The sequence below is a fragment of the Nocardia sp. NPDC004151 genome (assembly GCF_042874235.1).
Taxonomy (GTDB): Bacteria; Actinomycetota; Actinomycetes; order Mycobacteriales; family Mycobacteriaceae; genus Nocardia.
The window spans coordinates 510,173-567,843 of sequence record NZ_JBIAMR010000002.1; the positions used below are offsets into that span (position 1 = coordinate 510,173).

Consider the following 57,671-nt stretch of genomic DNA (forward strand, 5'->3'; position numbering starts at 1 on the left):
GGATACCGCCCCCGATCGCAAGGGCTATCGCCGAGTGCTCCTCAAGCTGGGTGGCGAGATGTTCGGCGGTGGCCGTGTCGGGCTGGACCCCGATGTGGTGCAGGCGGTCGCCGAGCAGATCGCGGAGGTCGTCGAGGACGGCGTCCAGGTGGCCGTGGTGATCGGCGGCGGCAACTTCTTCCGTGGCGCCGAGCTCGAGGAGCGCGGCATGGAGCGGGCCCGCTCGGACTACATGGGCATGCTCGGCACCGTCATGAATTCCCTTGCGCTGCAGGACTTCCTGCAGAAGCAGGGCATCGACACCCGGGTGCAGACCGCCATCACCATGGGTCAGGTCGCCGAACCGTACCTGCCGCTGCGCGCCAAGCGGCACCTGGAGAAGGGCCGCGTCGTGATCTTCGGTGCCGGTATGGGCATGCCCTACTTCTCCACCGACACCACCGCCGCGCAGCGCGCCCTGGAGATCGGCGCCGAAGTGGTGCTGATGGCCAAGGCCGTGGACGGCGTCTTCACCGCGGACCCGCGGGAGGACCCCGACGCCACCATGTTCACCCAGATCACCCACAAGGAAGCGTTGGAGCGGGGCCTCAAGGTCGCCGATGCCACCGCTTTCAGCCTGTGTATGGACAACCAGATGCCGATGCTGGTGTTCAATTTGTTGACCAAGGGAAATATCGCCCGCGCCGTCGCCGGTGAGAAGATCGGCACCCTGGTCCGGTCGTGACCGACGACAAGAACCATGACGCAGTGGAGGAAACGCCGTGATTGAAGAAGCGCTCTTCGACGCCGAGGAAAAGTTCGAGAAGGCCGTCTCGGTGGTGAAGGACGACCTGGCCTCGATCCGGACCGGTCGCGCGAATCCTGGTATGTTCGCGCGGATCGTCGTCGAGTACTACGGCTCGATGACGCCGATCACCCAGATCTCCTCGATCACCGTGCCCGAGCCGCGCATGGTGGTGATCAAGCCGTACGAGCAGGCGCAGATGCAGCCGATCGAGACCGCGATCCGCAATTCGGATCTCGGGGTGAACCCCACCAACAACGGTGACATCATCCGGGTCTCGATCCCGCAGCTCACCGAGGAGCGGCGCCGGGAAATGGTCAAGCTGGCCAAGTCCAAGGGCGAGGACGCGAAGATCTCGATCCGCAACGTCCGCCGGAAGGCCATGGAAGAGCTGGGTCGCATCCAGAAGGACGGCGAGGCGGGCGAGGACGAGGTCGGTCGCGCCGAGAAGGAACTCGACAAGACCACGCAGAAGTACGTCGCGCAGATCGACGAGCTGGTGAAGCACAAAGAAGGCGAACTGCTCGAGGTCTAGACGGCCGATCTTCGGCCGGGGGTAGGGAACGGACGACAAGTGAGCGACGGGACAATCGTGGCCGAAGAGACTGCTGCCACCGGCGAGCTGCCGGAGGAAGCCACCGCATCGCCGGCCGACCCGCCGGCCGCGGATTCGGCCGCGCCGGACAATGCGGGCGAGGCCGCCTCGGGCGGGAAGCCGAGCGCGCCCGCGTCGAAGGCGGGCCGCAACCTGCCCGCGGCGCTGGCGGTCGGATTCGGGCTGGGGTTGTCCCTGATCGCGATCCTGCTGTGGGCCCCCAAGGTGCTCGTCGGCGTGATAGCGGTCGCGGTCGCGGTGGCCACCTGGGAGGTGACCAAGCGGCTGCGTGAGGCCGACGTGCTGGTGCCCCGGATTCCGCTGTTGATCGGCGGGCAGGCGGTGGTGTGGCTGGCCTGGCCGGTCGGACCGCAAGGCGTGCTGGGCGCGTTCGGCGCGACGGCGCTCACCCTCATGGTGTGGCGGCTGTTCGACCACGGCCTGACGGCCACCCCGCGAAACTACTTGCGCGACACCGCGATCTCGGTGTTCACCCTCACCTGGATTCCGCTGCTGGCCTCGTTCGCGGTGCTGATGCTGTCCGAGGACAACGGCAACCTGCGGGTGCTGTCCTTCATGATCCTGGTGGTCTGCTCCGACGTGGGCGGTTACGTGGCGGGCGTGCTGTTCGGCAAGCACCCGATGGTGCCGCACATCAGCCCGAAGAAGTCCTGGGAGGGCTTCGGCGGTTCGCTGGTGTTCTGCGTGATCGGCGGTCTGCTGACGGTGACGCTGCTGCTACAGGCGAATTCGATGATCGGCGTGCTGCTGGGCGTCGGGCTGGTGCTGGTGGCGACCAGCGGCGACCTGATCGAATCGCAGGTGAAGCGGGAGCTGGGCATCAAGGACATGGGCACCCTGCTGCCCGGGCACGGCGGGATCATGGACCGGCTCGACTCGATGCTGCCGTCGGCTTTCGTGGCGTGGCTGGTGCTGACCGCCCTGCTCTGATCGATCGCGCGGCTACCGTCACCTGGTCCGGGCGGTGTGACGAGCGCATCGCACCCCGCGGCGCCGAACGCGTGTTTCGGATGGAACACTGGAAGGGTTATGACTACCCCGTTGCCCCTCGTTTTCGACGCCCCTCGTCGCGGCATGCCGCCGCGGCATCTCGCCGACCTCGATTCGCGGGAGCGCAAGGCGGTGGTCGAGGAGCTCGGCCTCCCCAAATTCCGCGCCGACCAGATCGCGCGCCAGTACTACGGCCGCCTGGTCGCCGACCCGGATCAGATGACCGATCTGCCCGAGGCGATGCGTTCCAAGGTCGCGGAGGCGCTGTTCCCGCAGCTGCTGACCGAGATCCGGCACATCGAATGCGATGACGGCACCACCCGCAAGTCGCTGTGGCGCGCCAATGACGGCACCCTGCTCGAGTCGGTGCTGATGCGCTACTCCGACCGCAACACCCTGTGCATCTCGTCGCAGGCTGGTTGCGGCATGGCGTGCCCGTTCTGCGCCACCGGTCAGGGCGGTCTGAACCGCAACCTGTCCACGGCCGAGATCGTCGACCAGGTCCGGGCCGCCGCGGCCGCCCTGCGTGACGGCGAGGTCGCGGGTGGACCAGGCCGCCTGTCCAACATCGTGTTCATGGGCATGGGCGAGCCGCTGGCCAACTACAAGCGCGTGGTGAACGCGGTCCGGCGCATCACGTCTCCGTCGCCGGAGGGCTTCGGCATCTCGCAGCGCTCGGTGACGGTTTCCACGGTCGGCCTGGCTCCCGCCATCCGCAAGCTGGCCGACGAGGACATGTCGGTGCGGCTGGCCGTCTCGCTGCACACCCCCGACGACGAGCTGCGAGACACCTTGGTGCCGGTCAACAATCGCTGGCCGGTCGCCGAAGTCCTCGATGCCGCACGCTATTACGCCGACAAGTCCGGCCGCCGCGTCTCCATCGAGTACGCCTTGATCCGCGACATCAACGATCAGGGCTGGCGCGCCGACATGCTCGGCAAGAAGCTGCACAAGGCGCTGGGCCCGCTGGTGCACGTCAACCTGATCCCGCTCAACCCGACACCCGGCAGCAAATGGGACGCGTCCCCGAAGCCGGTGCAGGACGAGTTCGTCCGCCGGGTCCAGGCGCAGGGCGTCACTTGCACGGTCCGCGACACTCGTGGCCAGGAGATCGCCGCCGCCTGCGGCCAGCTCGCCGCGGAAGGCTGACCCGGGCGCCGGTCTCGCTGGGGCCTTGGCCAAGTCGGCTATCCGGCATGACTTTTCGTGTACGGGCTGCTGCGGGTCACTCGCGACCGGCGATGGCGCCCCTACCATCTGGGCAACGCTGTTTACGTCCTGCCGATCTCGATGCTCTACGAGTTCGGGATGTGCGTCTATCATCTGGAGATCCCGAAAGTCGTGGCGGGCCGCAAGGATCCGCAGAAGCTCAGAGGGGCCCGCGACGAGATTCTCCGCAAGGCGAGTAAACAGCTCTTCAAGGACTATGTCGCCTTCCCCGCATTGTCGACGCGGAACTGGAAATCGACCGTCCGCGCCAACCTGACCGCCAATGTCGCGAAGAACATGTGGGAGCAGATCGTCACCTTCTGCGGCCATTTCCCCGACGGCGCCGAGAAATTCACTCGACGGGACCTGGCCACCGAGACCCGAGGGGAGTGGTATCTGCGGCCGTTCCTCGGCAGCGCGAACTTCCCGTCCGGTCCGGTCGGGAGAATCTTGACCGGGTCATTGGGATACCAGATCGAACACCATTTCCCGAGCTCGACGCCGACAGCGCACCCGAAATCACGTCGGAACCTGGTGGGCGAGCGGGCTTCCGCGGTCGTCGGAGCAAGAGTGTGGAACGCCACCGTCTCGATATTCCGGATTCCCTTCGCCGGGAAGGCTCTTGACCTAGCGTTTGCTTCATGTTGCAGCAACCGCTCGTAGGGCACGTGAACGAAGCCGATATCCCCTGGGTGTGGGCCGGTGATGTCGGCTTGCAGTTGCTGCGCGTCTCGCCGTCGGGGTTCGTGCTGCGCAATCGGTTCAAGGCCGGGTTCAGCCTGCCCACGCACAAGCACACCGGTGCGGTGAACGCGTACACCTTCTCCGGCGACTGGTTCTACGCCGAGCAGGGCATCCATTACACCGCCGGGACGTTCATCCACGAGCCCGCCGGGTCTGTGCACACCCTCACGGTCGCCGAGGACGCCGATGTCCTGTTCATCGTCGAGGGCGCGTTCATCGACCTCGACGCCGACGGTGCTGTGACCGGTGTCGTCGATTCGAAGACCATTCAGGACGCCTACTTCGCGCTCTGCGATGTCGCCGGTATCGCCCGCCCGACCGGAATTCTCGAATAGCGTTCCCACCAGCGGACTTGTTGCCCAAGGGTAGCTATGCGGCTGATTTCCTGTCGCCGGGCGTCCCGCGCTTCCTACACTGGGTTGAAGGTGGACGCTTGCCGGGCGTCCGATCGGCCGAGGAGCGCATGATGCCAATGTCGCAGCTCACGACCATCTCCTCCTTCGTCATCGTCATCGACGGCCTCCAGATCGCGTCCTTCGCGGAGCTGGGCGGCATCGTCTCGGAGATCGAACCGGTGTCCTACCTCGAAGGCGGTGGCGGCGGTCCGATCCAACTGCCCGGAAAGGTCAAGCCGCCCCAGGTCACCCTGTGCAGGGGCCGCACCGGCACCGCCGACCTGTGGGCCTGGCACCAGTCGGCGCGCAACGGCCAGATGGCCGTTGCCCGCCGCGACTGCACCTTGGCGATGTACGGCGATGAGGGCACCCCGGTCCCGGGCTACCTGCTCGAGCACGCGTGGCCGTCCAAGATCGAGGTCTCGGCCCTGCGGGACGGCCCCGGCGAAATGCTGTACAACAGCGTCACATTGGTTTGCGAGAACCTCCGGCACATGGCGGCCTGACCGGTCGCGGCGGAGGGCGGCGATCAACGGTCGCCGCCTGATCCGAGGATTTCGGCCGGCGCGCTCCGCATCGCCTCGGGGTGGGAGCCGCGAGATATCGGCTGAGAACCAGTAGCCTGACGGCAGGCCCGGCGATTGCCGAGCCGCTCGAGGCCTCTCTGCGGTCCTGTTCTCGAATCGCGATGCCGCCCGAAATTTCTCGGAGAGGCACATGTGGCAACGACCGCAGGCGAGACGAATGACCAGGATTTCGCAGACGGCGGGGTGGAGAGCGCCGACACCGACGCCGGGATCTGGGACGAGGACGAGTCCGCGGCCCTGCGCCGGGCGCGCAAGGAAGCCGGGCTCACCGCGAGTGGGGATTCGACGCGGGCGTATCTGAAGCAGATCGGCCGGGTTCCCCTGCTCTCGGCGGAGGAGGAGGTCGATCTGGCGGTCCGGATCGAGGTGGGGCTGTACGCGGCGGAGAAGCTGCGGATCGAATCCGAGGGGCCGTCCGGTCTCACCGCCGCGCGTCGCCGGGACCTGACCTGGATCGTGCGCGATGGCGTCCGCGCCAAGGATCATCTGCTCGAGGCGAATCTGCGCCTGGTGGTGTCGATTGCCAAGCGGTACACCGGGCGGGGCATGGCCTTTCTGGATCTGATCCAGGAGGGCAATCTGGGGCTCGTGCGTGCGGTCGAAAAGTTCGACTACAGCAAGGGATTCAAGTTCTCGACCTATGCCACGTGGTGGATTCGCCAGGCGATCAGCCGTGCCATGGCCGACCAGTCGCGCACCATCCGCATTCCCGTGCACATGGTGGAGATCATCAACAAGCTCGGGCGCAGGCAGCGTGAGTTGCTGCAGGAGCTGGGTCGCGAGGCCACGCCCGAGGAGCTCGGGCAGGAGTTGAACATCACCGCCGCGCGGGTGCTGGAGATTCAGCAGATGGCCCGGGAACCGATCTCGCTGGACCAGACGATCGGTGACGAGGGCAGCGGCCAGTTCGGCGACTTCATCGAGGACACCGAGGCCGTCGTCGCGGTGGAGGCGGTGGCGTTCACCCTGCTGCAGGAGCAGTTGCAGGCGGTGCTGGGCACGCTCAGCGAGCGCGAAGCCGGGATCGTGCGCCTGCGTTACGGACTGGGCGACGGGCAGCCCCGGACGCTCGACGATATCGGGAAGATCTACGGCGTCACGCGCGAGCGGATCCGGCAGATCGAGTCGAAGACGATGTCGAAGCTGCGGCATCCGTCGCGCTCACAGTTGCTGCAGGATTACCTCGAATAGTGCGGGCGGGTGGCCGGGCGGGTTGGCCGCCCGGCTTCGTATCCGGCGTCAGAGGGTCGCGATCATCCGCTGCGCGGTGGCGGCGTGACCGTACTGGTTCGGATGGAATTGCGCGCCTTCGCCATTGTCGACCGAGGTGCCGTTGACCCACCGGTCCGGGATGGCCTCGCAGACGTCGTGGCCGTCGTAGAGCTCGTAGGTGCTGAAGTAGGTGGTGCCGGGCTGGGAACGCAGCATGGTGTTGAGGCCGCCGATCACGCTGTCGCGGATCCAGTCGGCGTCCGCGGCCAGGACCGGCTGGCGGCCCGCGCACAGGGATGCGTTGTCCGGCAGGATCTTCGGGTAGCCGACCAGGACGATGCGGGCCTGCGGGGCCTGGGTGCGGATGGCGGCGAGCAGCTGGGCGAGCTTGGCGGCGGTCATCGAGAGACGGCCGGGCATCTCCGGGCCGTACTTGTTCTTGCAGCCCGCCACCAATTCGGCGACTGCTCCCGCGCTGCCGCTGGCGCTGCCCGTCGCGAGACTGCCTGTGCCGCTGCCTGTTCCGAGGGTGCCCGCGAGCACACAGTCCTTGACCAGCTGCCCGAAGCCGATATCGTTGCCGCCGACGCCCAGGGTGACCAGCGTGGTGTCGGCGGTGACCGCGGAGAGCTGAGTGCCGGCCACCGAGTCGATGGTCGCGCCCCCGCAGGTGACATCGGTGAGCGCATACCCGCGCTGGGCCGCGAACAGGTGCGCGTAGTTGCGGTCCGACCGGGAACAGCTCTTGTCGAGAATGGTCGAGATGCCCACCCCCGCCGCATACGAATCGCCGAGTGCCACGTACTTTCCGCTGTCGGCGGTGGCCGGGGTGATGCTGGTCAGGGAGGCTGCGGCGATCAGCGCAATTGCGGACAAGCAGTGTTTCAGTTTCAAGAGAGGGTCCTGGTGGCAGAGCGGGGAGGGGATCGCCGCCGACCCTAGAAGATGACCTACCACCCGGTAGGTCAGTTTGCGCGATCGTTATCCAGCAGAGTGGCGATGCGGTGGCGGTCGGCGGGGGTGGCGGGGAGTTGGACGACCATGAGGAGGTCGGGGTTGTCGACCGGGCGGAGTTGGTAGACGTCGAGGTCGAGGCGGCCTGCGGTGGGGTGATCGAGGGTGATGGTGGCGGGGCGGAAGTCCTGGACGGGGTATTCCTGCCACCAGGTGCGGAATTCGGGGCTGGCTGCGGTGAGGTCGGCGATGAGGGCGGTGAGGCGGGGATTGTCGGGGGTGCGGCCGGCTACGGCGCGGAATTGGCCGAGAATGGCTCGGGCGGCGCGTTCCCAGCGGGGCATCATGGCGCGGGTGCGGTCGTCGGTGAACATCCACCACAACAGATTTCGGCGGTCGGCGGGGAGCTCGGCGGGGTCGATGCGAACGCGGGCGAAGGCGGCGTTCCAGACGACGAAGTCGAAGCGGGCGTCGTGGACGACGGCCAGGTCGGGCATCAGGGCATCGACCAGGCGTTGTAGTCGGCCGTCGTCGATATCCTTGTGCTCCACGGGATCCGCGAGGCCCGCCAGGGTGCGCAGATGGCGGTGCTCGGCGGGGGACAGGAGCAGGGCGCGGGCCAGGGCGTCGACCACCTGAGGGCTGGCCGCGATCTTGCGGGCCTGTTCGAGCCAGGTGTACCAGGTCAGGCTGACGCCGGCGAGCTCGGCGACCTCCTCGCGCCGCAGCCCGGGGGTGCGGCGGCGACCCGGCTCCAGATCGTCGACCAGGCCGACGTCCTTGGGCGTGAGCCGGGCCCGGTGCGCTTTGAGGAACGAGGCCAGTTCGGAACGGTGATTGTCGGGCATCGCATCCCCTTGTGGCTAGCGGTATCGGTACCAGGACCAGGTGTCGGCGCGTCCTTACCGTCAGAGGCATCAGGTGATCGACACGGATCGCCGCGCACGGGGAGAACGACATGACGAACGACAAGGGACCGGTTCTGGTCATCGGCGCGACCGGACAGCAGGGCCGGGCGACCACCCGGCAGCTGCTCGAACGCGGCTGGGAAGTACACACTTTCGTGCGCAACCTGGAGTCGCCCGCCGCGACCGCGCTGCGCGCCGAGGGCGCGAACCTGATCCAGGGCGACCTCGACGACACCGATTCGATCCGGGCCGCCATGGAAGGCGCGTACGGCGTGTTCATGATGCTGACCATGATGGAAGGCGTCCACATCACCACGGAAGGCATTGCGGCCGAACAGCGCCGGGGCCGGACGGTCGCGGAGCTGGCGAAGGAGCTGGGCATCGAGCACTTCGTCTACAGCTCCCTGCGGGGCGCGGGCCAGAACACCGGCGTGGAGTACTACGCGGCGAAGACGGCCATCGAGGGGTACATTCGCGAACTCGAACTGCCCGCCACCATCCTGCGGCCCACCTTCTTCATGGACAACCTCAACGGCTTCAACCGGCCGGTGCTCGACGAGAACGGCGTGCTGCAGATCGATCTCGCGGTGCGCGGCGACATTCCGGTATCGCTGATCGCGACGCGCGACATCGGCGCCTTCGCCGCGATCGCCTTCGACCGGCCTCGGGAGTTCCTCGGCCGCACGGTGCCGCTGGCCGGGGACTACCTGACCCCGCCGCGGATCGCGGAGATCATCGGAGCGCACGCCGGACTGCCCGCGCGCAGCAATGTGGTGCCACTGGAACAGGTCCGGGCGTTCGACCCGCACGTCGGGCAGATGTTCACGCACTTCAACGAGAGCCCGGACGGGCCGCTGGACCTGGCGGCGCTGCGCGCCGAACACCCTGGCCTGCTGGATCTGCCGGCGTGGTTGCGCTCGATCGATTGGAAGCCGTGACGCCACGGGATCACTCGGCCGGAGCGGTCGGCGGGTGGGCGAATCCGGCCCGCGTGGGTGGCCGTTCGCGCGGTAGCGACCCGGGGCGGCGCGAAGCAACTGCTTCGTGCCGCCCGTTCGGCGTGTGCGTGCAGTCGCTCGTGGTGCTTGGTCGTGGCGCACGCCTGACCTCCCTGCCGGCGATTCGATGGCCCGACTCCAGCCGGATCTGCTTGGGCGGCACCGTGACTGGGCCGGTGCCCGGCGGCGCGCACTCGTCGTGTGCCGGGGCGATCGATCGCGGGGTGCGAAGTTTTCGAACGGCCGCGGTGTGCCGCGCCGCGGGGCCAGCCTTGACGTATGAGCACACAACGAAGCCGAATGGACTCGGCGGCACAACCGTTGAAGCGGGCGGCAGCGGCGGCCCGGCTGGAAATCGCGGTGGCGGATCTTCCGGAGCTCGGCGCCGGCTGGACGGTCGGGGAGGTGTGGCGGCTGCGACGGGAACGGCCCGATTGGCTGATCGAGGCGCGGCGGCGGTTTCCCGGGCGCGGACCTCGGGGGCGGGTCCGGGCGCGCGCCGGTTCGAATGGCCCCGCCGGCGGGCGGTGATCGGCTTATGCTCGGGTTTACTGGCACGTTCTGGGTATCGAGGTCGCCGTGGCGCATGTCGATCCGTTCTCAACGCGCCGCGATACCACCCTCGGGTACGCGGCGGAGCTGGAGGCTGCCGGATTCGGGGAGGCGGTCGAGGTCGGGCGCGGCGGATTCGGCGTGGTCTACCGATGTTTCCAGCCGTCACTGGGGCGGACGGTGGCGATCAAGGTGCTGACCGCGGACCTGGAATCCGATGGTTTGGAGCGGTTCGTCCGCGAGCAGCTCGCCATGGGCACGTTGTCGGGGCATCCGAACATCGTGCCCGTGTTCGAGGTGGGGTCCACCGAGACCGGGCGGCCCTACATCGTGATGCCGTATCACTCGCACGGGTCCCTGGACGCGCGCATTCAGCAGCGCGGCCCGGTGGACTGGCCCGAGGTGCTGCACTTCGGAGTGCGGCTGTCCGGGGCGCTGGAGACCGCGCACCGGCGCGGGCTGCTGCATCGCGACGTGAAGCCGGGAAACATCCTGCTCACCGAGTACGGGGAACCGCAGCTGGCCGATTTCGGCATCGCGCGGGTGCCCGGCGGGTTCGAGACCGCGGCGGGCATGGTCACCGGATCGCCCGCCTACACCGCGCCCGAGGTGCTGCAGGGCCAGGCCCCGGACGCGACCGCCGACATCTACGGACTGGCGGCCACCCTGTTCTGCGCGGCCACCGGGCACGCGGTGTTCGAACGGCGCAGCGGGGAGCAGCTGGTCGCACAATTCGTGCGGATTACCAAGCGTCCGCTGCCGGACCTCACCGTTGCGGGCCTGCCCGCCGACCTGACCGGCATCATCGAGACCGCGATGGCGCGAGAACGCTCGCAACGCCCGGCCTCGGCCGTCGAATTCGGCACGGCGCTGCGGGAGCTTCAGCAATCGCACGGGCTGCCGGTCGACGACCTGCCGATCCCGGTGCCCGCCGAGGAGTCCGAGCCGGGGAACGCGCCGCCCACGCCGAGCCCGGCCGCGCCGACCCTGGGCGGCCGCCGCCGCGCCCGCGATACGGCGGCCACGCCGCCGGTCCCCGCCACCCGCCTACGCCCACCCACCATCACCCGCGCCCTGGTGGAACGGCCCCGCCTTCTCGACGCGCTGGGTGCGGGCAGTGACCGTCGGCTCGCGGTGATCCACGGCCCCACCGGCTTCGGCAAGACCACCCTGGCCGCGCAGTGGAGTGCGGTGCTCGCGGCGTCGGGCGCCTCGGTGGCCTGGTTGACCGTCGACAGTGACGACGACAATGTGGTGTGGTTCCTCTCGCACCTGATCGAGGCCGTGCGCGCGGTCCGGCCCGCCCTCGCGCGCGAACTCGGCAAGCTGCTCGAGGAACACGGTGACGAGGCCACGCGGTTCGTGCTCACCTCGCTCATCAACGACATCGACCAACGCGGTGAGCCGGTGACCGTCGTCATCGACGACTGGCAGCGGGTAACCGACCCGAAAACCCAGGCCGCGCTGCGGTTCTTGATCGAGGGCGCCAGCCCGGCGCTGCGCATCGTGGTGACCAGCCGCTTCCAGACCGGCCTGCCCATGAGCTCCATGCGGGTGCGCGACGACCTGGTGGAAATCGACACCGCCGCACTGCGATTCACCCTCGACGAGGCATATCAGCTGCTGGTCGGGCTGGGCGGGCTGGACCTGGATCGCGGCGATGTCGAGGACCTCACCGAATCCACCGGCGGCTGGGCGGCGGCCCTGCAGCTGGCCGCGCTGTCGCTGCGCGGCAGTGACGATCCCGGACAGCTCATCGGCCGTCTCACCGGCCGCCACCACGCCATCGGGGAATTCCTCGCGGAGAACGTGCTGGAAACCCTCGAACCCGGGGTGCTCGACTTCATGGTCGCCACCTCGATCACCGAAAGAACCTGCGGCGAACTGGCTTCCGCGCTCACCGGCGTCACGGACGCACAGGCCCTGCTGGAACACATCGAGCAGCAGGATCTGTTCCTGCGCCGCGTCGACGGCGGCCAATGGTTCCAATACCACCAGCTGTTCCAGGACTTCCTGCGCCAGCGCCTCGAATACGACCGGCCCGAGCGGATCGACGAGCTGCACCGCGCCGCCTCGCGCTGGTTCGCCGACCACCGGCACGTGAGCGAGGCGGTCGACCACGCCCTGCTGGCCGGTGACGAGCAGAGCGCCGTCGACATCGTGGAGCGCGACGGCATGTCCTTGCTGGAGTACGGCCAGATGGCCAGCCTCATCGTCCTGGTCAACAAGCTGCCCCCGGCGGTCATCGAAACCCATCCGCGGCTGCAACTGGATCTGGCCTGGGCCAATATCCTGCTGCACCGGGCCTCGCAGGCCGAGCGCGCGCTGTTCCTGGCCGAATGCACCCTGGACAGTGGCGAGTTCGATGCGCGGACCTCGGCCCGGCTGCACGCGGAGGCGGGCGTGGTGCACGCCGTTGTGACCGTGCGCGCCGACGTGCTCAACGGCGTGGAGGATTGGCTCGCACCGTGTTTCGGCATGGCCGACGAGCTCTCGCCGTACGTGGTGGCCGTCGGGGCCAATTGCGCCAGCTTCGCCGCGGGCTACCGCTACGACTTCGACGAGGCGGTCCGCCTGCAGGAATGGTCCGCGCCCTACATGCGCCGGAACAAGGGCTGCTACAACAATATTCACGGATTGTGCTTCCTGGGCCTGGCCGCCGGCCTGCAATTGGACCTCCCGCGCGCCGAGCGGTACTTCCGCAAGGCACTGAAGATCGCGAAGCAGTTCGCGGGCAGCCACTCCTACGGTGCGCGGCTGGCCGGGTCGCTGCTGGGGGCACTGCTCTACGAACGCGGTGAGGTCGCCGAAGCCGAACGGCTGCTCGACGAGGGCTACAAGCTCGGCGCCGACGCGGGAGTGGTCGATTTCAAACTCGCCCGCTACGTGGTGGGTGCGCGGGTGAAGGCGCTGCGTGGTGACCGCGGCGCCGCCATCCGCCGCCTGAACGAGGGTGCGCGCGTGGCCGAGTCGATGTCGCTGCCCCGCCTGCGCGCCGAGATCGAGCACGAGCGCGTCCGTCAGGGTCTGCCGCCGCACCCGGATTTCGGCCCGTTCCCGGGGGCGGATCATGCCGCCCGCCGCCAGCCCACCGACCCCATCGACGAATTCACCGTTCTCTATGAGGAATTCACCGCGATCCGGCTGCTGCTGGCCGAATCCACCACCGAATCCCGGGAACTGGCCCGCGCCTGGGCGCAGGAATGGGTCGACGAGCTCGAAGTCGCCCGCCGCCCCCGCGATCTACTCGAGGCCCGCCGCCTGCTCGTCGCCTGCCTGGCCGCGACCGGCCGCACCACCGCGGCCGAATCGCTGCTGGCCACCATCACCGCCCAATGCGCCGAACTCGGCGCGCTCCGCTTCCTCCTCGACGGCGGCCCCCACGTCGTGGCCACCCTCGACGAGCTATCCGCCGACCAGGCCGACGGAAACTGGGACCAGGCCTGGCCCGAAGTCCCGCCCGCCTTCCTCCGCGCCCTCGCCGAAGCCGACGCTGCCCAGCCCTTTTGATGCGCGTTGATGCGGGAACGATCATCGGGTGAGGCGAGCGGCGGAGTTGCCTCGCGTGGGCTGTAGAGGATCTCGTCGCCGTCGCGCAGATCCGCCAGCCCCCGCGACAGGCCCCGTTCCGATCTGGCGTGATGGCTCGAGGGGCCGTCGGGTGCGGTGACTTGCGGGCCCACGAAAGCGATCAGCCGCGGGCCCACCAGTGCGATGAGTCGCGGGCATCGGAGAGTGGTGAGGAGGTCGAGCGTGATGCGCCGCAGCGCCCGGGTGTGACCGGCCCCGCGGTCACTAATGGGACAAACCGGTCATCTGGTGTGACTAGAGTGAACGCGCTGGAAATGGTGCTAGGCAGGGAATGACGGGTGTGACTGAACCTCTACGTGAGGCGCATGAGCGGGCCAGTTGGGCGGAGTTGTTCTTCGACCTGGTGTTGGTGTTCGCGGTGACGCAGGCCGCGCATGTGGCGGTGGCCGGGGAGAGCTGGGGAGCCGTCGGGCAGACGGTGTTGCTGCTGGCGATCATGTGGTGGTCGTGGGTGGGGACGACGCTGTCGGTGCACGGGGTCGAGGACTCGAATCGGCAGCGGATCTTCCTGTTCGCGTGTGGGCTGTGCATGTTCGTGATCGCCATCGCCGCGCCGCACGCGTTCATCGGTCGCGCGCTGCCGCTGATCCTGGCGGTGGCGCATCTGGTGCTTCGGCTGCTGCTGTGGGCCGAGATGCGGCGCAAGCGGGCGTTCTCGCAGGCGGGCGTGTTCGGCAGCTGGGTCAATCCGTTCACGATCACTCTGGTCGCGGCGGCGCTGCTGGTGATCGCGGCGCTGGTTCCGGAGGGCGGGGCGCGCAACGTGCTCTGGATCGTCGCGGTGCTGCTGGCCTTCGGCGGCCCGGCGCTGCTGGCGCGGCGGATGGAGTCGGTGCAGTTCGGCGCGACGCATCTGCCGGAGCGGTTCGCCACCTTCGTCATCATCGCGCTCGGTGAGACGGTCGCATCGGTGGGTTCGGAAGCGGCGGAAGCGCATCTGGGCGTGATGTCGTGGATCGCGGTGGTGCTGATCTTCGTGCTCGGCTGCGGCCTGTGGTGGCTGTACTTCGCGTACGGGTTCTCCGCGGTCGAACATTCGTTGCGCACCAACCAGGTTCGCGGCACCGTGGTGCGGGATGTGCTCAGCTACGGCCACATTCTGCTGGTGATCGGCCTGGTCGGGGTGGCGGTGGGCGCGCGCAGCATGGTCGAGCATCCGACCGAAACCGCGCACGGCGTCAACGCGTTCCTGCTGCCGATCGGCGCGACCCTGTACGTGTCGACCTTCCTGTTCACCCGCTGGCGCATGTTCGGCGCGGCCACCCTGGGCCGGTTCATCGCCGCGCTGGTGCTGGCGGCGCTGGCCCTCGCCTCGACGCTGCTGCCGGAGATCGTGACGCTGGCCGCGGTGACCGCGGTCCTGGTCGGCCTGAATGCCTGGGAGTACTGGGTGGTTTCGACCGGACGGCCCCTGCTGTTGATGACCCGCACGCGGGCGAACTGACCCTCAGCCCTCGACCTCGGCCAACCGGCGGCGCAGATAGTCGCGCTCGGCGTCATTGGCGGTGAGGTCGAGGGCTGCCCGGTATTCGATTGCCGCGCGATCGTCGCGGCCCAGCCGCCGCAGCAGATCGGCCCGCGTCGCGGTGACCTGCCGGGCCACCTCCGACCCGGCCGGGGCCGCCACCGTGTCGAGCAGCTCCAAGCCCGCCTCGGGCCCGGAGCGCATGGCCACCGCGATGGCCCGATTCACGGCCACCGTGGGGGAGGGGATCCGGGCCCACACCATGTCGTACAGTTCGGCGATCCGCGCCCAATCCGTCTGCTCCGGACCCGCGGCGGTGACATGGCAGGCGACGATCATGGCCTGTAACCGATACGGCCCCAGCCGATCCCGGGGCGCGGTGCGCCGCAACTCGGCCAGCCCCGCCGCGATCAACTCCCGATCCCACCGCCTCCGATCCTGCTCCTCGAGCGGCACCAGCACCCCGTTCAGAGTCCGGGTCGCGGCCCGCGACTGCTGGAGCAGGACAAGCGCGTTCAGCCCGCCCGCCTCGGGATCATCGGGCATCAACTCGACCACCAGCGCGGCCAACCGGCGCGCCTCCGCCGCCAGATCGGGCCGTTGCAGATCCGGCCCCGCCCCGGCCAGATACCCCTCGTTGAACAGCAGATAGATCACCCCGAGCACGGCATTGGTGCGCTCGGGCAGCAGATGCGCGGGCGGCACCCGATACGGGATGCCCGCGTCGCGGATCTTCTGCTTGGCCCGCACCAGCCGCTTGGCCATGGTCGGCTCGGGAACGCCGAACGCGCGGGCGATCTCGCCGGTGGTCAGCCCGGTCAGCGTGCGCAATGCCAGTGCCACCTGCGCCTCGAACGCCAGCGCCGGATGGCAGCAGGTGAAGATCAGCCGCAGCCGATCGTCGGGAATGCCGGTGCCGGACACGGCCTCTCCCGCATCGGGGATCGCGGCGCGGGCCAGTTCCCGCAGTTTCCCGGCCCCGACGCGTTCGCGGCGCAGCCGGTCGACGGCGCGGCGGCGGGCCGCGGTCAGCAGCCACGCCCCGGGCCGCTCGGGCACGCCGTCGCGCGGCCAGGTGCGCCAGGCCAGCGCGAACGCCTCCTGCGCGCACTCCTCGGCCAGGTCCCAGTCGCCGAGCCCGCCGATCAGGGTGGCGATCAGGCGCGCCCATTCGGTGCGGAAGGCGGCCGTGATCGCGGCGTCGACCTCGGTCACAGCGTCAGCACCGGCCGGATCTCGATCTGCCCGAACCGGCTGGCGGGATGCCGGGCCGCGACCTCGATGGCCGCGTCCAGATCCGCCACCTCGATGAGCGCGAACCCGCCGATCTGATCCTTCGCCTCCATGAACGGCCCGTCGGTGAGCAGCACCTCGTCCCCGCGCACCCGGACCGTGGTGGCGGTGTGGCTGGGATGCAGGCCCTCGTGGGCGGTGAGCACGCCGCGGGCGAGCAGGTCGTCGAGCCAGTCCCGGAACTCGCTCATCCCGTCGTCGGTGCGGTGCTCGTCGACCCGGTTCTCGTCGGCGCTGATCAGCAAGAGGTATCGCATGGTCGTCTCCTTTCACCCGCACGACGAACGGGACGGACGCGGATGGACATCACTATGCCGAGCGCCGCTGTCCATTGCCGGGATTCCCGTTCGTCGATCCGGTATCGAGTCCACCCACAGACCGGAGACGACCATGCCCACCGTGACGTCCACCGACGGCACCACCATCGCCTATCACCGCGCCGGCGCGGGTCCGGCCATCGTGTTCCTGCCCGGCGCCTTCAATGACAGCGGCACCTGCGCGGCCTTGGCCGAACAGCTCGCCGACCGCTACACCGTGGTCCGCCCGGACCGGCGCGGCCGTGGCGACAGCACCGACGCCCTCGCCCCCGCCGACGCCGGCCGCTACGACGTGCGCCGCGAGATCGAGGACCTGGACGCGGTCATCGCCGATATCGGCGGCAGCGCAGCGGTTTTCGGCTTCTCCTCCGGCGGCATCCTGGCCCTGCGCGCCGCCGCGGCGGGCTCGCGCATCACCCGACTGGCCCTCTACGAACCGCCGTTCGCGCTGGGCGGCCTCGCCGATCACACGCCGCAGCGGTTGCCCGAACGACTGGCCGACCTGATCGCCCGCGGCGAGCGCGGAGCCGCCGTGGAATTGATGCAGCTCGAGGGCATCGGCCTGCCTCCGGCCGTGGTCGAGCAGGTCAAGCGGTCACCGATCCGGCCGCACCTCGAGGCGATCGCCCAGACGGTGGTCTACGACGCCGCCATCTGCCGCCCGCCGAACGTGCCCACCGATGAGATGGCCCGCCTCGATATCGAAACCGTGGTGATCAGCAGCCCCGAATCCTGGCCGGGTGTCCGTTCCGCCGCCGAGGCCCTGCCCGCCCGCCTCGCCCGCGCCCACTACGCGGAGGTGCCCGGCGGCGCGGACCACGGCATCCCGGCCGAGGCCACCGCGAAGGTGCTCGACGCGTTCCTCGGTGCGGACGTGACCCGCTGAGCCGGACCGGAATCGACGCCGAGCCACCCGAAAACCGTTGCGCCCGCCCGGATCGTGCGACCGGCCCCGCGGGTGACCGGCGCCGTCGGTACCGTGACGGACATGAATTCGCTGATGCACCGGATCCTGGATATCGCGCCGGTCTGGGTGTACCTCGTCGTCGCGCTGCTGGTGTTCGCCGAGGACGCGATCTTTGTCGGCTTCGTCATTCCCGGCGAGACGGCCGCGGTGCTCGGCGGCGTCGCCGCCAGCCAGGGCCACGTGCAGTTGTGGCCGATGATCGTGCTCGTGATCGCGGCCGCGATCATCGGCGACAGCGTCGGTTACGAGGTCGGCAAGCGGGTGGGCCCGAAACTGTTGCAGGCCAGGATGCTGGATCGCCATCGCGGCCGCCTCGACAGCGCCCAGGACTACCTGGCCCGCCGCGGCGGCTGGGCGGTGTTCCTGGGCCGGTTCACCGCCTTCTTCCGGGCCATGATGCCGGCGCTGGCGGGCACCTCCCGCATGCCGTACCGCCGCTTCCTGATCTTCAACGCGGTCGGCGGAATCGTGTGGGGCGCAATCTTCGTGGTGCTCGGCTTCGTCGCGGGACAGTCCTACGAGGCGGTGGCCAAGACGGTCGGCCGGGATCTGGCCCTGGGCGCGGCCGCGATCGTGGTGGTCGCCTTGATCGTGTGGAAGCTGCGGGAACGCCGCCGCGAGCGCTCGTTCGAGGCTGACTACGAGGTGTCCCATGCAGGCCCGATGACCCCTGAGACCGACTGATTCCCAGCGATCTCCCAGGGAACGCCGCGAACGCAGCGCGCATACTGGGGCCGTGGTTCGGATCGACGCACCGCTGCAACTCGGCGGACTGGTGAGCGCCTGGCGGTGGGACGCCTCGACGGCGCTGGTCGTCGCGCTGCTGGGCCTCGCCTACGCGTCCTGCTTCGTGCTGGGCCGCCGTCGCGGGGAACAGCTTCCCGTGATCCGGGCCGCGTACTTCGGCGTCGCCGGGCTGGGCGTGTGGCTGTACACCGGCCTCGGTATGCCCGGGGTGTATTCGGACACCTTGTTCTGGGTGCGCGCGCTGCAGGTGCTGTTGCTGCTGTACGTGGTGCCGTTCGCGCTCGCGGCCGGAGCGCCGTTCACCGTGTTGCGCGCGGCGCTCGGCGACGCGGGGCGGAAACGCCTGGACGCCATGCTCTCCGGCGACGTGGCCCGGGTGCTCACCCATCCGGCCACCGCGTCGATGCTGATCCTGCTGCTGCCGTGGGCGCTGTTCCTCTCGCCCTGGTACGAGGCGGTGCTGCGGCACGGCGCGGTCGACGCCGTCACGCGAATCCTGGTGGTGGCCATCGGGTTTCTGTACTTCTACTCCCGCTTGCAGATCGATCCGGTGCCACGGCATTTCACGCAGGGGCTGTCGCTGCTCATCACGGTCGGCGAATCGCTCGCCGACGGCATCCTGGGCATCGTGCTGTGGCTCGGCCCGCTCGTCGCCGCCGGGTACTACGGTTCGCTCGGCCGCACCTGGGGACCGGATGTCCGCCTGGATCAGACGATCGGCGCGGGCATCCTGTGGCTGCTCGGGGATCTGCTCGGCCTGATCTACTCCCTGGTCGTGATGCGGCGTTTCGCCGACGACGAGAAGCGGGAGGCGGGTGCGCTGGACGCCGAACTCGATGCCGTCGAGGCCGAGGAGCCGGTCTCCACGGGACTGTGGTGGGAGCACGATCCGCAGTTGCGGGAACGCTTCCGCCGCTGATCGGCGGGCTCCAATAGTGGCCTGTGTCACCGGTTCTGGCACTGAGTGATGTTCGCTATCAAAGGAACATTTGTGGCTATTTCTCAGTAGCTTCTTATTGGACGCTCGATCAGGGTAGCTCGAACTGCGTCCCTTCCGATCTTCCGGGCCAACCCGGTGGAAGCCCGCCCGTATGAAAGCCAGAAGTCATGCAGTTCAGCAAACTCGCCGCCACCTCGGCGCTGGTCATCTCGGCCCTCGGCATCACCGCCGGTGTCGTCCACGCCGACCCCGCCCCGGCCCCCGTTCCGGTCCTGCCCTCGCTGATCGACGGCGTGAACCAGGGCATCGACCAGGTGGCCCCCGCCATCCACTGGAATGCCCGCATCGAGGGCAACGCCATCGTCGTCGATACCGACAAGGGTTCGATGACCACCGACAACGGCCGGCTTCAGGTGCGCGACGACAATGGCATCGTCGTCGCCGCGGTCCCGCTGTCGTTCACCGTCGAGGATCTCGACTACCCGATCCAGGCCAGTGTCGAGGGTTTGCGCGCCACCCTGACCCCGAATACCGATCGGGCCGCCGCGCGCCCGACCAGCCTGCCGCTGCACGAGGTCACCAGCGACCACCAGGCCAGCTTCGATGACGCCATCTCGGCTGCGGCCACCCAGTTCGGCCTGGCCACCGCCATCGGCACCCTGGTCGGCACCGTCATCGGCGGCACCCTCGGCTTCCTGGTCGGCGGCCTCGCGGGCGGCGGCGTGCTGTCCATCCCCGGCGCCCTCGCGGGCGCCGCGACCGGTATCACCCTGGGCGGGGCGGCCGGCCTGGTGCTGGTCGGCGTGCCCGCGGCGATCATCGTCGGCATCATCTTCCTCAACCGCATCAACAACCCGGCCGAGCAGTAGCCGGTAGTTCGCGCACCGCGGCCCGCGGCCATGCCCCACGGTGGGGTGTGACGCGGGTCGCTTCACGTTCTGAGAAGTTGCTCAGATCACCGAACACATGATCGGCAAACACCGTCTTTACGCAAAACATACGTTCAGGACCGTTTTCGCCACGATTTAGCAACAAATAGGCAACATTTGCTGACTTATCTTGTCTCGGGTGCTCGATGAGGACCTCGCTCCCGTGAGGGAAGCGCCCAGTCAAGAAAGCGACGAAAAGTAATGCGTTTCAAGAAGTTTGCTGCCACCTCGGCTCTCGCCATCGCGGCCGTCGGCATCTCCGCCGGTACCGCCAATGCCGCCCCGGCCGCCGCCCCCGAGGGCATCCACTGGGATACCAAGATCGAGGGTGCTTCCGTCGTTCTGAAGACTGACGCGGGCTCGCTGACCACCGAGAACGGTCAGTTCCAGGTGCGCGCCGCCGACGGCGCGGTCGTCACCCAGTTCCCGCTGAGCTACGTGACCGGCGATGTGGCCCACCCGGTCGCCGCCCAGATCGACGGCAATACCGCGACCCTCACCCCGAACCTGGACCCGGCTGCCGCCTTCCCCGCCCCGGCGCTGCCCGCTCCCGCCCTGCACAGCGTCGCCAGCCAGGCTGATCAGGACGCCGCCATGTCGGCCGCGGTCAACCAGTTCGGTCTGTCCACCTCCATGGGCACTCTGCTCGGCACCGTCATCGGTGGTGTCGCGGGTTGCGCCATCGGCGCCGCGGGCGGTGCGATCGCCGGTGTCGTGATCATGTCCGTGCCGACCGGTATCGCGGGCTGTGTCGCGGGTGCGGCCATCGGCATCCCGCTGGGCGCCGCGTCGGGTCTGGTGCTGACCGGTGTGCCCGCGGCCATCGCGGTCGGCATCGGCCTCTACAACCGCATGACCGCTCCGGACTCCGCCCCGGCGAACTGAGGCGGTAGCTCCGCCGGTCGCGACCACAGGCCGGCGGGCGAAAACAATTCGGTCCGGATCGCGTGCAGGGCGATCCGGACCGAATGTCGTTGTGGGGCTACGCGACTAGCGCGGGCGACGCGACAGGATGGAGTCGCGGATCAGGATGACCGCCAGGCCCGCCGCGAACAGCACGAGCGAGATGTAGCCGATATTGCCGGTACCCGACGAGCTGCCCTGCTGGTTCTCGAACAGCATGGTCAGCAGGATCACGACGACGACCCAGCCGGCGATGCGGAAGGTCCGGCGGGACTCGCCGCTCCAGCCCCACGCTGCGGACGGAACCTCGGCGGTGTCGACCTTGGTGACGACCTCAGAGGGGTGCGCGGGTTCCAGTTCCGTGGCGGCCACTGTGGCTCCTTTACGGCTCGAATCGATTGCTGGCCAATATCGTGACATACGACCCAGCGTCGTAGCGACCAGGGGGCGGGGGACAATAAGTGCGTGTCCGACGTTGTGAGAGTTCTGCTGCTGGGCAGCACCGGTTCGATTGGTACGCAGGCACTGGAGGTGATCGCCGCCAATCCCGACCGCTTCGAAGTGGTGGGGCTCGCGGCCCGCGGGGGTAACACCGAACTGCTGGCGAGCCAGATCGCGGCCACCGGCACCACCAATGTGGCGGTCGCCGACGCGGCCGCGGCCGCGGAACTCGGTGTGGCGCTGGCCGGTCCGGACGCCGCGACCGAGCTGGTGCGCCGCACCGACGCGGACGTGGTGCTCAACGCGCTGGTCGGCTCGCTCGGGCTGGAACCCACCCTGGCCACCCTGGAGTCGGGGCGGCGGCTCGCCCTGGCCAACAAGGAGTCCCTGGTGGCGGGCGGCTCGCTGGTGACGAGGGCGGCCACGCCGGGGCAGATCGTGCCGGTGGACTCCGAACATTCGGCGCTGGCCCAGTGCCTGCGCGGCGGGCGCGCCGACGAGGTGTCCAAGCTGGTGCTCACCGCCTCGGGCGGGCCGTTCCGGGGCTGGACCACCGAGATGCTGGAGTCGGTGAATCCGTCCGAGGCCAAGACCCATCCGACCTGGTCCATGGGTCCGATGAATACGCTCAATTCGGCGTCGCTGGTGAACAAGGGCCTCGAGCTGATCGAGACGCACCTGCTGTTCGGCATCGGCTACGACGACATCGACGTCACCGTGCACCCGCAGTCGATCGTGCACTCGATGGTCACCTTCAAGGACGGCTCGACCCTGGCCCAGGCCAGCCCGCCCGATATGAAGCTGCCCATCGCGCTGGCCCTGGGCTGGCCGGACCGGGTGCCGGGCGCGGCCGCCGCCTGCGACTTCTCCACCGCCTCGACCTGGACCTTCGAGCCCGTCGACAACGAGGTGTTCCCGGCCGTCGAGCTGGCCCGCAGCGCCGGTAAGGCCGGTGGCTGCGTGACCGCGGTCTACAACGCCGCCAACGAGATCGCGGTGCAGGCATTCCTGGACGGTCTCATCCGATTCCCCGACATCGTGCGAACCGTTGCGCGCGTCGTGGAGTCCGCCGACCGCTGGGCCGCCGAACCCGGTAGCTTGGACGAGGTGCTCGCGGCCGATACGTGGGCGCGTGACACCGCTCGCACGATCGTGCGCGGCTGACTCCAGGAGAGGGCTCGTAACCGGATGGTCTACGCGATCGGCTTCGCACTGTTCGCCCTCGGGATCACGGCCTCGGTCGCCCTGCACGAATGCGGTCACATGTGGACCGCGCAGGCCACCGGGATGAAGGTGCGCCGTTACTTCATCGGTTTCGGGCCCAAGATCTTCTCGTGGCGGCGCGGCGAGACCGAATACGGTCTCAAGGCGTTGCCGCTGGGCGGCTTCTGCGATATCGCGGGCATGACCGCCCTCGACGAGCTCGAGCCCGAGGACCTGGACCGGGCCATGTACCGGCAGGCCACCTGGAAGCGCCTGCTGGTCATGTCCGGCGGCATCCTGATGAACTTCCTGATCGGCTACATCCTCATCGTGATCCTGGCCGTCGGGTGGGGCCTGCCCCGCTTCGATCAGCCGGCGGAAACCCAGCTCGGCAAGCTCGGCTGCGTCTCCGACATGACCGCCGATCAGAAGCTGATCGACTGCACCGGCACCGGCCCCGCCCAGTCGGCAGGACTCCGGCAGGGCGACAAGGTCACCAAGGTCAACGACGTCCCGATCACGACGTGGAAGGAATTCCGCGCCGAGACCGAGAAGCAGACCGGCCCCTTCACCTACACCTTCGAACGCGACGGCAAGACCATGACCGCCCCGGTCACCCCCAAGATGGCGGTCGTCTACCCGGAGAAGAACGGCGCCCCCAAGACGGTCGCCAAGGTCGGCGTCGGCCAGGACTTCTACGGCCCGGTCCAGTACAACGTCCTCTCCGCCATCCCGGCCGCCGGCGCCTTCACCGGCCAGATCGCGGTCCGCACCGTCGAGTCCCTGGCCCAGATGCCCGCCAAGGTCGTCGACCTCTGGCACGCCGTCACCGGCGGCACCCGCGACCCCGAAACCCCCGTCTCGGTCTACGGCGCCTCCAAGATCGGCGGCGAAACCGCCGAACACGGCCTCTGGTCCATGTTCATCCTGACCCTGGCCAGCCTGAACTTCTTCCTCGGCGCCTTCAACCTGCTGCCGTTGCTGCCCCTGGACGGCGGCCACATGGCCGTGGTCATCTACGAGAAGTTCCGCAACCTCTTCCGCAACCGCAAGGGCCTCCCCGACGGCGCCCCCGTCGACTACCTGAAGCTGCTGCCCGCCACCTACGTCGTGGTCGTCCTCGGCGGCGCGTACATGATCCTCACCCTCGTCGCCGACATCGTGAACCCGGTGAAGCTCTTCCCGTAGCTCCCCCGAAAAGGCCGGACGAATTCGGCTGTTACCTATCCGCGTGGCGGCCCCGACCCTCACCATTGGATGAGAGTGGAGCGCGCTCGAGGATAGTCAGTGCACCGTGCTGTGGTCAGGTTCCATCGCCGACACAGATAAGGACAGCCGATGATTCCGATCGACGGCGGCGTAATGCGTGCTATCGCACCACATTTCACGGGCCAGGCGGGGGTCCGGCAAGCCCAGATCATCGCTGAGGTCGCTCCGGTCCTGCAATCGACGTTGGCGAGCTTCGACATCACGACCTCGCTGCGGATCGCGCATTTCCTCGCGCAGACCTGCCATGAGTCGGCCGGCTACCGCACCACCGAGGAGTTCGCCAGCGGCGACCAATACGAGGGGCGCGTCGACCTGGGCAACATTCACCCCGGCGACGGCCGCCGCTACAAGGGCCGGGGCCTGCTGCAGCTCACCGGCCGAGCCAACTACCGCACCTACGGGGAAGCGCTCGGCGTCGACCTGGAAGGCGATCCGCTGCGGGCCGCCGAGCCGGCACTCTCACTGCGGATCGCGTGTGAGTACTGGAAACGGCACAAGATCAATCCCGATTGCGACCGCGACGACATCATCACCGTGACCAGGAAGATCAACGGCGGCCTCAACGGGCTGGCCGATCGTCGAACACTCCTCGCGAGGGCGAAGAGCGAACTGGCCCGTATCGAGGCGCATCGAATTGACGGCCGACATCCTGATCCCCGTCCGGTATTGCACCGGGGTTCGGTGGGCGAGGCGGTCGGCACACTGCAGACCATGCTCCGGACGCTCGGCTTCGATGTGGCGATCGACCAGGATTTCGGACCCGCCACCGAGCTCGCCGTGAAGGAGTTCCAGCGCGCCCACGGTCTGACGGTCGACGGGATTGTCGGCCCGAAGACGTGGGATGCGCTCGACCCCCGGCGGGACCCCGCCGAGGACCCGAATTTCCCGCGAATTCGCGCCTACCGGTCATCGGACGATCCCGAATGGCCGGCCAACTGGTCGATCGAACCCACCGAAAGGGACTTTGCCGCGATCGCCGCGCAGGAGGCCCGATAATGCCCATAGACCTCACCGACTATGCCCACACCGCTGCCGATCGCGGCTGGGGCAGCGGCTGGCCCAACTGTGTCGCCGGCTCGGACCTGGCCACCGTGGTGTCCGCACGGTCCGGTACCAGCCTCGCGGTCCGCAAAGCACTGGCGGTGCTGGTGGATACGCTGGTCGACTGGACCGAGCGCCCCGAGGGCGGCAACTACCGGCTGAAGCCCGAGCAGTGCGGCGGATTCAACTGCCGTCCCATCGACAACACCAGTGTCGCCTCCAACCACTCCTGGGCCATCGCGGTGGACCTGAACTGGAAGGACAACCCGTTCAGCTTCGACCCCCAGCACACCGTGACAGACCTGGTGGCCACGGTGTGGAAGTGGTACGGATTCGCGTGGGGTGGCAACTACCACGGCAAGAAGGACTGGATGCACTTCGAGTTCATGGGAACCCCGGCCGACGCGGCCGAACGCACCCAGGCCGCCCTGGTGGACCTGGCCGTCGGTGCGGTCCCGGAGCTACCGCTGAACCTGGACAGCGCCGGTCCGGCGGTGGCCATGCTCCAGGCGCGCCTCAACCGCGACTTCCCCGATTTCTCCCACCTGGTCGTCGACGGTGACTACGGCCCCAAGACCGCAGCGGCCGTCCGCGAGTTCCAGCGCCGGTCCGGCCTGGCCGAAACCGGTGACGCCGACCGAATCACCCTCGAGAAGTTGGGCCTGGTGTCCCCGTAGGAGCCCCCAGGTCCGGTGTCGGGGCCGCAACCTGGCTCAGGGCGCGCGAACGTTATCGCGCCCGAGGCCCTGACGCCAGCGCTTCCAGACGCCGATCGGGCACCTCGGCCCTCATAGGTGCGGTGGCCGTGGTGTCTTCCTCGCCTCGATATCGCGGGTGAAGGCTGCTTCGGCCTGTGCGAGCAGTTCCGGAGGCACGTCGGGTGTGGCGTCGGCGATGGCCCCCAGCGCGGCCTTTGTACGCGACCCCAGCCCGAGGCATGAGCGCTCGATGCCGACCTGTGCGTCAGCGAGGGCATGCTCGAATCGGAGTCGCAGTTGTGCGTCGTTCGGTTTGTCGGAACTCGATCTCATGGCTGCACCTGGGAAATTTCACGGAGGAGTTGGCGGCAGAGGCGGTCGGCTCGGCGGGTGGTTTCGGGCTGGCGGAATTCCGGGGTCAGGGCGAGGACCTGGGCGCAGGCGGTGTCCAGGTCGATGAGATGGCCTATCGAGACGAAGACGGGTTTGACGCCGGTGCGGGTGCGCAGGGCGCGGCCGACCGGGTCGCCGTCGATGGTGATGATGCCGGAGGAGCCGCGTTCGGGGGCCGGTTCGTCGTAATCGCCCCAGGCATTCTTGGCTACGCCGAGGGTGGGGATTCCGGTCAGGAGGCCGAGGTGGCAGGCGAAGCCGAAACGGCGGGGGTGGGCCAGGCCCTGGGAGTCGCAGATGATCAGATCCGGTGTGATGGTGAGGGTTTCGAGGGCGGCGACGGTGGTGGGGAGTTCCCGGAAGGCGAGCAGGCCGGGGACGTACGGAAATGCGGTGGTGCCGCGGGCGGTGGCGGTTTCGACGGTGTCGAGGGTGGTTGCGTCGAGAACGACGATGGCGGCGGCCACATTTCCGTGGTCGTCGTAGGCCGAATCGAGGCCGGCAATCGTTCGGAACTGCGGTGGCCGGGGATTCGCGGGAATCACCGCGCTGCGTAGCCGATCTTGAAGTGCCACTGCCTGTTCCGGTGTGGACGGCCAGTCGCCGGGATTCGCTACCTTCACTTCTCGGAGCGTAAACCTTCGCGTCGATTGCTACGAATATGAACTGTAGTTCCCGGCCGCTTCCGAGTCCCGCTTCCGGCGCGGGTACCGTTGTCGCCGCCGTCACAGGGCGACCGGTATTCGAGCCTCGGTAAGCTCGGAGCCGGTAAGGGTGAGGAATCAGTGGAAAGTAGGCAGCCGATCGTGAGCAGTGCCATCGCATTGGGGATGCCGGCCGCACCGGCGGCCGTCCTCGCACCACGGCGCAAGACGCGCCAGCTGATGGTGGGCAATGTCGGAGTGGGGAGCGAGTTCCCCGTCTCGGTTCAGTCGATGACCACCACCAAGACCCACGACATCAACGCCACCCTGCAGCAGATCGCGGAGCTGACCGCGTCCGGCTGCGACATCGTGCGCGTCGCCTGCCCGCGTCAGGAGGACGCGGACGCGCTGGCGACCATCGCCAAGAAGTCGCAGATCCCCGTGATCGCCGACATCCACTTCCAGCCGCGCTACATCTTCGCCGCCATCGACGCCGGGTGCGCCGCGGTGCGCGTCAACCCCGGCAACATCAAGGAGTTCGACGGCCGCGTCAAGGAGGTCGCCAAGGCGGCCGGGGCCGCGGGCATCCCGCTGCGCATCGGCGTCAATGCCGGTTCGCTGGACAAGCGGCTGCTCGAGAAGTACGGCAAGGCCACTCCCGAGGCGCTGGTCGAGTCCGCGCTGTGGGAGGCGAGCCTGTTCGAGGAGCACGGCTTCGGCGACATCAAGATCTCGGTCAAGCACAACGACCCGGTGATCATGGTCGAGGCCTACCGCCAGCTCGCCGCCCAGTGCGACTACCCGCTGCACCTGGGCGTGACCGAGGCCGGTCCGGCGTTCCAGGGCACCATCAAGTCCGCCGTCGCCTTCGGCGCGCTGCTCAGCGAGGGCATCGGCGACACCATCCGCGTCTCGCTCTCGGCCCCGCCCGCCGAGGAGATCAAGGTCGGCTCGCAGATCCTGCAGTCGCTGAACCTGCGCCCCCGCAAGCTGGAGATCGTCTCCTGCCCGTCCTGTGGTCGCGCCCAGGTCGACGTCTACACCCTCGCCAACGCGGTCTCCGCGGGCCTCGAGGGCATGGAGGTCCCGCTGCGCGTGGCCGTCATGGGCTGCGTCGTGAACGGCCCCGGCGAGGCCCGCGAGGCCGACCTGGGTGTCGCTTCCGGCAATGGCAAGGGCCAGATCTTCGTCAAGGGTGAGGTCATCAAGACCGTGCCCGAGCACCTCATCGTCGAGACCCTCATCGAGGAGGCCCTGCGCATCGCCGAGGAGATGGGCGACGAAGCGGGTTCGGGCGCCCCGGTGGTCACCGCGGGCTGACCCACCCCGATCGACACGGCCCGGCCCGCGCGACACCCGCGCAGGGACCGGGCCGTCGCCGTCTCCGATCTCCCTGGGCGCGTGATATTTTCGCTGGTCGCCGGGCGGCTGGTGGCAATCTTGCGGCGCGCGGCGGGAAGTTCTGGCAGGCTGTGAGCGTGCGGAGTGTGCTGGAGCCGACTCGCCGGGGCCGGACGTCCGGGGCCCGTCAGCTCGCGAACCGCGACCTGACGCAGGTTCTGCGTGTGCTCGACACCGATCCCGTGGCGACCTGCATGGTGGCCGCGCGCCTGCAGGAGTTCGGACTGGATCAGCGCGGCGTCTACGGCGAACTGTGGAGTCGCGGCGGACCGGAGGATTCACTGTGTTTCTCGGGGGCGAATCTGGTGCCGCTGCGCGGCGGCCGCGAGGATCTGCGCGCGTTCGCGGAGAAGGCGATCAAGAACCCGCGGATCTGCTCGTCGGTGGTGGGGCGACGCGAGCTGACGCTGCCGCTGTGGGAGTTGCTGGCCGGGCACTGGGGGCCGCCGCGGGAGTTGCGCGCGGATCAGCCGCTGCTCGCGCTGGATCGGCCCGCGGGCATCGCCCCGGATTTGCGGGTACGCCGGGTGCGGCCCGAGGAGATCGACCGGTACCTGGTGGCGGCGATCGCCATGTTCACCGAGGAGATCGGCGTCGACCCGCGTACCGGGGACGGCGGGCGCAGTTATCGCCGCCGGGTGGCGGGACTCATCGAATCAGGCCGGGCCTGGGCGCGTTTCGAGGACGGTGAGGTCGTCTTCAAGGCCGAGGTCGGCGCGTTGTCGCGACGCACCGGGCAGATTCAGGGTGTATGGGTCCATCCGGACAAACGCGGCGAAGGCTACGGGACATCCGGCACCGCCGCCGTGGCCAATGTGGTGGTGTCCTCGGGGCGCACGGCCAGCCTGTATGTCAACTGCTACAACGAGGTTGCGCGCCGCGCCTACGCGAAGGTCGGTTTCCGGCAGATCGCCACATTCGCGACAGTGCTGCTGGATTGACCGAATTTCGAGCGCGGGGTGGCGGAGCGGGATGTCGGCGTGAAATCTGTTCCGGTGCAGTGTGTCGCGCCGGTTTGCCAGCAGTTGGCTCCTAGCATCGGATCCGATGTCAACTCGGGTCTTCTCCACGCTGATCGCCGCCGCGGTCGCGGTCGCCGCGGCCGGCTGCTCCTCGGGTCCCCAGGGCCCCGCCCAGGCCGCCGAGGCCTTTGTGTCCGATTTCGCCGACCACGATGTGGACGCGGCCGCCGACCGCACCAGCCAACCCGAAAAGGCCCGTGCCGCACTCGGTTCGGCGTGGGACCGGTTGCAGGCGGAGAAGCTGGTGGCGACCACCGGCGCGGCGCGGATCACCGGCGACACCGCCATCGTCGACTACACCTACGAATGGCATCTGCCCAAGGACCGCGTCTGGACCTACCAGGGCCAGTTGCAGATGGGCCGCGCCGGCGGCCAGTGGCAGGTGCGCTGGTCGGCCGCCGACATCCATCCGCAGCTGGGCAATACCCAGACGCTGCAACTGCGTTCGAACCCGGCGCCGCGCGCTCGGGTGAACGAACGCTCCGGCGGGGACGTGCTGGTGCCGGGCGCGCTGTATCGGGTGCAGTTCAAACCGTCCGCTTCGTCTGATCCCAACGGCGTCAGCATCGCGCTCGCGAATGCGTTGCGCCGCTTCGACGAGAAGATCGACGCCGCCACGCTGCTGCGGACCGCACGCCGCGCCGACGGTCCCTACACGGTCGCCCAGCTCTCGGAATGGGAGTTCGGCGAGGTCGATTCGGTCCTCATGGGCTTGTCCGGGGTCATCTTCAACAAGGAGTTCGACCTGGTCCCCACCGACCGCCACTTCGCCCCGGATCTCATGACCCAGATCCGCAAGACCGTCATCGACGAGGTGGACGGCAAGGCGGGCTGGAGCGTGGTGACCGTCAACGCCAACGGCGTCGACACCGATGTGCTCGAGGAGGTGGATCCGCAGACCTCCCCGTCCTTCTCGCTGAGTGTCGACCGCTACGTCCAGAACGCCGCGCAGCACGCGGTGGACGTCCGCACGGAACAGGCCATGATGGTCGTGGTGCAGCCCTCGACGGGCGCGATTCTGGCGGTCGCCCAGAACGAGGCGGCCGACAAGGACGGTCCGGTGGCCGCGACCGGTCTGTACCCGCCGGGTTCGACGTTCAAGACGGTGACCGCCGCCGCGGCTATGACCGCGGGCCACGCCACCCCCGACACGGTGGTCCCGTGCCCGAGCCAGATCGTGGTGGGGGAGCGCACGATTCCGAACTACGACCTGTTCAGTGTCGGCAGTGTGGCCATGGCGACCGCCTACGAGCGGTCCTGCAACACGTCGTTCGCCAAGCTGGCCTCCGAACTCGAGGGCGATGATCTGCGCACGGCCGCGGCCGCGCTCGGCCTCGGCGTGGACTACACGATCGCGGGCCTGCCGACGGCCTCGGGTTCGGTGCCCGCCGACCACGATCTGGTGCAGCGCGCCGAGGACGGCATCGGGCAGGGCAAGGTGCTGGCCAGCCCGTTCGGGATGGCGTTGGTGGCGGCGACGGTCGCGCACGGTTCGGCGCCGACGCCGTATCTGATCGCGGGTCATCAGACCCAGGTGTCGGGGGACCGTCCGCAGTTGAAGCCGGGGGTGATCGACGGTCTGCGGTTGATGATGCGCAAGGTGGTGCTCGGCGGTACGGCCGAGCGCATCGTCGATCAGGGTGAGGTGTACGGGAAGACCGGTGAGGCCGAGGTGGACGGCGGTTCGCATTCGTGGTTCATCGGGTACCGCGGTGATCTGGCCTGGGCCACCCTGGTGGTGCGTGGAGGCAGTTCCGACAACGCCGTGGCGGTGACTCGCGATATGGTCGCGGCCCTGCCTACCGGGTATTGAGGCTGCCTGGCGGTTCTATCGAGGAGGGTTGTGGGTCCGTGAGCACTCGGGAGTGAAGTCAGCGCCCGGTGTAGCGGCCGTCGACCTTCACGCATGCGGCGGACTGGATCTCACCGACATTGTCGGTCACGAATCGCTGATCGGCGAAGGTCCTGACGGGTGGTCCCTCGACGGATCCGTCACCGAGCATCTCGGTGACACCGGCGCCCGCGAGAATCATGCCCGCGGTGGTGACTAGCAAAAGGGCCGAGCGCTTCATATCCCGCTCCCTTGTTTTGGGATGAGTAAGGAGACCCGAACGGTATGGATTCGGTGATCCGGTCCTCGATTAGGGGTTGGCTGATTGTTTGCCAATGCAGGAAACGGTAATCGGTGACTTATGCCGAGGCAAGGTGTAAATATGCTGCCGCACTCCGCTTGTGGCGAAGAACGGCAGGTAGCGGCAACTATCCGACCGTAAAGTTTACTTTCAGTTCGTGCGCTGCAGGGTTGCCGCCAGATGGTGCGTGAGAGGTTGCTCGACGGCAGCCATGCGTAAGGAGTAGTCGAGAGTGTCGCCTGTGACGGAGATGGTCCGGCCCAGCGCGGTCACCGACTTCGCGGTGCTGCTCATCCCGATCGAGGTGGAGTCGAGTTCCAGGCGCAGCTCGCCGTCCTCCTGGACCAGCCGACCCTCGCAGATCTCGGTGATGCCGGTGGGGTGGGCCAGGATCAGTTCGATCCGATCGTCGGGCAGCGCGCGCAGATAGCCGGTCTCACTGTGCATGGGACGGCTGCCGTCGGCGGCGCGGGTGCGCTGCCGGTAGGTCAGGAAGGGACGGCCGACATGGCCGAAGTGCACTTCCTCCAGGTACTCGAACGAGTCGATGGTCGGGTATTCGCCGCGGCCGCGGCCGCGCCACGTGCCCAGCAGCGGGGCCAGGTGGGCGATATCGGGGTGGGGCGCGACGGCGGTTTCGGGTTCGAGCACGGCGGACAGCTTAATCCGCCGCCCGCCTCGCCGCGCGAGGTCGGGGCACCCGCGCGCCGACTTTCCGGATAGGGGTATTGATCTTTCAGCTGCGGCTTGCCCGCCGATAGCCGTAGCCGGCGGGGACCGCGAACACGATGATCAGCCCGAGCGACCACACGAATGTCTTGAGCAGCGGCCCGGCGACCGGCCCGCCCGCGGCCAGCGCCCGCATCGTGTCGACCGCCACCGACATGGGCTGATGCTCGACCACCGGTTGAATCCACTTGGGGTAGGCCGCGAGCGGCACGAAGCCGGTGCTGAAGAACATGAGCAGCGAGGACAGCAGTGCCACCGCCTCGACCAGGGCGGCCTTGGCGGTGAACACCGCGATGGCGGTGACCATGGTGGCGAAGGCCAGCCCGAACAGCACCGGAATACCCAGGAACGCGAGCGCCTGCCAGGGGCCGCGCTGGAAGCGGAAGCCGAGAGCCATGCCGAAGCAGATGATGACCACGGTTCCCGCGAAGATCCGGATCCCCTCGGCGATGATCCGCGCGGCCAGTCCGGAGGCGCGGTGCACGGGCAGCACCCAGAAGCGGGCCAGGATCCCCGCCTCGCGTTCCCGGCCGAGCATGACGCCGCTGGCTACCGTTCCCGACAGCGCGCCGACCAGGGTCACCATGGGCGTGGATCCATACAGGGCGCTGTGCCCGGAGAACTTCTCGATCTGCGAGCCCACCACGATGTCGAGCATGAGCAGCAGCAGGCAGGGCACGACGAGGGTCTCGAGCAGCGTGACCGGGTCGCGCACCCAGCGGGTCAGCAGCCGCTGGGTCTGAATCCAGGTGTGCCGGAACAAGGCCGGGGCGGAGCCTTCGCCGAACAGGAGGGTGTCGGTGGCTTCGGGGTCTGCGAGGGTGGCCATCACGACCTCTTCAGGTTCTGCCGGACGATGAAGTAGCAGGACACGGCGATGGTGCCGACGATCCACAGCACCGTCGGCATCATCAGTGACCAGGTGACCGGGTGCGCTTTGCCGCCGGGGTCGCCGCCGAGCGCGCGCAGCGCCTCGGCGAATTGCGAGACCGGCTGGTTGCGGACGAAACCCTGTACCCAGTGCGGGAATTGGTGGGCGGGGGCCAGGCCGGTGGAGAGCATGCCGAGGATCAGCGGTGGCAGCACCAGCATCTGGGTGGTGGCCTCGGGGCTGCGGGTGGCGGTGCCGATGGCGTCGGCGCCGAGGCAGAAGTTGATGCCGATGAGCAGGCCGAGCGCCAGGAATCCGAGGGTGTGGGCGAAGCTGCCGGCGAATCGGAAGCCGATCACGTAGGTGCTGATCACGCCCGAGACGAGCCCGATGAGCAGCCGGAACACATTGGAGGCCATGCGCGCCGCGGCGGGCACGATGGGGTGCATGGGCATGGCGTCGAAGCGCCGGTCGAGTCCGGAGACGGCGTCGGTGGCGGCGCGGAAGGCGGCGGAGACGCCGGTGAACGCGCAGGCCTGGAGGATGACGATGGGCGCCATGAACTGCGCGTAGCTGCTGAATCCCAGTCCGGCGAAGGTCATCACGCGGTTGAGCGGGATGTAGAAGCTGGCGGTGAAGGTGATGGGTGCGGCGATGGCGGTGATGATCTCGCCGGTCTTGACCGAGGGCACGATCAGCCGCACGGTCAGCACCCACCATTGGGCGAGGGTGGCGGGTGTGGCGCGGACGTCGGTGAGCCAGCCGGTGCGTGCGGCGGTGGCGGTCATGCCCGGGTCCGATCCTCGGTGGCGCGGTGGCGGCCGCCGTCCCCGCGGAGCCGGATCGAGGGTGAATCCTCTTCGGGTTCCTCGGCTTTGGGGATGTGCCCGGTGAGTTCGAGGAATACGTCGTCGAGGGAGGGGCGGCGCAGCGCGATGTCGACCAGTTCCAGTCCGGCCGCGTCGAGTCGCCGCAGCGCCTCGGCGAGGGTTTTCGCGCCTTCGGGAGCGGGGATGGCGAGCCGGTCCGAATCCTCGGTCAGCGCTTCGCGAACGGTGTCCGGGAGCAGGTCGCCGAGGGCGGTCATGAGGGCGGGCAGGTCTTCCAGGCGGAGCGGGACGATCTCGCAGTAGCTGCCGCCGGTGCGGGCCTTGAGTTCGTCGGCGGTGCCGGCGGCGATGACGAGGCCGTGGTCGATGACGATGATGCGGTCACACAGCGCGTCGGCCTCTTCGAGGTATTGGGTGGTGAGCAGGGTGGTGATGCCGTGTTTGCGGAATCCGCCGACCAGGTCCCAGACGCCTTGGCGGCTGCGGGGGTCGAGTCCGGTGGTGGGTTCGTCGAGGAACACCACTTCGGGTCGTACGACCAGTCCGCAGGCGATGTCGATGCGTCGCCGCATGCCGCCGGAGTAGGTGCCGACGCGGCGTCCGGCGGCCTGGGTGAGGTCGAATTCCTCGACGAGTTCGTCGGCGCGGGCGCGGGCGGCACGTTTGCGCAGCCCCATCAGGCGGCCGAACATGACGAGGTTCTCGTAGCCGGACAGGGCGTCGTCGAGGGCGGCGAACTGTCCGGTCAGCATGATGGAGCGGCGGACGGCGGCGGCGTCGGCGACGACGTCGTGCCCGGCGACCACCGCGCGCCCGGCGTCGGGTGCGATGAGGGTGGACAGGATGTTGACCATGGTGGTCTTGCCCGCGCCGTTGGGTCCCAGAATGCCCAGGACCTCGCCGGGCGCGGCCTTGAAGGTGACTCCGCGCAGCGCTTGGACCGCGCCGAAGGACTTCTCGACGCCTTCGACGACCACGCCGTCGACCGAGGTGTCCGCCGAGCTGGTGAGGGTGGCCGGTTTGTCTGTGCCGAGGGTGGCCGCTGTGGTGTTCACATCGGTGGTATCGGGTTTGCCATTGTCGGTGTTCACGGCGTCCCTCCCAGGTGCGCGTCGAGAATTCGGGCGATGGCCGCGAGCGCGTGCGGTGCGGTCAGTTCTTCGTGGCTGACGTCGATGTCGTGGTTGGTGATGGTGCCGGTGATCCAGGGCCGCCAGCCTTCGGGGCCGAAGATGTCCGAGGTGTGCACGGTGGCGCTGAAATACAGCGCGTCGCCGTGGAAGACGGGCCGCTGGTAGCCGGTGCGGGTGGCGGCGGAGGCGTTGTAGGAGGCGGCCATCCGTTCCAGGGTGGCGGCGTCGACCAGGTCGACCCCGCCCATGCGGTCGCGGATCATGGCGGCGGCCTGCGCGGCGGTGGTGTCGGCGGGGATGTCGGTGATGCCGAAGACGGACCCGAAGGTCGCGACGAAGGAACCGGCGGTGAGCTTGTCGATGCTGTCACCGTCGATATCGGTGCTGTCCGCGTCGAGTAGGGCCAGGGTGGCGACCTCGTCTCCGGTTGCCTCGAGCTGGGCGGCGACGGCGTGCGCGATCAGGCCGCCGAATGACCATCCGAGCAGATGATAAGGCCCGTTCGGTTGGAGTCTGCGAATTTCGGCCACGTAGCGTTCGGCGAAGTCGCCGATGCTGCGGGCGTGCGGTTCGCCGGAAAGGTCCGGTGCCTGCAGGCCGTAGATCGGCCGCCCGGGAGCCAGGGCCTCGGCGAATCCGAGGTAGGTCCAGGCGATGCCGGACGACGGATGGACGCAGAACAGCGGTGGCTCATCGCCGCCGGGCCGGATGGGCAGCACCACATCCAGGCCGAGTCCGGGACCGGCTTCGGCGCGCGAGGCTTCCAGCGCGGCGGCCGCCTGCTGCTCGCGCAGTTCGGCCATGTGCCGGCGTTCGGCCTCGGCCGCGAATTCGGCGGCGGGCGAGGTGGCGAAGTACGCCGCGGCGGCGAGCGCGTCGGTCCACAGGTGGGCGAGCATGGTGATCTCGTGCCGGGGCAGCAGGGTCTGCGGGAAGGTGAAGCTGGCCTGCAACCGGTCTCCGGCCACCACCGCGTTGATCTCGATCTCGGCGGTGACGGGCACGTCGGCGTGTTCGGTGGTGCGCAGGTCGCCGAATTCGTCGGTGGGCAGCCAGCCGAGGTCCTCGAGCCCGGCCGGGATGTCGGCGGTGGCGTAGCGGCCGAGGTAGTTGAAGCCGATGCGCCCGGGCACCCGGTGCGGCAGGGCCGCGGCGGTCTCGGGGTTGAGGTAGCGCAGCAGGCCGTAGCCGATGCCCTTGTCCGGCACGGCCAACAGCTGGTGTTTGACGGCCCGGATGGCCGCGCCCATGGCGGGTCCGCCCGCGAAGGCGTCCCGGATCGGGATGTGGGACAGGGCAAGCCGCACCGGGTAGACGGTGGTGAACCAGCCGAGGGTGCGGGACAGGTCCGCGCCCGGCACGATCTCCTGCTGCCGTCCGTGTCCTTCGAGGCGGACCAGTACCGCCTCGGACGGGTCCATGCGCCAGCGCATGACGGCCAGGGCGAGCGCGGCCAGCAGGGTGTCCTCGACGGTGCCGTCGAAGAGTCCGGGCAGGGTGGTGAGCAGAGTGTCGGTGACCTCGGCGTCGAGTTCGATCTCCACGGCGCGCACCGTGGGGACCCGGTCGACGGCCGGGTCCAGTTCGCGCGGCCCGATCGGCGGGTCGGGCGTGGCGGTCACCTCGCGCCAGTAATCGAGTTCGGCCGTGCGGGTGTCGCGCCGTGCGGCCTCCTCGAGGGCGTGCGCCCAGCGGCGCAGCGAGGTGCCGGTCTCGGGCAGGATCGGGGTGGTGTCGCCGCTGATCTGTGCCCAGGCCGCGATCAGGTCGGGGACGAGGATGCGCCAGGAGACGCCGTCGGTGACGAGGTGGTGGGCGACCAGGATGAGGCGGCCGCGCCGGTCGGCGGGGCTGCCGGGCGCGGGGTCGAGCCACACCAGTTGCAGCACGGTGCCGGTGGCGGGATCGAGGCGGCCGAGTGCGGAATCGGTTTCGGTGACGGCGTATTCGCGCAGGTCGACCGCGTCGGCGGTATCGAATTCGATGCGGTACAGCAGTGCGTCGACGTCGACCGAGCCCGGTTCCCCGATGCTCATCCGCCATTCGCCGTCCTCCTGGGCGAGCCGGGCGCGCAGCGCGTCGTGGTGGTCGACGACGGCGGTGACGGTGGCCACGAGTTGTTCGCGGCTGATCCCCTGCGGCAGTTCCAGGACCGCGGTCTGCGCGAATCGCCGGTGGTCGCCGCCGCGTTCGAGCATCCAGCGCACGATCGGGGTGAGCGGCAGGTCGCCGACGCCGCCGCCGGGCAGTTCCTCGAGTACGACGGTGTCGCCTCCGGCCGCGGCGAGCGCGGCCAGCGCGGCGACGGTGCGGTGTTCGAAGATCTGCAGCGGCGTCAGTTCGATGCCGCGCAGTTTGGCCCGTGACACCAGCTGGATGGCGAGGATGCTGTCGCCGCCGAGGGCGAAGAACGAGTCGTGCACGCCGACCTTGTCGCGGCCCAGCAGTTCGGCGATGATCTCGGCGAGCCCGGTCTCCAGATCGCCGCTGGGCGCGCGGTATTCGGTCTCGGCCTCGAACACCGGGGCCGGCAGTGCGCGCCGGTCGAGTTTGCCGACGGCGTTGAGCGGGATGGCGTCGAGCACCACGAAGGCCGAGGGCACCATGTAGCCGGGCAGCCGGTCGGCGGCGTGGGCGCGCAGGTCGGCGAGGTCGATCTCGCGGCCGGGTTCGGGCAGCAGGTAGGCGGCCAGGGCGGTGGCGCCGCCGGGGCCGGGAACGCCGAGTGTGACGGCGAATTCGACGCCGTCGGCGGCGGACAGCGCGGCGTCGATCTCGCCGAGCTCGATGCGCTGTCCGCGCACCTTCACCTGGAAGTCGGTGCGTCCCAGGTATTCCAGGCGCGGTTCGTCGAGGTAGCCGGTCCAGCGCACGAGGTCGCCGGTGCGGTAGAGGCGTTCGCCGGGCCGCCCGTACGGGTCGGCGACGAAGCGGGCGGCGGTGAGGCCGGGGCGATGGTGGTAGCCGCGGGCCAGCGCGTGCCCGGCGAGGTACAGCTCGCCGGCGACGCCCATGGGGACCGGCCGCAGCCGGTCGTCGAGGACCAGGGTGGCCGCGCCCCGGATCGGGGCGCCGATGGTGACGGGCTGCCCCACCACCAGCGGCTCGGAAGCCGTTGCCCAGATGGTGAATTCGGTGGGACCGTACAGGTTGATCAGGGTGCGCCCGGTGGCCCAGCGCGCCACCAGATCCGGCCCGATGGCCTCGCCCGCCACGGCCAGCACCCGCACGCTGGACACGGCGTCCGGGTCCAGGGTGGCCAGCGCCGACGGCGTGATGACCAGGTGTGTGACCCCCTGGGTGGCGATGAGCTCGGTGAGCGGTTCGCCGCCGAACACGTCGGGCGGGGCCACGATGGCGGTGCCGCCGGACCCGAAGGCCATGAGCGCCTCGAAGGCGGAGGCGTCGAAACTCGGTGAGGCGACCTGGAGTACGCGGCAGTGCTCGCCCAGTGCCAGTAGTTCCCGTTGGGCCCGCACCAGATCAGCGATGCCGCGGTGCGATACGGACACGCCCTTGGGCGTGCCGGTCGACCCGGAGGTGTAGATCAGCCAGGCGGGGTGGTCCGGGTGGCTGCGCAGGGCGCGAACCCGCCCGCCCCCGAGTGGGATTCGCACGCTGGAGGCGGCCGGGTCGTCGAGCACCAGCCAGCCGATCCGGTCGGGCAGCACCTCCCGGTGCGCGCTGGTGGTGAGCCCGAGCACCGCGCCCGAGTCGGCGAGCATGTGGTCGATGCGGTCGAGGGGGTGGCGCGGGTCGATGGGCAGGAACGCGGCCCCGGCCTTGGCGCACGCCCAGATCGCGGTGATGAGTTCCGCGCCGCGTGAGAGGGCCAGCGCCACCACGGTTTCCGATCCGGCTCCGGCGGCGGAGAGTTGCATGGCCAGCCGCTGCGAGGCGGTGTCGAGTTCGCGGTAGGACACCGCGCGCCCGCCGGCGATGATGGCCGGGCACAGCCGGTGCGCGGTGGCGGCGGCCCGGAACACCTCGGCCAGGGTGGTGATTCCGCTGGTCCGGGGTCCGCGCACCGGGACCAGGGCGGCGTGTTCGGCGAGGTCGAGCAGTTCGATATCGGAGAGCCGGATGCCCGGGTCGGCGGTGACGGCGGTGAGCACGCGCCGCCAGCGGGTGACCAGCCGCGAGGCGGTGGTCTCGTCGAACAGGTCGGTGGCGAAGGTGAGGGTGCCGTCGAGTCCGGCCTCGTCGAAGCCGGGCAGCGGGGCGCGCAGGTCGAAGGTCAGGTCGAACTGGGAGGCGTCGCGTTCGATGGGTTCGACCTCGACCCGCAGGCCCGGGAATTCCACGGTGGGCGGTTCGAAGTTCTGCAGCGACAGCGAGACCTGGAACAGCGGGTGCTGGGCGGTGGAGCGCGGCGGGTCCAGGACCTGCACGAGTCGTTCGAACGGCACGTCGCCGTGCGCGAACGAGTCCAGGTCGGCGGTCCGGACCTGCGCCAGGAAGTCCCGGAATCCCAGTGCCGGGTCGACCGGGGTGCGCAGTGCGAGGGTGTTGACGAACATGCCGACCAGGTCGTCGAGGGCGGCCTCGCCGCGCCCGGCCACCGCGGTGCCGATGAGTACGTCCGGGGTTCCGGCCAGCCGCCACAACAGCACCGCCAGCGAGGCGTGCAAGACCATGAACAGGCTGGTGTCGGTGGCCGCCGCCAATTCGGTGAGCGCTTCGTGGGTGCCGGCGTCGATGCGGAATTCGAGGTCGCGGCTGTGCAGGCTCTGCACCGCGGGGCGCGGCCGGTCGGTGGGCAGTTCCAGCACGTCCGGTGTCGAGGCGAGTCGCTGCTTCCAGAACCGGACCTGTTGTGCGGCACGGGATTCGGGATCGTTCTCGTCGCCGAGCAGTTCGCGCTGCCAGATCGAGTAGTCGGCGTACTGCACCGGCAGCGGCGGCCGCTCGGGCTCAGCGCCGTGGGTGCGGGCGAGGTAGGCGGTGACGAGGTCGGTGGCGAGCGGCGCCATGGAGGCCCCGTCCGCGCTGATGTGGTGCACCACCAGCACCACCACGTGTTCGGCGGGTTCGCCGGGGCGCGGGGTGAGGCGCAGGACGTGCACGCGCAGGGGGGATTCGCGGGTGAGATCGAAACCGGTCCCGGTGTTCTCGGCGATGGCGGCGTGCAGGTCGGGGCCATCGTTCGTGTCGGCGAAGCTGATCTCGGGGGCCGCGGCGTCGGCGCTGAGCACCACTTGACGGGGCCCGTCGGCGTCGGCGGGATAGATGGTGCGCAGCGATTCGTGCCGGGTCACCACGTCGGCGACCGCCCGGCGCAGCGCGTCGACGTCGAGTTCGCCGGTGAGGCGCAGCGCGGCGGTGATGTTGTAGGCGGCCGAGTTCGGGTCGAGCCGGTTGAGCACCCACATGCGTTGCTGGGCCGGGGACAACGGGATCCGGTCCGGCCGGATGCGCGGGGCCAGGGTCGGCAGGCCGGGGAGTTCCGCGCCGGGCACGATGCGCGCGGACAGTTGCGCGACGGTCGGCGCGTCGAACAGGTCGCGCAGCGCGATGGTCGCGCCGAGGGCCGCGTTGACCCGGGCCACCACGCGGGTGGCGGTGAGGGAGTTGCCGCCCAGCTCGAAGAAGGACCGGTCGATGCTGACCTCCTCGGCCTCGAGGACGTCGGCGAAGACCTGGGCGACGGCGGTCTCGATCTCGGTGCGCGGCGCGAGGTACTGCTGATCGAAGGTCGCGAAATCCGGTGCGGGCAGCGCGTTCCGGTCCAGTTTGCCGACGGGCGTGAGCGGCACGTCGTCGAGTTCGATGAGGTAGCTGGGCACCATGTAGCCGGGCAGCGCCGCGGCGATGCGGGTGCGCAGCAGTTCGGTGTCGAGGCGTTGCCCGGGGGCGGCGACCACGTAGGAGACCAGTACGGTCTGCCCGCCGGGTCCCGGGCAGCCGAGGGTGGCGGCGTAGTCGACCTGCTCGTCGGCGGCCAGCACGGCGTCGATCTCACCGAGTTCGATGCGCAGGCCGCGGATCTTGACCTGGAAGTCGCTGCGCCCCAGGTATTCCAGTTCCAGCTGGGTGCCGTCGGCGGTCTTGACCTCCACCCAGCGCACCATGTCTCCGGTGCGGTACATGCGCGCGCCGGGCGCGGTGAAGGGATTGGCGACGAAGCGGGCCGCGGTGAGCCCGAACCGGTTGAAGTAGCCGCGGGCCAGCGCCGGCCCGGCCAGATACAGTTCGCCGGTCACCCCGAGCGGCACCGGCCGCAGCCAGCTGTCGAGCACCAGGGTGGCCGCGCCGCGCACGGGGGCGCCGATGGTGATCTGCTCGCCGGGCCGCAGTTCGCCGGGGCCGGTGGCCCACACGCTGAATTCGGTGGGCCCGTACAGGTTCACCATGCGCCGCCCGGTCGACCAGGCCGCCACCAGTTCGGGCCCGGCTGCCTCACCGGCGACCGACAGGCAGGTCAGGCCGTCGAGTCCGGCAGGGTTCATGGTGGCCAGCACCGACGGCGTGATGACCGCGTGCGTGACCCCTCCGGTGCGCAGCAGTTCCTCGAGGGCGTCGCCGCCGTAGACGTCGGGTGGTGAGATGACCAGCCGCCCGCCCGCGCCGTGCGCCATGAGCAGCTCGTGCACCGAGGCGTCGAAGCTGGGCGAGGCCACCTGCAGGGTGCTGGAGGTCTCGTCCAGATCGAGCAGACTCTGCTGGGAGGCCGCGAGATTGGCGAGTCCGCGATGGCTGAGCAGCACGGCCTTCGGTTTGCCGGTGGATCCGGAGGTGTAGATGAGGTACGCGGTCTGGGCGAGGTTGATGGGCCCGCCGCGTTCGTCGTCGGTGATGTGCGCGTCGGACACGGTCATGACGCGCCGGATGGTGTTGAGGTCGTCGAGCAGCAGCCAGTCGATGGTGCCGGGCAGGGTCTCGCCGACCGAGCACACGGTGACGCCGATGGGCGCGCGCGAGTCGGTGAGGATGTGCTCGATGCGTTCGACCGGATAGTTGGGGTCCAGCGGCAGGAACGCCGCGCCGGTCTTGGCCAGCGCCCACACCGCGACCACCGATTCCACCGACCTGGTCAGGGCCAGCACCACGAAGGTCTCGCGACCGACCCCGCGCCGCAACAGGACTCGCGCGAACCGGTTGGACCAGGCGTCGAGGTCGCGGTAGGTCATGGACACGGTGCCGGAGCTGATCGCGACGCCATCGGGGTTGGCGCGCGCGCCCGCGGCGAGGATGTCGGGCAGGGTGCGCAGCGGCGTGGGCGTGCCGCCGCGGACCGGCACCAGCTGTGCCCGCTCCAGGGGGTCGCAGTGCTGCAGCTGCGCGGTGCGGCGTTCGGGGTGTTCGGCGATCTGGTCGAGCAGCAGCAGGAACCGGTCGAGCAGTCGCCGCGCGGCGGCCTCGGGCAGCTCGTCGGCCATGAATTTGACGGTGATGCGCAGGCTTTCGCTGCCGTCGGCGGCGCGTTGCGGGATCACCATCAGGTTCAGGGGGTAGGGGGTGGCGTCGGTGCCGGACACGTCCAGGATCCGCATGCCCGCGATATCCAGTGCCCGCGAGAGGGTTTCGCGGTCGATGGGATAGGACTCGAACACGGTGAGGGTGTCGAACAGTTCCGGCAGCCCGACCGCCCGGTGAATGGCGGCCAGCCCGATGTGCTGATGGTCCAGCAGCCGCGCCTGCTCGGTCTGCACCCGCGCCAGCAGATCGCCCACGCGCTCACCGGGATCCAGTCGCACCCGCACCGGCAGGGTGTTGATGAACAGCCCCACCATCTCCTCGATCCCGCCCAGCTGCGGCGGCCGTCCCGAGACGGTGCCGCCGAAGACCACGTCGGTGCGTCCGGTGAGCATGGCCAGCAGCAGCGCCCACCCGGCCTGCACCGCGGTGTTCACCGTGGCCCCGGCAGCGCGCACGGTCTCGGTGAGCTGCTCCAGTTTCGTCGTGCCGAAAACGGCGGAGACCATGCCGGATTCGGTGGAGGTGATGCCCGCCAGTGTGGGGATCGCCCGGGTGGGGGAGTCGACCCCGGCCAGGGCCTCGGTCCAGGCGGCCAGCGAGGCGGCGTCGTCCTGTTCGCCGAGCCAGGTCAGGAATTCGCGATAGGAGTGCGCCGGGGCCTGTGGGATCTCGTGCCCGGTGACCGCGGCCAGATAGCCCGCGAGCAGTTCGCGCACCACCAGCGGCGTGGACCAGCCGTCCAGCGCCAGATGGTGATTGGTCATCAGCAGCGTGTACGCCTCGGCGTCGGTGCGGATGAGGCTGAAGCGCAGCAGTGGCGGCCGGGTGAGGTCGAAACGGGTGCCCGCGTCCACCGCGATCAGGCGCGCCAGTTCCCGCTGCCGTTCGGCCGGTTCCGCGATGCGGGTGAGATCGATGTCCTGCCAGGGGATCTCGGCCTGGCCGAGGACCAGCTGCCGGGGCCCGTCGGGGGTCTCGACGTAGGCGACGCGCAGCACCTCGTGCCGCTGCAGCAGGGCCGCCGCCGCGGTGCGCAGCCGCCCGGAGTCGACGCGCCCGGCCAGATTCAGCTGGGTCTGCACGGTGTAGCCGTCGGCGGTGTCGGTGTCGTAGCGGGCGTGGAAGAGCAGGCCGTACTGCAACGGTGACAGCGGCCAGACCTCGGTGAGGTCGGGGTATTCGCGTTCCCAGGCATCGATCTGCGCCTGCTCGACGGCCACCAGCGGGAAGTCCGAGGGCGTGTGCCCGCCCGCCCCGGCGTGGCGGGCGTGGGTGACCAGCGCGGTCACCGCCAGCCCCCACAGCCGCGCCAGCTCCTCCACCTGCGCGGCGGACAGCACCCGCGACGCGTAGGCCCAGGTCACCTCGAGGCCGGCGGCGGTGTGGAAGGCATTGATGTCGATGACGGCGGCCAGCGGCGCGGCGTCGTCCTGGGTGGCGGCGAATCGGATCGGCACCCACGGGGTTTCCGCGCCACCGGGATGCTCCACGCCGGCGCCTGTGCGGCCGAGATAGTTGAAGCTGAGCTGCGGTGTGGGCGCGCCCGCGAGTTCGGCCGCCGTCGCGGCGTCGAGCCGGCGCAGCATGCCGAAGCCGACGCCCTTGTCGGGGATGGCCCGCAGCTGCTCCTTGACCGCCTTGAGCGCCGCGCCCGCCGCGGGTCCGCCGTGGAAGGCGTCGTCGAGAGCGAGCTCGCCCAGGTCGAGGGCGACGGGGAAGACGCTGGTGAACCAGCCGATGGTGCGGGAGATGTCCGCGCCCGGCAGCACCGCTTCCTCGCGGCCGTGGCCTTCGACGGTGAGCAGGGTCCGCGGCGTCTGCCGCAGCCGACTCGAGGCGAGGGCGAGCGCGGTCAGCAACGCGTCCTCGAGTCCGCAGTGGAACCGCGCCGGAATGAGTTCCTGTGCGGCCGTGGCGGTGTCGGGGTCGATGACGGTGCGCAGCTGACCCATGGTGGCCACGGTGTCGAGCTCGGGGTCCAGGTCGCGGGTGCCCAGCCGCGGGTCGGGCGCGGTGAGGACCTCGCGCCAGAAGGGGAGTTCGGCGGCGCGGGCGGGGGCCTGTTCCGACTGCCCGTGCGCCCAGCGCCGGAAGGAGGTGCCGACGGGCGCGAGGGCGCCGCCCGCCCACGCGGTGGCCAGGTCCGGCAGCAGGATGCGCCACGAGACGCCGTCGGTGACCAAGTGGTGCAGCACCACCCACAGCAGGGGCAGGGCCTCGCCCCGGTCGATGAACACGAACCGGGCCACCACCCCGGCCGAGGGGTCGAGCAGGTCGGCGGCGCGCTGCAATTCGTTCTCGCCGTCGCTGCCGGGTTCGGCGGTGACGGTGTCGATGAGGGCTCCGGCCTCCACCACGCCGGGCTCGCCGACCCGCCACACCCAGGGGTGCGCGCCGGTGCCGGGCTCGTGGGTGAGGGTGCTGCGTAGCAGGTCGTGGCGGTCGAGCAGGGCCTGGACGCCCGCGGTGAGCGCGGCCCGGGCAGCTTCGCCGGAGGCGAATATGTCTTCGGTGTGCGGCAGCGGAATCAGCACGGCCTGAGCGAATCTCGGCCAGGTGTCGCCGTGTTCGAGCATGTCGTGCACGATCGGGGTGAGGGTCACCGGGCCCACCGCCCCGCCGGGCAGCTCCTCGATCACCGGCGCGGTGACCGCTGTGGCGATGGCGGCCAGCGCGGCGACGGTCTTGTGCTCGAACACATCCCGGGCGCGCAGCCCGAGTCCGGCGGCCTTGGCCCGCGCCACCAGCTGGATGGCCACGATGCTGTCGCCGCCGAGGGCGAAGAAATTGTCGTCGGCCGACACCGCTTCCACGCCCAGCACGGATTCGAACACCGTGGCCAACGCCCGTTCGGTGTCGGTCGAGGGTGCGCGTCCGGCCCGCGGCCCGGATCCGAAGTCGGGTGCGGGCAGCGCGCGCCGGTCCACCTTGCCCGCGGGGGTCAGTGGCAGCGTGTGCAGCACCATCACCACCGACGGCACCATGTGCGCCGGAAGCTGCTGGGCGACGGTGGTTTTCACGTCCTCCGGCGCGACCACCGAATCGGCCGCCAGCACGTACGACACCAGCGCGGTCGCCCCGCCGGGTGTGGTCGCGCCGATCGTGACCGCCATCTCGACGCCCGGGTGCCGGGCCACGGCCGCGTCCACCTCGCCGAGTTCGATGCGGAAGCCGCGCACTTTCACCTGGGTGTCGCCGCGGCCCAGATACTCCAGCTCCCAGCGGCCGGACCGCCGTCGCCAGCGCACCAGGTCGCCGGTGCGATAGATCCGGGCGCCGGGATCGACGGGGCTGGCCACGAATCGTCCGGCGCTGAGCCCGATGCGCTGGTGGTAGCCACGCGCGAGACCCGCACCGCTCAAATACAGTTCGCCGACCACCCCGGGCGGCACCGGCCGCAGCCACGGGTCGAGGACCAGCGCCCCCACCCCGCGCGACGGCGCGCCGATGGTGATCGCCTCGCCCGGCGTCAGCGGCGCGCTGAGGGTGGCGGTGATGGTCGCCTCGGTCGGCCCGTACCCGTTGATGACGCACCGGCCGGCCCACCGCACCGGCAGCTCCGGCGGGCAGGAGTCGCCGCCCACCACCACGGTCCGCAGCCGCGGCAAGGTCTGTGGTTCCAGCGAATTCGCTACCACTGGAGTCACATTCAGGTGCGTGACCTCGAGCGTGCGCAGCACCCGCGCCAGATCGTCGCCCGCGTAGGCGGCCGGGGGCACCACGCCCACCGTCGCGCCGACCGCGAACGCGACCAGCAGCTCCTCCACCGAGATGTCGAAGCTGGGGGAGACCGCGTGCGCCACCACGGCATCGGAGCCGACTCCGAACGCCGCCCCGGACCCGGTCACCAGATTCGTCAAACCGCGATGGGTGACCGCGACACCCTTGGGCAGACCCGTCGAGCCGGAGGTGTAGATGAGGTACGCGACCTGGTCCAGGCGCACGGGATCCAACCGGTCGGCGTCGGTGATCGGAGCGGAATCGGTTGCGGCGATGGTCTTCTCGGTCTCCGGATCGTCGAGGACCAGCCACCGCACCCGGTCCGGCAGCGCGGCTCGCGAGCCCGCCACCGTGACGCCGGCGACCACGCCGCTGTCGGTGAGCATGTGCTCGATCCGGTCGATCGGATAGCCGGGATCGACGGGCACGAACGCCGCGCCGGTCGCCGCGACCGCCCACATGGCCAGCACCGACTCGGCGGAGCGGGGAATCGAGATCGCCACGGCGCGTTCGGGTCCCGCGCCCGCGGCGATCAGCACCCGCGCCAGCCGGTGGGCGTACTCGGTGAGCTCGCGATAGGTGAAGGCGGTGCCGTCCACCCGCAGCGCGATGGCCGACGGGGCCTTCGCCGCGCCCCCCGCCAGGATCTCCGGCAGGGTGTGGGGCCGGCTGCCGTCGCGGCCGCGCGCGGGGGCCAGCGCGGCGCGTTCGGCCTCCGACAGCGCGGTCACCGCGGTCAGCGACTGTTCGACGCCGCCCGCCAGGAAGCGGTGCAGGAAGTCCAGGAACCGGGCGTGCAGTGCCGCGAGTTCGGGTTCGTCGTAGCGGTTGGGATTGGCCTGGAAGTCGATGTGGGTGGGTTCACCGCCGGTGCCCGGATAGACGTTGACGAACAGGTCGTCGATCATGCCCGAGGTCAGCACGTGCAGCTGCCCGGTCACCCCGCCGAGACGGATGCGGGTGTCGGCCAGCATGAGGTTGACGGTCGGCCCGAAGCCGGCGACCTCGTCCATGGCCCAGCCCAGGTCGCGGAAGATGTCCTCCTGCCGGTACCGCTGGCGGCGCAGCGCCGCGGTCAGCTCACCCTGGGTGGCGCGCAGCAGATCGCCGACGGTGGCGGTGGGGGACAGCGGCAGGCGCAACGGCACCACATTGGCGACCATGCCGCCGGATCGGCGCAGCGTGGCGGTGGTGCGGCCGGACACCGGCAGGCTCAGCACGATCTCGCCCGCCCCGGTCATGGCTCCGACGTAGGCGGCGAAGGCGGCCACCACGACCGGTGCCGGACTGGTGGATTGCGCGGCGGTCAGCGAGTCCAGCAGGGCCGCCGTGTCTTCGGGCAGCGCGCCGCTCAGCAGTCGCGGGTGGGCGTCGACCGCGCCGGTGCGCCGCCCCAGCAGTGCGGGCTCCGGTATCCCCGCCAGGTGCTCGCGCCAGTAGTCGCGGTCGGCCTGCAGCTTGTCCGAATTCCGGTAGGCCGCATCGGCTTCCACGATGCGTGGCAACGGTTCGGCCTTGCCGGCCGGGACCTCCTGCCCGGTGACGGTGGCGTTGTAGATCTCCGAGGTGCGCTGCAGCATGGTGAGCGCGCCGACGCCGTCGAGCAGGATGTGGTGGAACCGCGAATACCAGTACCAGCTGTCCTCGCCCAGCCGCAGCATCACCATGGTGCACAGGCGGTCGCGGGTCAGGTCCAGGGGCGCGGTGTACTCGGCGCGCATCCACTCCTGGGCGGCGGCGCGCGGGTCGGGCGCGCCGGTGCAGTCCACGGTCTGGACGGCGTCGTCGAGGGTGGTGTCGACCAGCTGCCACGGCAGTTCGTCGATCTCGATCAGCCGCAGGTAGCCGGTGCCGAACTCGCGTCCGGCCCGGCGTGCGGCGTCGGCCAGCAGTTCGGCGTCGATCGGCCCGGTCAGCTCCACGTATTGGGCGATGGAGACGGGGGTGTCCCCGGCCAGCTGCTGGGCGAACCAGATGCCGCGTTGTGCGGCGGAGAGGGCGAAGGCCGCCGAGGTGTCGGGAGTGGAGGGCAGGGGACTGCTGAGAGCCATACTGCGGAAACCTTCTGCGGGCTGCGGCGGCTTCGGCGCGGTCAGGAGGCCTTCCGCGCCAGGTTCAGTTCGGCCTCGCTGAGCGGGGCGTCCGAGCCGGTGAGGTACTGCACCAGCGTGCTGCGGTCATCGAGCACCAGCCAGCGGCTCGGGTCGGTGACCAGATCCAGTCCGGCCTTGGTGGTGACGCCGAAGTCGGCGCGGGCCACGCTGGACTCGGTGGTCACCGGGACGGGAATGGCGCCGGTCTTCTCGATGGCCAGGCGGGAGACCATGGCCTCGACTCGCGGCGTCTCCGCGATCACGATCTTGGCCCCGGGGTGGACCCCGAGACCCAGCAGCATGCGCGCCACCCGGTTGCTCCAGCGATCCAGTTCGGCGTAGCTCAGGTCGCAGTCGGCGGTGGTCACCGCGATGGCCGTGGGAGCCGCGGGCGATTCGACCGTCTTGCACATGAACATCATCCTCTCGGAGGGGCCGCTTGCGGTGGCGTTCGGTATGTATCCACTTTCGCCGCCGCGAGCCGCCGCCGGTAGCGACCACAGTGCTGCCGTAATCCGCTCCGAGGGTGCGCGTTGTCCCACCCTGGGGTGGGTGGAAGATCAGCCGTTCAGGGCGTCCATGGCCGCCGAGATCATGGTGATCGAGTCGCGCGGGCTCAGCGCCATGGCCCGGAGCTGGTCGAACATCACCCCGTAGCGGCGCACCTCCGGGTGGCCCTCGATCAGCTCGTCGCTGGCGATGCCCTCCACGTACACCAGCTCCGGGTCGGCGGGGTCGGGGAAGTCGAGCAGGGTGAAGGAGCCCAGCATGCCCGGGTGCGCGCCGGCGTCGAAGGGCAGGATCTGCAGGATCACGTTCCGCTTGTTGGTGTGGTCGAGCAGCTGACTGAACTGTTGGTTCATCACCTCGGGGCCGCCGACCATACGGCGGATGACGGCCTCGTCGAGCACCACCCACAGCTCCAGGGGGTTGTCCTTGGTGAGCACCTTCGACCGCTCCTGCCGAGCCCGAATCCGTTGCTCGATAACCTGATCCGACACCTTGGGCATGGTGGTCTGGTAGACCGCGCTGGCGTACGCCTCGGTCTGCAGCAGGCCGGGGACGTAGGTGGACTGGAAGAACCGCGCCGAGAGCGACTCGGCCTCGAAGTTGATGTATGCGCCGTAGACCTCCGACACCGCGTCCTCGAAAGACCTTGCCATGCCGGGGCGTAACGCGTCGACCAGCAACTGCAAGGCATCTGAACGCGCGGGTTCACCGATCCCGTAGAGGTCCAGCATGGCCGTCAGGGTGCGGCGCTGCGGCCTGGCCTGGGCGGTCTCGATCCGGTACAGCGTGGTGACGTTGATGCCGGTCTTGGCGCTGACCACTTCTTTGCTGAGCCCGGCGCTCTCCCGCATCTCGTGGAGCATCGCGGCGAGCCTCCGCAAACGGACAGTGAGCACGGTGCGCTTGCCTGCCATGACGACCCTTTCCCTTGGCGCACTTGCTAGAACGCAGTATTGCGTTCTTGCATTTGTAAGAGCATGATCCAGCTAGCCTATTCGTGAACAACCGATCCGATGACCGGTATAGCTGAATCCGGAGACCAATCATGTTGGTGCGATTAGTGATGCTGTCGGGTGCGTATAGGGAGTCTCGATGACCATGTCGATAGCCGGTGTTCTGCCGACCGCTCCGCAATTGCTCTGTGCGTTCCAAGGGAGGCGATTTCAAGATCGAGTATTGCTGAGGTCCGCGCACGCACTCGCCGAACTGCACGAACGTCGCGCCCAGGTACGGGATCCCATGATGGTCAGCGAGATCGATTGCCGCCGCGGCGAACTCGTTGACGATATCAACGATTGGGTGGAGCAGGAACTGCCGCAGCACCGCAACGGCGCCACCATGCACACCGAGAGCCTGGGCGCCGTGGTGGACCGCATGGCCCGGAGCTGGGTCGAAGCCAACCAGGTGATCGATCACGAGGGCGCTTCCAGTGATAACACCCATAAACACTGGTACCACCTGGCCGAACTGGTTGACGGCTACACTGATCTCGTATTCGACGTGGCCGGTGGTCGTCGCCGTTTGCCGGAACAGTGATCCCGAATGCATTGACACAATTGATGTATTGCCACCGAATCGTTGATTCGTCCCGCCCGTAGACGGCGGGCGCAACGGGGCGCCCCGCCCGGCGTGCCGCGTGGTCGACTGGCGCGGCACGCCCGCCCTGAATTAGTGGGAAGCGTTTAGAACCAACCGTCCGGTGTTTTATTCGCGAAGTATTTCATTCACACGGATTCGAATTCATGACCGTGCGGGTGAAATACGGCGTTCCGCACTATGAGGGGGGAGTTCGACATGAACCAGGGCGAGGGCGCCGCCACCGACCTGTACCAACGGGCCCGTACCGGCGACTTCCGGCTGGACGTCGCCACCGCGCGCCACTGCGCCGCAACCTTCCTGCGGTTCGCAGCCGTGCTGGATCCGCACATCGACCGCAGCCACCGTGTCCACACCCTCGGTGGCTTCGGCGATTTCGGGTCCGCCCGGCAATTGCGGCGCGGCTTCGAACGCAAGGGCCGCGACCTCACCGGCACGCTCACCGCGCTGCGGAGCTCCGCCGAGGACATGGCCGCGGCCTATCTGCTCGCCGCGGGCCTCATCCGCGCCACCGACGACACGCATTCCCGCGCCCTCCTGGCCGCCGCCGCGGGTCTCTGACCCGCACTCGGAGGCCGAAAGCGGTTGGGTCAGCGAGGTTTCCAGTAGTTGTCCGGCCCCACCAGCTGCAGGATGGTACGTGACGGCGCGTCCAGGCTGGGCTGGAGCGAGGCGTCGACCGCGAGGTCGATCGACAGCGAGTACGCCTCGTACAGGTACCGGTACTGCCAGCGACCCCAGCTGGAATAGGTTGCGGCCCACAGGGTATCGAGGTCGGACTGGCAGACGCTGGCGCCGATGCCCTGGGTGGGGCACCACACGTCCCAGGTCTGCTTCTGGCCCTTGAGGCTGGTGTAGATGGCCTCGGCCTCGGTGCTGGAAGGGAAGGCGAACACCTCCAGCGAGGTCATGAGCTTGTCGGACTTGTCGATGTAGGTGCCCGTCACCATCTGAACGCACTTGTTGGCCTGCAGCGCGGTCTTCACGTTCTGCGACATATTGCTCGCGATGCAGTCCTTCACGCCGGAGGAGCGGCGGGTGAACACCACACCCTTGCTGTCGGTGAAGCTCGACGGGAGCAGGGCGTCGGCGGTGAACGGGGTCTTGTCGGTGCCCTGCTGGTTGAGGGTGGCCTTGTCGACCCCGGGGGTGCCGGGGGTGGACGGGGCGGTGGTGCTGGTGGTGGTGGTCGTCGGGGCGGTGGTGGTGATGCTCGAGCCCTTGGCTCCGTCGGTGGTCTTGTCGTCGCCGGAGAGCACGACCGCGCCCACGCCGATAGAGATGACGAGGACCACCAGCAGGACGCCGAGGATCACTTTGAGGGCGGTATTGGTCGAATTCGATTGGGGTGCACCCTGATACGTCACCAGCGGCTGCGGTGCGGACCAACCGGTCGGTGAGGTGTGGGTCGGCGGCAGCGGCGCCGTCGACGAGCCGAAACCCGCCTGCGTCAGGTACACCGTCCGCAGCGTGTCGCCCCACTCCTGCGCGGACGGCCGCGCGTCGGGCCCGAATCCGCCATTGCCGAAGGCCCGGTCGAACAGCGCCCGCACCCGCGGATCGAGATCGGCCGGCACGCCACCCGGCTGCCATGGCGCGCCGGGCGGGCCCGCGCTGTCGGGCAGCAGGGTCCGGTAGAGCAGCGCCGCCAGGTCGTACCGATCCTTGTACCGATCGTGCGCCCGGTCGGCGGGCATCAGCCCGGCGGTGTCGATGAGATGGACCAGCGGCGCGGCGGGCTGCCACAGCACGTTCGCGGCCGACAGATCCCCGTGGATCAGCTGCCGTTCCTCGAGCACCCGCACGATCTCGCACAGCCGAACCGCCAGTCCCGCACGGAGATACGGCGTGGTCTGCCCCGGTGCGGCCCACAGCTGATCCAGGGTGCGCGGCCTGCCGTCGGGTTGCAGATAGTCCATGGGGATCAGCGGCAGGACCGCGCCGATCAGCGCCGCGTCGTGCTGGACGAGGTCGATCGGCCAGTTCACCGCCTCGGCCGCCCCGGACGATCCGCCCGTGGCGGCGAGCACGGTCTGCCGCCCGAAAAGCATGGCCTGCCGGGCCCATTCGATCGCATCCGGCGCGGTGACCGGGTTCCGGTAGAGCTTGTAGAGCCGCTGGTGCCCGCGGGGATCCCGGCAGAGGTACTGCACCGAGCGCGCGCCCGCGGCATGGAAGGGTTCGCCGTCGACGTCGTAGGACTCGCCGGACAGACCTGTGACAACCACCATCGAACAGCCCCCGCCCGATACATGAGTTCCAGGCGAGTTTACCGGCCCGGGCGTCGCCACGCCCGGGCCTCGACGCAAGACACCGCTGACCGTCCCCTCATGACCCGGTCAGCGGTGCGGGTGCGGCCGCGCCGTTCAGCGCAGCGCCGCACGTCCTTTCACGCGGCCCAGCAGTACCAGGGCGATGAGGGTGACGAGGACCAGCAGGGTGGTGCTGGCGGCGGCGTCGAAGACGGCGCCGCGGTCGGTGGCCGCGAAGATGCTCACCGGCAACGTCTTCCAGGTGGCCGGGTACACCATGATGGTGGCGCCGAGTTCGCCCATGGACAGGGCGATGGCCAGGCCGGCCGCGGCCCCGAGGGCGGGCAGCAGCAGCGGCAGGGTGATGCACAGCAGGACGCGCACCGGTCCCGCGCCGAGTGATTCGGCGGCCTGCCGGTAGCCCGGATCGAGCCGGTCCAGGGCGGCGGAGACGCCGCTGAACGCGTACGCCAGCACCAGCACGGTGTGGGCCAGGATGACGATCCATTTGGTGCCGCCCAGCAGCAGCGGGCGTTCGTTGAAGGTGATGAGCACGCCCAGCCCGATCGCCACCGACGGCACCGCGACCGGCACGTGGAACACCGCGTCGGTGAGCCGCCGCAGCCAGGCCGGGGCCTCCATCGCGGCCAGGGCCGCCCAGGTGCCGAGGATCAGCGAGAACAGGCTCGCCAGCAGCGCGGTCTGCAAGCTGACGGACAGGCTGGCGGACTCCTCACCGGAGAGCGCCCGATCGAAGTTGGCGAAGCCGAGATCCGAGGGCAGCGGCCCGGTCCAGTGCCCGGCCAGCGCCGCGGCCACCACGGTCGCGATGGGCGCGACGAACACCACCGTGACGACGATCCCGAACACCGCGAGCACCACGGCCCGCCCGCGACGCGTCCACACCAGCATGGGTCAGCTCTCCTTGCGCGCGCCGGTGAGGCGCGCGAACAGCAGTCGGTATCCGAGATACAGGCTCAGCGACAGCAGCACCTGCACCGAGGCCAGCACGGCCGCGCCGGGCAGATCGAAGGTCACGATGCCACGGGTGTAGATCAGCGCGGGCAGCGTGATCACGCCCTTGGCGCCGGTGAACAGCACGATGCCGAATTCGTTGAGCGTCAGCAGCAGCGCCAGGCTGCCGCCCGCCGCCAGCGCGGGCCACGCCTCGGGCAGCACCACCTGCCGCAGCACCCGCCACGGCGAGGCCCCGAGACTGGACGCCACATCCAGCTGCTCCCTGGGCAATTGGGCGAACGCCGCCAGCAGCGGCCGCACCACGAACGGGGTGAAGAAGGTGACCTCGGCCAGGATCACGCCCCAGGGCGTGCTCAGGAAGTCCAGCACCGGCTGCGTGCCCCCGGTGATCCGATCGATCAACGCGTTCACCGCGCCCGCCGTCCCGTACAGGAACGTGAACGCCAGCGTCACCAGGAACGACGGCAGTGTCAGCACCGAATCGATGAGCCGCCCCACCACCTGCGATCCCGGAAACGGCACGAACGCCAGCACGATCGCCAGGAACGTCCCCAGCACCACGCATCCCGCGGTGGAGCTCACCGCGATGGTGACGGTGCGCCACAGCGCATTCCGGAACGACTCCTCACCCAGCACCTTCGCCCAGGTCCCGATCCCTCGCCCGGACTTGGTCTCGGTGGACTCCAACAGCACCCGCACGATCGGATACACCGCGATCAGCAGCACCACCAGCACCGGCGGCAAGGTCCACAGCACGGGTCGCCACGACCGTCCGGCCTTCCGGGCCCCGGGATCGGAAGGCACGGACGGGGATTCGAGCAGTGCCGTCATGACGTTCTCCGCTCCCGGGCCGCTGTGACTCCGGCGAACAAGGCGGCCCAGACGCCGCCGACCACCGTCCGCGGCCGGGGCTCCGCCCGGCGAGTCCCATCCAGCAGGCTGATCGATCGACCGCCGGTGCCCACCGTGCTGCTGTCTTCGTAGTCGGAAGTGATTCCGGCGCAGGCGAATGCACCCGGCGAGCGTCGTGGGAGCGGTGTGGCCGCCGACTGCGCCACGGTCCGGCCCGGCCGCACCGGCCCGGGCATCGCGAGGACCGCGGTGGATTCAGCCGTATCGGCGGCGTTCATGCGCGCACCTCGGGTTCCTCTGCGGCGGAGGGGGTCCCGATGCCCGGCGGGATCAGAACACCCGCCGGGTCGGCGAAGCGGACGCCGACGTGGTCGCCGGGGGCGATGTCGGTGTGGCCGAGGATGTCGGCGGCGAGTTCGGTGGGCAGGCCCGCGATTTCGAGGTGCAGGCGGGTCGAGGCGCCCTTCCAGACGCTGGTGATCACGGTGGCGCGCAACGCGTCTCGTTCGGTGAGCGGGACGACGTGGACGGTGTGGGGGCGGACGCAGAGCTGGGCTTCGGCGTTCGGCACCCAGTCGGGGCGGCCGATGCCCGGCGGCGGGGCGTCCGCGCGCAGCGTGTGCTCACCGGCGGTGACCAGGGCCGCGGTGCCGGAGACGTGCTTGACCTCGCAGGCGATCAGGTTCGCGCCGCCGAGGAAGGAAGCGGTGAACTCGGTCGCGGGCCGCTGCCACAGGTTGCGAGCGGTGTCGATGTCGACCAGCCGGGCTTCGCGCATCACCGCGATGCGGTCGGCCAGCGCCAGCGCCTCGGACTGGTCGTGGGTGACGTACAGCATCGCCGTGTCCGGCAACGCTTGTCGCAGCTGCTGGAGTTCGCCCAGCATGTTCTGCCGCAGCTGCGCGTCCAGGGCGGCGAGCGGCTCGTCGAGCAGCAGCACCTTGGGGCGGATGGCCAGGGCGCGCGCGATGGCGACGCGCTGCTGCTGGCCGCCGGACAGTTCGCGCGGCAGCCGGTCGGCGTAGCCGCCCATGCCGACCATCTCGAGGGCTTCGGTGACGCGCCCCCCGATCTCGTTGCGCGCCACCCGATGTGCCTTGAGCCCGAAGGCCACATTGTCGCGCACCCGCATGTGCGGGAACAGCGCGTAGGACTGCACCACCACCCCGATCCCGCGCTTGGCGGGGGACAGGTCGGTGACGTCGCGGCCGGCCAGTCGCACCGCGCCCGAGGTGGGCCGGACGAATCCGGCCAGGGCCTTGAGCGCGGTGGACTTGCCGGAGCCGCTGGGCCCGAGCAGCGCCACCGTTTCCCCCGCGGCGACGCGCAGGTTGAAATCGGCCAGTGCGACAGTCGATTTGCGACCGCGGCCGTAGGTGACCCCGACCCGGTCGAACACGATGGCCGGTTCGGCGGTGGTGTCGGTGACCACCGTGGATGTCGTCAACGCGGAGGACATGGCTGCTGCTCCTGTGGGTGGGTTAGCTACCGGTGGCCTTGGTGTAGGCCGCCAGGTCGGCGTCGAGCTCGTCGAGGACCTTGGTCCAATCCGGGTGCAGGACCTCGACGTTCTTGATCACCTGCGCGGGCGACTGCGCGCCGGCGGCGGACGGCGCGGCGTCCTTGAGCTCCTGGCGGGCGGGCACCGCGTAGGCGTCCGGCAGCGCCTTCTGCGCGTCGGCCGAGAGCAGGAAGGTCATCAGCTTCTTGCCCGCGTCCGAGTGCGGCGCGCCCTTGGCCAGACCCATCAGGTAGGGCACCGCGACGGTGGACTGCTTGCCGCCCGCGGAGGCTGGGAAGAAGACGTTGAACTTCGAGCCCTTCTCCTTCACGGTGGCCAGGTTCATCTGCACGTCGCCGTTGGCCAGCAGGATCTCGCCCTTGTCGACCTTGGCCTGGAGCTTGCCGGTGGAGGACGACGGGCCGACATTGTTGGCCTGCAGCTTGCCCAGGTAGTCCAGCGCGCCCTGCTTGCCCATCAGCTGCTGCAGCAGGATCAGCACGGCGGTGCCGTCACCGGCCTGGCCGGGGGTGGAGTACTGCAGCTTGCCCTTGTACTCCGGCTTCAGCAGGTCGTCCCAGGTCAGCTTGGACGAGTCGACCGAGGGGTTGGCGATGAAGCACAGGTAGTTGCCCGCCAGCGTCACCCACTTGCCGTTCGCGTCCTTGTCGGTGGCCGCGACAGCGGCGGTGTCCACACCGCTGGTCTGCAGCAGACCCGACTTGTCGGCCTTCTGCATGAACGGCGGCAGCGTGACGACCACGTCGGCCTGCGGGTTGGACTGCTCCTTGTCGACACGGCTCACGACCTCGGCGGAGCCGGCCTCGACCAGGTTGACCGCGATGCCGGTCTGGTCCTTGAACTTCGCGAACTGGGTCTTGTACCAGTCGCCGACACCGTCGGCGGAGTAGACGGTGACCGTCTTGTCCCCGGAGTCGCCGGCGCCGGTGCCGCCGCAGGCGGTCAGGCTGAAGGCGACCGCGGTGGCGGAGGTCAGGATCAGGGCGGTCCGGGCGATGGTGCGTGCGAGGCGGTTGTTCGGATTACGCACGGTGACTGCAACTTTCGGTTCAGGGGACGTGACGGATCGTAGGAACAGGGGGTGATCCGCGGCCCCGGCGAGGCGCGCCGGGGCCGCGGAATTCTCTAGCCGCGCTCGGCGAGCAGCAGCTGCGCGAACTCGGTGACCGAGGGCAGCACGTGGGTCGCGCCCGCGGCCCGCAGCTGTTCCTCGGTGTGCGCGCCGGTGAGCGTGCCCGCGACGATGCGCGCGCCCGCGGCCAGGCCGGTGGCGATGTCGCTGGTCGTATCGCCCAGCACCGCCACGCGATCCACGGCGTCGATCTCCAGGCGCAGCACCGCGGTGAGCACCATGTCCGGGTAGGGGCGGCCGCGACCGGCGTCGGAGGGCGCCAGGGCCAGATCCGCGATGTCGTTCCAGCCCAGCGCGTTCAGCAGCTTGTCCTGCGTCTCGCGGCTGAAGCCGGTGGTCAGCGCCACCTTGATCCCGGCGGCCCGCAGCGCGGCAATGGCTTCGGCGGCACCGGGAATCGGGGTCACCCCGGCCGCCTCGGCGAGCTCGGTGTAGGCGGCCTCGAAGGCGCGGTTGGCGGCCTGGGCACGGTCCTCGTCGCCGAGCAGCGTGCGGAAGCACCAGATCTTGGACTGCCCCATGGTGTCTCGCACGAAGGTCCGGGCGGCCTCGCGCTCCGGGCCCTCGGCGGGCACGCCCGCGGCGGTGACGGCCACCTCGAACGCCTGCTCCACCAGCCCGTCGTCGGCCACGGTGGTGCCCGCCATGTCGAAGACGGCGAGTTCGATCTGCTTGTCGGACACGATGAT

The 57,671-nt window shown here is 69.5% G+C and carries 46 protein-coding genes and 1 pseudogene (1 of these 47 cut by a window edge); 26 read left to right on the forward strand and 21 right to left on the reverse strand.

All coding sequences use genetic code 11. From position 1 onward, the window contains the following. The 8 genes and pseudogenes from pyrH to ACFYTS_RS06060 all read left to right on the forward strand — a co-directional run. Positions 1-724: the 3' portion of a UMP kinase gene (gene pyrH / locus ACFYTS_RS06025; RefSeq protein ID WP_357092686.1), read on the forward strand. The gene continues 11 nt to the left of window position 1, outside the view; only the last 724 of its 735 coding nucleotides appear in the window; its start codon lies beyond the left edge, outside the window; its stop codon occupies positions 722-724. A 37-nt stretch (positions 725-761) separates the two neighbouring features. Next, complete coding sequence (gene frr / locus ACFYTS_RS06030; RefSeq protein ID WP_213556998.1) at positions 762-1,319, forward strand: ribosome recycling factor; 558 nt, start codon at positions 762-764, stop codon at positions 1,317-1,319. Positions 1,320-1,358: 39 nt separating this feature from the next. Then, on the forward strand, positions 1,359-2,330 hold the full coding sequence (locus ACFYTS_RS06035; protein WP_357281550.1) for a phosphatidate cytidylyltransferase: 972 nt from the start codon (positions 1,359-1,361) through the stop codon (positions 2,328-2,330). A 99-nt stretch (positions 2,331-2,429) separates the two neighbouring features. Beyond that, positions 2,430-3,539 (forward strand): 23S rRNA (adenine(2503)-C(2))-methyltransferase RlmN, encoded by a 1,110-nt coding sequence (rlmN, locus tag ACFYTS_RS06040; RefSeq protein ID WP_387301685.1) that lies wholly within the window; start codon positions 2,430-2,432, stop codon positions 3,537-3,539. A gap of 57 nt (positions 3,540-3,596) precedes the next feature. Next, entirely contained in the window at positions 3,597-4,262 is a 666-nt protein-coding gene (locus tag ACFYTS_RS06045) for a hypothetical protein (RefSeq protein ID WP_387301687.1), read from the forward strand. After that, complete coding sequence (locus tag ACFYTS_RS06050) at positions 4,241-4,678, forward strand: 2,4'-dihydroxyacetophenone dioxygenase family protein (RefSeq protein ID WP_357281544.1); 438 nt, start codon at positions 4,241-4,243, stop codon at positions 4,676-4,678. Before ACFYTS_RS06045 ends, ACFYTS_RS06050 begins: the two co-directional genes overlap by 22 nt. Positions 4,679-4,809: 131 nt before the next feature. Then, on the forward strand, positions 4,810-5,244 hold the full coding sequence (locus ACFYTS_RS06055) for a phage tail protein (RefSeq protein ID WP_357281542.1): 435 nt from the start codon (positions 4,810-4,812) through the stop codon (positions 5,242-5,244). A gap of 204 nt (positions 5,245-5,448) precedes the next feature. Further along, a pseudogene (locus ACFYTS_RS06060) lies at positions 5,449-6,516 on the forward strand (RNA polymerase sigma factor); the annotation flags it as partial. Positions 6,517-6,564: 48 nt separating this feature from the next. Here the strand turns inward: ACFYTS_RS06060 and ACFYTS_RS06065 are convergent. Both ACFYTS_RS06065 and ACFYTS_RS06070 read right to left on the reverse strand, forming a co-directional pair. Further along, entirely contained in the window at positions 6,565-7,413 is an 849-nt protein-coding gene (locus ACFYTS_RS06065) for an SGNH/GDSL hydrolase family protein (protein ID WP_387301689.1), read from the reverse strand. A gap of 89 nt (positions 7,414-7,502) precedes the next feature. Then, complete coding sequence (locus tag ACFYTS_RS06070; RefSeq protein ID WP_387301691.1) at positions 7,503-8,339, reverse strand: helix-turn-helix transcriptional regulator; 837 nt, start codon at positions 8,337-8,339, stop codon at positions 7,503-7,505. A gap of 110 nt (positions 8,340-8,449) precedes the next feature. Between ACFYTS_RS06070 and ACFYTS_RS06075 the strand changes: the two genes are divergently transcribed. From ACFYTS_RS06075 to ACFYTS_RS06090, 4 genes are all read left to right on the forward strand, one after another. Continuing rightward, positions 8,450-9,337 (forward strand): NmrA/HSCARG family protein, encoded by an 888-nt coding sequence (locus ACFYTS_RS06075; protein WP_357281536.1) that lies wholly within the window; start codon positions 8,450-8,452, stop codon positions 9,335-9,337. A 339-nt stretch (positions 9,338-9,676) separates the two neighbouring features. Then, positions 9,677-9,928: a hypothetical protein gene (locus ACFYTS_RS06080; protein ID WP_357281534.1), complete on the forward strand. Its 252-nt coding sequence runs from the start codon at positions 9,677-9,679 to the stop codon at positions 9,926-9,928. Between the two features lie 48 nt (positions 9,929-9,976). Further along, positions 9,977-13,459 (forward strand): protein kinase, encoded by a 3,483-nt coding sequence (locus ACFYTS_RS06085; RefSeq protein WP_387301693.1) that lies wholly within the window; start codon positions 9,977-9,979, stop codon positions 13,457-13,459. 361 nt (positions 13,460-13,820) lie between these two features. Next, positions 13,821-14,984, forward strand: a complete 1,164-nt coding sequence (locus ACFYTS_RS06090; RefSeq protein WP_387301695.1) for a low temperature requirement protein A — start codon at positions 13,821-13,823, stop codon at positions 14,982-14,984. Between the two features lie 3 nt (positions 14,985-14,987). Here ACFYTS_RS06090 and ACFYTS_RS06095 read toward each other — a convergent pair whose 3' ends face one another. Beyond that, a complete protein-coding gene (locus ACFYTS_RS06095) occupies positions 14,988-16,220 on the reverse strand; it encodes an RNA polymerase sigma factor (protein ID WP_387301697.1) in 1,233 nt (410 codons plus the stop codon). Beyond that, positions 16,217-16,555 (reverse strand): YciI family protein, encoded by a 339-nt coding sequence (locus ACFYTS_RS06100; protein WP_387301699.1) that lies wholly within the window; start codon positions 16,553-16,555, stop codon positions 16,217-16,219. Before ACFYTS_RS06100 ends, ACFYTS_RS06095 begins: the two co-directional genes overlap by 4 nt. Positions 16,556-16,688: 133 nt before the next feature. On the opposite strand from ACFYTS_RS06100, the gene ACFYTS_RS06105 reads away from it, so the two are divergent. The 5 genes from ACFYTS_RS06105 to ACFYTS_RS06125 all read left to right on the forward strand — a co-directional run bounded on the left by ACFYTS_RS06105 (position 16,689) and on the right by ACFYTS_RS06125 (position 21,083). After that, positions 16,689-17,501, forward strand: coding sequence for an alpha/beta fold hydrolase (locus tag ACFYTS_RS06105; RefSeq protein ID WP_387301701.1), 813 nt, complete (start codon positions 16,689-16,691; stop codon positions 17,499-17,501). 102 nt (positions 17,502-17,603) lie between these two features. Then, a complete protein-coding gene (locus tag ACFYTS_RS06110; RefSeq protein WP_387301703.1) occupies positions 17,604-18,266 on the forward strand; it encodes a DedA family protein in 663 nt (220 codons plus the stop codon). A gap of 52 nt (positions 18,267-18,318) precedes the next feature. Then, positions 18,319-19,248, forward strand: coding sequence for a cytochrome c oxidase assembly protein (locus ACFYTS_RS06115; RefSeq protein ID WP_387301705.1), 930 nt, complete (start codon positions 18,319-18,321; stop codon positions 19,246-19,248). 188 nt (positions 19,249-19,436) lie between these two features. Beyond that, complete coding sequence (locus tag ACFYTS_RS06120) at positions 19,437-20,138, forward strand: hypothetical protein (RefSeq protein WP_387301707.1); 702 nt, start codon at positions 19,437-19,439, stop codon at positions 20,136-20,138. Between the two features lie 261 nt (positions 20,139-20,399). Then, positions 20,400-21,083: a hypothetical protein gene (locus ACFYTS_RS06125; RefSeq protein ID WP_357281516.1), complete on the forward strand. Its 684-nt coding sequence runs from the start codon at positions 20,400-20,402 to the stop codon at positions 21,081-21,083. 105 nt (positions 21,084-21,188) lie between these two features. Here the strand turns inward: ACFYTS_RS06125 and ACFYTS_RS06130 are convergent, their stop codons facing one another. Next, a complete protein-coding gene (locus ACFYTS_RS06130; protein ID WP_357281514.1) occupies positions 21,189-21,473 on the reverse strand; it encodes a DUF2631 domain-containing protein in 285 nt (94 codons plus the stop codon). A gap of 93 nt (positions 21,474-21,566) precedes the next feature. Between ACFYTS_RS06130 and dxr the strand changes: the two genes are divergently transcribed. From dxr to ACFYTS_RS06150, 4 genes are all read left to right on the forward strand, one after another. Further along, on the forward strand, positions 21,567-22,706 hold the full coding sequence (gene dxr, locus ACFYTS_RS06135; RefSeq protein ID WP_387301709.1) for a 1-deoxy-D-xylulose-5-phosphate reductoisomerase: 1,140 nt from the start codon (positions 21,567-21,569) through the stop codon (positions 22,704-22,706). A 24-nt stretch (positions 22,707-22,730) separates the two neighbouring features. Further along, positions 22,731-23,933: a M50 family metallopeptidase gene (locus tag ACFYTS_RS06140; RefSeq protein ID WP_357281510.1), complete on the forward strand. Its 1,203-nt coding sequence runs from the start codon at positions 22,731-22,733 to the stop codon at positions 23,931-23,933. A 150-nt stretch (positions 23,934-24,083) separates the two neighbouring features. Then, positions 24,084-25,010: a peptidoglycan-binding protein gene (locus ACFYTS_RS06145; protein WP_357281508.1), complete on the forward strand. Its 927-nt coding sequence runs from the start codon at positions 24,084-24,086 to the stop codon at positions 25,008-25,010. Further along, a complete protein-coding gene (locus ACFYTS_RS06150) occupies positions 25,010-25,732 on the forward strand; it encodes a peptidoglycan-binding protein (protein WP_357281506.1) in 723 nt (240 codons plus the stop codon). Before ACFYTS_RS06145 ends, ACFYTS_RS06150 begins: the two co-directional genes overlap by 1 nt. 111 nt (positions 25,733-25,843) lie before the next feature. Here ACFYTS_RS06150 and ACFYTS_RS06155 read toward each other — a convergent pair whose 3' ends face one another. Both ACFYTS_RS06155 and ACFYTS_RS06160 read right to left on the reverse strand, forming a co-directional pair. Beyond that, entirely contained in the window at positions 25,844-26,086 is a 243-nt protein-coding gene (locus ACFYTS_RS06155) for a hypothetical protein (RefSeq protein ID WP_357281504.1), read from the reverse strand. Next, complete coding sequence (locus tag ACFYTS_RS06160) at positions 26,083-26,769, reverse strand: endonuclease V (RefSeq protein WP_357281502.1); 687 nt, start codon at positions 26,767-26,769, stop codon at positions 26,083-26,085. The genes ACFYTS_RS06155 and ACFYTS_RS06160 overlap by 4 nt, the downstream gene beginning before the upstream one ends. A gap of 207 nt (positions 26,770-26,976) precedes the next feature. Between ACFYTS_RS06160 and ispG the strand changes: the two genes are divergently transcribed. From ispG to ACFYTS_RS06175, 3 genes are all read left to right on the forward strand, one after another. Further along, positions 26,977-28,110 carry a flavodoxin-dependent (E)-4-hydroxy-3-methylbut-2-enyl-diphosphate synthase gene (gene ispG, locus ACFYTS_RS06165; RefSeq protein WP_387302080.1) on the forward strand — a complete coding sequence of 378 codons (1,134 nt, stop codon included), beginning with the start codon at positions 26,977-26,979 and terminating at the stop codon, positions 28,108-28,110. A gap of 158 nt (positions 28,111-28,268) precedes the next feature. After that, the gene (locus ACFYTS_RS06170) at positions 28,269-29,132 is read left to right on the forward strand and encodes a GNAT family N-acetyltransferase (protein ID WP_357281498.1); all 864 of its coding nucleotides are present in this window, start codon (positions 28,269-28,271) and stop codon (positions 29,130-29,132) included. Between the two features lie 106 nt (positions 29,133-29,238). Further along, entirely contained in the window at positions 29,239-31,026 is a 1,788-nt protein-coding gene (locus ACFYTS_RS06175) for a penicillin-binding transpeptidase domain-containing protein (protein ID WP_357281496.1), read from the forward strand. Between the two features lie 58 nt (positions 31,027-31,084). Here ACFYTS_RS06175 and ACFYTS_RS06180 read toward each other — a convergent pair whose 3' ends face one another. The 8 genes from ACFYTS_RS06180 to ACFYTS_RS06215 all read right to left on the reverse strand — a co-directional run bounded on the left by ACFYTS_RS06180 (position 31,085) and on the right by ACFYTS_RS06215 (position 49,564). After that, on the reverse strand, positions 31,085-31,285 hold the full coding sequence (locus tag ACFYTS_RS06180; protein WP_357281493.1) for a hypothetical protein: 201 nt from the start codon (positions 31,283-31,285) through the stop codon (positions 31,085-31,087). 210 nt (positions 31,286-31,495) lie between these two features. After that, positions 31,496-32,005: a peroxynitrite isomerase gene (locus ACFYTS_RS06185; protein ID WP_387302082.1), complete on the reverse strand. Its 510-nt coding sequence runs from the start codon at positions 32,003-32,005 to the stop codon at positions 31,496-31,498. Between the two features lie 76 nt (positions 32,006-32,081). Beyond that, entirely contained in the window at positions 32,082-32,903 is an 822-nt protein-coding gene (locus ACFYTS_RS06190) for an ABC transporter permease (RefSeq protein ID WP_387301713.1), read from the reverse strand. Beyond that, positions 32,903-33,733: an antibiotic transporter gene (locus ACFYTS_RS06195; protein ID WP_357281487.1), complete on the reverse strand. Its 831-nt coding sequence runs from the start codon at positions 33,731-33,733 to the stop codon at positions 32,903-32,905. Before ACFYTS_RS06195 ends, ACFYTS_RS06190 begins: the two co-directional genes overlap by 1 nt. Beyond that, positions 33,730-34,752, reverse strand: coding sequence for an ATP-binding cassette domain-containing protein (locus ACFYTS_RS06200; RefSeq protein WP_387302084.1), 1,023 nt, complete (start codon positions 34,750-34,752; stop codon positions 33,730-33,732). Before ACFYTS_RS06200 ends, ACFYTS_RS06195 begins: the two co-directional genes overlap by 4 nt. A 110-nt stretch (positions 34,753-34,862) precedes the next feature. Beyond that, entirely contained in the window at positions 34,863-48,098 is a 13,236-nt protein-coding gene (locus ACFYTS_RS06205) for an amino acid adenylation domain-containing protein (protein ID WP_387301715.1), read from the reverse strand. 41 nt (positions 48,099-48,139) lie between these two features. Beyond that, a complete protein-coding gene (locus ACFYTS_RS06210; protein ID WP_357281483.1) occupies positions 48,140-48,553 on the reverse strand; it encodes an AMP-binding protein in 414 nt (137 codons plus the stop codon). A 147-nt stretch (positions 48,554-48,700) separates the two neighbouring features. Further along, entirely contained in the window at positions 48,701-49,564 is an 864-nt protein-coding gene (locus tag ACFYTS_RS06215; RefSeq protein ID WP_357281481.1) for a helix-turn-helix transcriptional regulator, read from the reverse strand. Positions 49,565-49,826: 262 nt separating this feature from the next. On the opposite strand from ACFYTS_RS06215, the gene ACFYTS_RS06220 reads away from it, so the two are divergent. Then, positions 49,827-50,186, forward strand: a complete 360-nt coding sequence (locus ACFYTS_RS06220; RefSeq protein WP_379102218.1) for a DUF4254 domain-containing protein — start codon at positions 49,827-49,829, stop codon at positions 50,184-50,186. 258 nt (positions 50,187-50,444) lie between these two features. After that, a complete protein-coding gene (locus ACFYTS_RS06225) occupies positions 50,445-50,807 on the forward strand; it encodes a hypothetical protein (protein WP_357281479.1) in 363 nt (120 codons plus the stop codon). A 29-nt stretch (positions 50,808-50,836) separates the two neighbouring features. On the opposite strand, the gene ACFYTS_RS06230 is transcribed toward ACFYTS_RS06225, so the two are convergent. The 6 genes from ACFYTS_RS06230 to ACFYTS_RS06255 form a co-directional block, all read right to left on the reverse strand. Then, on the reverse strand, positions 50,837-52,477 hold the full coding sequence (locus tag ACFYTS_RS06230; RefSeq protein WP_387301718.1) for a hypothetical protein: 1,641 nt from the start codon (positions 52,475-52,477) through the stop codon (positions 50,837-50,839). 135 nt (positions 52,478-52,612) lie between these two features. After that, positions 52,613-53,410 carry an ABC transporter permease gene (locus ACFYTS_RS06235; RefSeq protein ID WP_387301720.1) on the reverse strand — a complete coding sequence of 266 codons (798 nt, stop codon included), beginning with the start codon at positions 53,408-53,410 and terminating at the stop codon, positions 52,613-52,615. Positions 53,411-53,413: 3 nt separating this feature from the next. Next, positions 53,414-54,307, reverse strand: coding sequence for a 2-aminoethylphosphonate ABC transporter permease subunit (locus tag ACFYTS_RS06240; RefSeq protein WP_387301722.1), 894 nt, complete (start codon positions 54,305-54,307; stop codon positions 53,414-53,416). Positions 54,308-54,602: 295 nt separating this feature from the next. Then, on the reverse strand, positions 54,603-55,787 hold the full coding sequence (locus tag ACFYTS_RS06245; protein WP_387301724.1) for an ABC transporter ATP-binding protein: 1,185 nt from the start codon (positions 55,785-55,787) through the stop codon (positions 54,603-54,605). Between the two features lie 22 nt (positions 55,788-55,809). Next, positions 55,810-56,880, reverse strand: a complete 1,071-nt coding sequence (locus ACFYTS_RS06250) for a 2-aminoethylphosphonate ABC transporter substrate-binding protein (protein WP_387301726.1) — start codon at positions 56,878-56,880, stop codon at positions 55,810-55,812. 95 nt (positions 56,881-56,975) lie between these two features. Then, positions 56,976-57,665, reverse strand: coding sequence for a phosphonatase-like hydrolase (locus ACFYTS_RS06255; RefSeq protein ID WP_357281469.1), 690 nt, complete (start codon positions 57,663-57,665; stop codon positions 56,976-56,978). Positions 57,666-57,671 lie beyond the last annotated feature (6 nt).

Excerpts from the sequence above, each read along its gene's own strand:
- ACFYTS_RS06145 (WP_357281508.1), top strand. The coding sequence starts at position 24,084 with ATGATTCCGATCGACGGCGGCGTAATGCGTGCTATCGCACCACATTTC.
- ACFYTS_RS06190 (WP_387301713.1), bottom strand. The coding sequence starts at position 32,903 with ATGGCCACCCTCGCAGACCCCGAAGCCACCGACACCCTCCTGTTCGGC.
- ACFYTS_RS06100 (WP_387301699.1), bottom strand. The coding sequence starts at position 16,555 with ATGCGATACCTCTTGCTGATCAGCGCCGACGAGAACCGGGTCGACGAG.
- ACFYTS_RS06230 (WP_387301718.1), bottom strand. The coding sequence starts at position 52,477 with ATGGTGGTTGTCACAGGTCTGTCCGGCGAGTCCTACGACGTCGACGGC.
- ACFYTS_RS06245 (WP_387301724.1), bottom strand. The coding sequence starts at position 55,787 with ATGTCCTCCGCGTTGACGACATCCACGGTGGTCACCGACACCACCGCC.
- ACFYTS_RS06110 (WP_387301703.1), top strand. The coding sequence starts at position 17,604 with ATGAATTCGCTGATGCACCGGATCCTGGATATCGCGCCGGTCTGGGTG.
- ACFYTS_RS06120 (WP_387301707.1), top strand. The coding sequence starts at position 19,437 with ATGCAGTTCAGCAAACTCGCCGCCACCTCGGCGCTGGTCATCTCGGCC.
- ACFYTS_RS06125 (WP_357281516.1), top strand. The coding sequence starts at position 20,400 with ATGCGTTTCAAGAAGTTTGCTGCCACCTCGGCTCTCGCCATCGCGGCC.
- ACFYTS_RS06070 (WP_387301691.1), bottom strand. The coding sequence starts at position 8,339 with ATGCCCGACAATCACCGTTCCGAACTGGCCTCGTTCCTCAAAGCGCAC.
- ACFYTS_RS06240 (WP_387301722.1), bottom strand. The coding sequence starts at position 54,307 with ATGACGGCACTGCTCGAATCCCCGTCCGTGCCTTCCGATCCCGGGGCC.
- ACFYTS_RS06195 (WP_357281487.1), bottom strand. The coding sequence starts at position 33,733 with ATGACCGCCACCGCCGCACGCACCGGCTGGCTCACCGACGTCCGCGCC.
- ACFYTS_RS06225 (WP_357281479.1), top strand. The coding sequence starts at position 50,445 with ATGAACCAGGGCGAGGGCGCCGCCACCGACCTGTACCAACGGGCCCGT.
- ACFYTS_RS06055 (WP_357281542.1), top strand. The coding sequence starts at position 4,810 with ATGCCAATGTCGCAGCTCACGACCATCTCCTCCTTCGTCATCGTCATC.
- ACFYTS_RS06215 (WP_357281481.1), bottom strand. The coding sequence starts at position 49,564 with ATGGCAGGCAAGCGCACCGTGCTCACTGTCCGTTTGCGGAGGCTCGCC.
- ACFYTS_RS06105 (WP_387301701.1), top strand. The coding sequence starts at position 16,689 with ATGCCCACCGTGACGTCCACCGACGGCACCACCATCGCCTATCACCGC.
- ACFYTS_RS06075 (WP_357281536.1), top strand. The coding sequence starts at position 8,450 with ATGACGAACGACAAGGGACCGGTTCTGGTCATCGGCGCGACCGGACAG.
- ACFYTS_RS06140 (WP_357281510.1), top strand. The coding sequence starts at position 22,731 with ATGGTCTACGCGATCGGCTTCGCACTGTTCGCCCTCGGGATCACGGCC.
- ACFYTS_RS06205 (WP_387301715.1), bottom strand. The coding sequence starts at position 48,098 with ATGGCTCTCAGCAGTCCCCTGCCCTCCACTCCCGACACCTCGGCGGCC.
- ACFYTS_RS06150 (WP_357281506.1), top strand. The coding sequence starts at position 25,010 with ATGCCCATAGACCTCACCGACTATGCCCACACCGCTGCCGATCGCGGC.
- ACFYTS_RS06175 (WP_357281496.1), top strand. The coding sequence starts at position 29,239 with ATGTCAACTCGGGTCTTCTCCACGCTGATCGCCGCCGCGGTCGCGGTC.
- ACFYTS_RS06180 (WP_357281493.1), bottom strand. The coding sequence starts at position 31,285 with ATGAAGCGCTCGGCCCTTTTGCTAGTCACCACCGCGGGCATGATTCTC.
- ACFYTS_RS06080 (WP_357281534.1), top strand. The coding sequence starts at position 9,677 with ATGAGCACACAACGAAGCCGAATGGACTCGGCGGCACAACCGTTGAAG.
- ACFYTS_RS06235 (WP_387301720.1), bottom strand. The coding sequence starts at position 53,410 with ATGCTGGTGTGGACGCGTCGCGGGCGGGCCGTGGTGCTCGCGGTGTTC.
- ACFYTS_RS06050 (WP_357281544.1), top strand. The coding sequence starts at position 4,241 with ATGTTGCAGCAACCGCTCGTAGGGCACGTGAACGAAGCCGATATCCCC.
- ispG (WP_387302080.1), top strand. The coding sequence starts at position 26,977 with ATGCCGGCCGCACCGGCGGCCGTCCTCGCACCACGGCGCAAGACGCGC.
- rlmN (WP_387301685.1), top strand. The coding sequence starts at position 2,430 with ATGACTACCCCGTTGCCCCTCGTTTTCGACGCCCCTCGTCGCGGCATG.
- ACFYTS_RS06155 (WP_357281504.1), bottom strand. The coding sequence starts at position 26,086 with ATGAGATCGAGTTCCGACAAACCGAACGACGCACAACTGCGACTCCGA.
- ACFYTS_RS06210 (WP_357281483.1), bottom strand. The coding sequence starts at position 48,553 with ATGTGCAAGACGGTCGAATCGCCCGCGGCTCCCACGGCCATCGCGGTG.